This window comes from Actinoplanes ianthinogenes, assembly GCF_018324205.1.
Lineage (GTDB): Bacteria > Actinomycetota > Actinomycetes > Mycobacteriales > Micromonosporaceae > Actinoplanes > Actinoplanes ianthinogenes.
This window is the reverse complement of sequence record NZ_AP023356.1, coordinates 7227525-7284632: the sequence shown is the minus strand read 5'-3', so window position 1 is coordinate 7284632 and position 57108 is coordinate 7227525. Positions and strand designations below refer to the sequence as shown.

The window sequence follows — 57108 nt, the reverse complement described above, 5'->3', positions numbered from 1 at the left end:
CGGTCATCGCGATGATGTGCGGCTGCCGGTCGGCCGGGAACTCCGAGCGGATCAGGCGGGTGGCCTCGAGGCCGTCCAGGATCGGCATCTGCACGTCCATCAGCACCACGTCGTAGTCGGCGGCCCGCAACGCCTGGACGGCCTCCAGGCCGTTGGCGACGGTGTCCACGCGGTGGCCGAGTTTGCCGAGCATGAACTGGGCGACCTTCTGGTTGACCGGGTCGTCCTCGGCCAGCAGCACCCGCAGCGCGGTGTGCCAGGTCTCCTCGGCCGGAGCGGAAGCCTCGGGCGAAGCCGAAGCCGAAGCCTCGGGCGAAGCCGAAGCCGAAGCCTCGGGCGAAGCCGAAGCCGAAGCCGAGGCCGAGGCCGAAGCAGGAGCCGAAGCCGAGGCCGAGGCCGAAGCAGGAGCTGAAGCCGAAGCGGGAGCCGAGGCCGAAGCAGCGACGGCCGACGAGGCAGCCGACCGGGTGACCCGCCAGGCGGTCAGCGCGACCGTCGCGGCGGCCGCCAGCGCCCCGGTGGCCAGCCAGAGCGCCAGGGTCTCCTGGCTCTGCGCGTGCTGCTGCCCGACGTGCAGCACCGTCAGCTGCTCGTCGCGCAGATCGTCGAGGAGCTGCTCGGCACGAGCCAGCGTCTCGGTGCTGACCGTGCCCAGCACGTCCGGCCGGGCATTCCGGAAGCCCTCGTTGCGCAGCTGGGTGACCGCCAGGCCGAGATAGTCGACCGTGGCGGTGGCCGAGACGTCCAGATCGTCGAGCATCTGCCGGTGCTCGGCACCGAGCAGCTGACGCAGCCGCGCCAGGCTCTGCGGCACCTGAGCCGCCGCCGACGTGTAGGGCTCCAGGTAGTGCTCGTCGGCGGTCAGCACGAAACCGCGCTCCCCGCGCTGCGCGCCCTGGAGCTGGCCCCGCAGACTCGACAGCGTGTCCAGCACCTGATACGCGCGGTCGTCCTGCGCCCGTTGCGCCTGGGCGGCGCCGATGCCCAGGTGGGCGGCCGCGCCGCCCAGCGCCAGCAGCCCGATGATCGACCCGTATCCGGCGGCCGACACCTGCCCGGCCGTCCAGCGCCTCCCCCGCGCTGTCCCGCCGATCCGATCGCTACCCTGACGCCGTCTACGAATCATGCCCCCTGATTCGGCGGCCACGCCCGGCCCGTGAGAGCCCGCCGGGCGCAGCACAGTTGCGAAATGCTCCGGTCAGGAGACGCTCAGGGCGACGTCGTCGAACCAGACCGAGCCGGTGTTCGCACCCGATTTCAGGTGCACCTGCACACTGGCCGCGCCCGCGGGGGCCGCACCGTCGACCGACAGCCGGGTCCAGTCGCTCGTCCCGGACGGCAGGTCGGCCGAGGCGGCGCCGCCGATCCAGCGGTCGTTCACGTCGAACCAGCTCAACGCGATCTGCGTCGAGCCCGTCTCGCTCTTGCCGCGCGCCCAGACCTCGGCGTGCCACCGCTGCCCGGGCTGCACCGGCGCGATCGGCGCGACCCGGTACGACGGTGACCCCGCCGCCGTCTTCCCGGTGTTCGTGAGCATCACCGACCACTTCCCGGACCGCGCGGCCGTCTGCGTCCGGGTGGGCGTGCCGAGCTCGGACAGGTAGGAGCGCCACGGCGTCTGACCGGAGGCGTTCTCGAATCCGAGGTCCATCAGGCCGGCCGGGGACGGGGCACCGGTCCATTCGGCCTTGACCACCGCGGCGGCCGGCTTGGCCGTGCTGTCGGCCCGGTACAGGCCGTACCAGTACTGCTCGGGGATACGCGCGACACCCGAGTCGGGGATGCTGCCGGCGGTGAAGTCGGTCAGCGTCCACGGCGCGACCGCGTTCACCCCCGCCACCTCGGCGGCCGCGAACACCCGGGCGAGGTACGCGGCCTGTTCGCCCTCGCTCGCCTGCAAGGTGTTCGTGCCGGTCTCGCCGATCACCAGCGGGGCCGGCGCCACGGCGGCCTGGGCCTGCCGGATCGTGGCCAGGGCGCGCTCCGAGTTGCCGTACAGGTGGAAGTCGTAATAGTCCAGCGGGGTCGTCCCCAGCGCCGACTTCAGCGCGGTCAGGCCGGCGATGCCCGCCGAGGAGCTGATCGGGATGGTCACCGGAACCCCCGGTACGGCCTTCCGGATCACCGGTACGAGCTTCTTCACCCAGCCGATCGCGGCCGAGTCGGCCGGGTCCAGTTCGTTCTGCACGTCGATCGCGACGATCCGGGCGTCGTTGGCGTACGGGCTGAGCAGAGCCGTCGCCCACGCGCTGCTGCCGGCGACGTCGGAGTAGCCGTCCCACCAGTCGAACAGCGTGATCTTCACGGTCATCCCGTGGGCCGCGGCCAGCGACACGAACTGGGCCAGCTTGTTCTTGTACTCCGTCTTCGGGGCCGGGTAGCCGAACACCGACGGGAACACGATGGCGCGCACGCTGTCCGCGCCGAGCGCCTGAGCCCGGGCCAGGTCGGCGTCGATCTTCTTGGCGTCGAACTCGGTCCACATCCGGGTCCAGCTGCCACCCGCCGGGTAGTAGTTGATCTGCTTGGCGGCCTGGACCGCGGCGAGCCGCTGGGCCGGCGTGAGACCGCCCTTCACCGCCGTCACGGTCGCGGCGGACGCCACAGTGGTCGCGGCGGACGCCGGAGTCGCCACTGACGAGACCGTCGCCCCCGCCACCAGCAGCAGCGGCAGGGAACGGGCGACAACTGGGGTGACGGAACGCATGGACGGCCGGGCCCTTCGTGATGGCGGGTGATGTGCCCCCTCCATTCGGCGGCGTCAGGGTCCGGCCAATGAAAGGCTTCAGTGCCGTTCGGGTGCGAGTTGATCGCCCGCACGTCACGAAGGAGACGACCGGGACCGGTCAGCGGAGCGGCCGGCCGTCCGGCGCCATCAGGGCCTCGAGCGCCGCGAGATCGTCGGGCGCCAGCCAGGTCTCCTCCAGCGGGTTCCCGCCCGCCTTCCGGATCGCCGCGGTCAGCGGCCCGGCCCAGAGGTGCTCGATCAGGGCGACCGCCGCCACCGACCCGGGCGGCACGGCGTCGGCCAGCGACCACATCGCATCACCGGCGAGGCCGGCGCCCGTCTCGTTCGCGCCGTCCGGCTGCCCGAGGAGCCCGGCCACCAGTCCGCCGAGTTCCGCGCCGGCATCGGCGGGCAGCGGCAGCGTCTCGACCGCGCCGTCCTCGGCGCGCGAGACGAGGAGCAGGTCGACCAGGCGGACGATCCCCGCCTGCCGGAGCCGGGTGAACTCGGCGAGGATCTCGCCGGAGAACGCCGGGTGCTCGAACCCGACGACGAGCACCTGCACCGGCCCCATCATCGGTTCACCCGCGCCCGCAGGTCCTGATACTCCTCAGTGGTGATCACCCCGGTGTCGAGCAGGTGCCGCAACGCCGGCAGCGGGTCGGCCTCCGGTGTCGCGGGCGGCCGGGGCCGCGGGCGGGGCCGCGGATGGGAGGCCGCGTACGCCTGCGCCGGCGTGAACCGGCCGCCGTAATAAGGCACGTCGCCGGTCATCCCGGAACGCCGCAGCTGCCTCGGCACCAACAACATCGGTCCCCCTCTCGACCCATCGCCAGTCTCGCCCGCCCGCCGGGACGCCACCTCATCCGCAGCGGGGGGTGCGGCACGGACCGGCTGTCTCATCCACCACGGATGAGTCGCGGAGCTCAGCCGACTGTGGAACCTGAGTAGTCGAGCGACGGCTGGAGGACGCAGGACCGTGAACGTGACAGTGATGGGATCGGGCAACGGCGGCCTGGCGGTCGGCTTCGACTGGGGCCGGCACGGCCACCGCGTCGCCCTGTACTCCGGCGCCGCCCACCCGGACAACCTCGCCGCGGTGCGGGCCAACGGCGGCATCGCCAGCGAGGGGCTGCTGGAGGGCTTCGTGCCGGTCGGGTACTGCGGGTCGGACGTCGCGGCCGCCATGGACGGTGCGCAGGTGGTGCTGGCAGTCGCGCCCGCCTTCGCCACCGAGGAGTTCGGGCGTGTCCTGGCGCCGCATCTGCGCGCCGGGATGATCGTCGTGGTCTGCCCCGGTTCGTGCGGTGGCGCGCTCGCCTTCAAGCGCGCCGCCGGGCTGGCGGTGCACGACGACGACGTCGTCGTCGGGGAGACCAGCACCCTTCCGTACGCTGCCCGCTCCGACGGCGCGGGCACCGTGCACGTGTTCCACAAGTTCGACAGTGGCCTGTTCGCCGCGGCCGTCCCCCGGTCCGGCAGTGGCCGGTTGCTGGCGTGTCTCCGGCAGGTGTATCCGTCGATCAGCGAGGCGACGACCGTGTTCCAGACCTCCCTGCAGAACGGGAACCCGGTCATCCATCCCGCGGTGACCCTGATGAACGCCGCGCTGCTCGAGCGAACCGACGGTGACTTCCGCTTCTACGAGGACGGTGTCACGCGCAGCGTGGGTCGCGTGATGCAGGCGGTGGACGCCGAGCGGCTCGCGATCGCCGCGGCGTTCGGCGTGAAGGTCGTCGCCGAGCCGGACCTCGGCGTCATGCAGGGTTACATGACCGAGAGCAACTACTCGACGGGGTACTCGCGGGCTCCCGGCTTCCGCGGGATCAAGGCGCCCGCGACCATCGACTCCCGGTACCTGACCGAGGATGTCGGTTACAGCCTGGTGTTCTTCACCGACCTCGCCCGCCGGTTGGGGGTGCCGACACCCACCATGGACGCGATCATCGACCTCACGTCCGTCGTCCTCGCCCGTGATCTGCGCGCGGACGGCGCCCGGACTATGAGCTCGCTGGGACTCGACCAGCTGAGCACCGATCAACTGCTCGCCCTCTGACGGAGGGAGACCTCGGCGCCGTCGGAGAGCAGGGAGTCGTGCAGCTTCAGGGTGGTCAGCGTGACCGGTTTCGGCACGTCGAAGACGAGCTTGCCGGTCACCTCCGCGCCCGGGGCGACCTTCTGGAGGAACGCCTCGGTGCCGCCGTTGGCATAGATGCCGGCCAGTTCGTCGCTGGTGTACTCGGTACCGGACGCGTCGTAGGCCTTCTGCGCGTGCCCGACGAAGTATGTCGCGCTGTCCCCGATGTTGCGCACCGTCAGGCTGACGACGCAGAACCGGCCCGCGGCGGTGCGCTTGAGGTGCTCGACGCCGAGGGTCCGCTTGGCGCAGTCCACCCGGAACACCACGAACTGCAGCTTCCCGTCACGCACCGCGTCGCCGAGTCCGGGCCCGGGTGGCGGCGCGGCGGCGGCCTGCGCGGCCGCGGGGGCCGCCGATCGCTGCTGGCTGTACTGCTGCGCCGCGATCCCGGCCGCGAAGAGCCCGATGATCGCGATGACCGAGACCAGGACCGCGATCGACACCTTGAGCGGTGAGACGCGCCGGGCGGCCCGGACCGGCCGGCGTTGCTGACGAAGGTCGTGCGACATCGGACCACTCCACGGCGCCGGTCAGGGGTTCCCTCCCCCTCACTGTCAGCTACCGCACCGTCGCGCACCAGTAATTAGGCATGATCGGCGGCATTCTTCCCCTGAAGGGACAAGCCATACCGCATCACCGCGGCAGGCGCACCACGTCGGCGATCACCGCCCCGTCCGCGGTCAGCCGCTCGGCCGCCGGGCTGTCGTAGACCACCAGGATCCGGTCGTCGCCGACCATGCTCAGCCCCTCGGCGTGATCGTCGCCCTCGCCGAAGGTCAGCTCCAGCTCCCGGCTGATCAGCGTGCCGCGCACGATCGACGGCATCTCCACCCGACTCGCCCCGTGCCAGCGGTAGACCCGCACCGGCCCGTCCAGCGCCATCGTCGGCCCGGCCAGCACGAGCAGGTCGTCACCGTGCGGACAGAGGTCCCGGACTCCCAGACCATCAAGATCAAGAACATGCTTACGGTACGGCAACCCGTCCTCGAACCGGCGCAGCCGCAGCCGCGCCGGGTCCTCCGGCGTCACATACGGCCGCAGCTCCAGCACGAACGCCCAGCCGCGCAGCACCGGTCCCCGCAGTCCGAGGTAGACCCGGTCGCCGCGCACCGCGATCCCCTCGATGTCCAGCCCGTTGTCCTTGCCGGGGATCGGCAGGAAGGGCGCCAGGTGCTCGTCGTCGCGGAGCAGCCGGCGCAGGTCGTCCCGCCCGCTCAGGGCCGCGGCGTGGTGCGGGACGCCATCGACCACCATTTCCCGTACGGGGGTGGGCAGTCCCCCGACGTCGGCGACGGGCAGGCGTACCAAAATCTGCCTGTTGTCCTGTCCTTCGATCCGGGCCAGTCGCTTGAGCGCCTTCGGCCCGTCGTGCTTGTCCCGGATCTGCTTGCGCCGCAGGCTGTGCGAGCCGACCGCCCAGAGGAAGTGGCCGGAGCGGGCCAGCCCCTCCACGTCGGCCTCCTCGTCGGCGTCCGCGCCGGGCAGGTCGACCAGGTCGGCGAGGCGGAATCGCGCCTCGTCCCCGAACTCGGCGGGCCGGTCCGGGGAGTCGGCGAGCAGACGCTCGACGGTGGCGGTCTCGTCGCCGGCGATCCACAGGACCGGGCCGTCGAGGCGTACCGCGGAGAGGTTGGTATGGGTGGCCGCGGCCTGCGAGTCGTCGGAGAACCGCAGGCGCACGGTGTAGTCGACCGTCATGGTCGACATCGTCGCACTGTCCGGCGACCGCCCGGACCACGTTGAGACTGCGGATCGGCCTGGGAGTCGCACTCCACGGACTCCCAGGCCGATCGGCTCAAACCAGGATGGCCGTTCCCATCACCGTGGTCAGTGCCCCTTGCGGAGTTCCAGCGGGAAGGTGCCCGCGCCGACGTCGGTCAGCACCCGGGTGTACGCCGCCAGGTAGGTGTCGAGGTACGGCGACCGGTCGCCCTGCGTCGGCACGTCGAACCGCGGGTTCTGCAGTTCGAGCCGCAGCCGGGCCCGGGAGACCCCGATGGTGTTGCCGCTCGGGGTGTCCCGCCAGGCCGGGCTGCTGATCGTGCCGATCTGGACGCCGAGCTGGTGCCCCGCCTCGATGGTCCAGTCGGTCGCCTTCAGGTCGATCGCGACCCGGCCCGCCTTCTTGATCAGCGCCACGTTCTCGTCGAACATCACCGCGGTGCCGTCCGGCGCGGTGTCCCAGAACCGGACCAGGACGTTGCCCGGCGCGCTCGCGCTGAAGCCGATCCGCGGGGTGGCGGTGATCCGCAGGCGCGAGGTCACCGGCGTGGACCAGCTCCAGTAGCTGTGCTCGTCGGCGGCCACCAGCCCCGTCGCCGACAGCGGGACCGGATCCGCGTAGTGCTCCATGTCCCACTGCTGACCGGCGGGCGCGGCCAGCGCCGTGGCGAGGCCGTCGTCCAGGTACCGCCCGTCCGGCAGGCTCGGCGTGGTGACCGACGACGTCACCGGCCAGGTCGGCTGCTCCCGCCACACCCCGGTGCTGTCCTCGATCGCGTAGGCCGGGTCCTTGACCGACGGCTTCACGCCTTTCAGGTAGTGGTCGTAGATCCGCATGACCTCGTCGAAGAAGCCGGCGCGGCCCTGCAACAGCTGCCCGTCACTGTTCGTGTCGTTGCCGCGGACGTGCTCCCACTGCCCCAGCCAGCCCCGCTCGAAGCCCTGGTGGTTGTCCAGGTACTCCTCGATGTCCTCGGGCTTGGTGTTGGGCTCGATGAAGCCCTGGGTGACGAAGAGCGGGGTGTTCGTGCCCTTGGCCTGCGCCGCGAGGTTGCGGGCGCGCCAGTAGGGCGAGTTCAGGTCGGGATTGTTGTTGTTGGTCAGGTTGTCGCTGAGGCACTCGGGGTGAGCGGCCTCGTACGCCGCGTTCGCCTTGTACCGGTCGGTGTCGTCGGGCAGCGGCGCGATCGTGGCGATGCTGTTGTACGCGTTCGGCGTGCCGGTCACGTTCGGCCGGGGCACCTCGTTGCTGAACAGGTAGTTGTACATGTTCCAGACCGGCTCCTGGGCGACCACCGCCTTGAGCGGCCCGACCCGCAGGTTGTTGCCGACCAGGCCGGTCACGGCGTCGTACGACTTGCCGTACATGCCGACCTTGCCGGTCGACCAGGGCTGTCGCGCCGCCCACTGGATCGCGGCCTTCACGTCGGCCTGCTCGCCGGGTCCCACCCAGTCGAGGCAGCCGGTGCTGCCGCCGAAGCCGCGCAGGTCGACCATGACGTAGGTGTAGCCGCGGGCGAAGAGGCCGGTGCCGCTGGTGAAATCGGCGAACCGGCTGGACGGCCCGGTCTGGGTCCACCCCTCCGGCCCGGTCTGCCCGGCGTGGGCGAAGTACGGCCCGACCGCGAGGATCACCGGTGTCCGGGCCTTGTCCGGCAGGTTCGCCGGCCGGAGGACGTCGGCGTGCAACTCGACGCCGCTGTGGTCGGCCGACGGGAAGTACGCCTCCGTCCAGACCGCGCCCTCCGGCACCCGGGGATTCTCCTCGTGGGTGACGCCCGTCGGCGCCGCCGTGGCGGCGGCCGCCGGGCTGCCCACCACGAGCGCGGCGATCGTGATCAGCGCGCCGGCAGCGGCTGTGGTCCGCTTGCGTAGGGTCATCCGACCCGTGGACATAGAGCAGTGTCTCTGCATGCCCTGACGCTATCGGGTCGGTCCTGTTTGGAGTCAAGACTTGGCGGCGGCCGCCACGCTCAGCGCCTGCGCGGCGTGCTGGTTCATGTCCAGCTCGCTGTGGATGACGTCGAGGATCTTCCGGTCCGTCCCGATCACGAAGGTCATCCGCTTGGTGCTCAGCGCGCCCAGGCTCAGCTTGCGCTTCACGCCGTACGCCGCGATGGTCTCCGACCCGGGGTCGGAGAGCAGCGGGTAGTCGAAGGTGTGCGCGTCGGCGAACTGCTTCTGCTTCTCGACCGGATCCTTGCTGATGCCGACCCGCTGCACGCCGGCCGCCCGGAACTCGGCGGCCAGATCCCGGAAGTGGCAGGCCTCCGCGGTGCAGCCCCGGGTCATCGCCGCGGGATAGAAGAAGAGGACGACCGGGCCGTCCGCGAGGAGATCGGTCAGCCGCCGCGGCGTGCCGTCCTGGTCGGGAAGTTCGAAGTCAGGCGCTGTGTCACCCTTGCCGATGCTCATCGGCGCAGCGTACGTGATCACCTCGCCACCGGCCCGGTCCCACGCACGCCCCTGACCGGCGCGGCAGTCCGGAATTGGCACGCCCGGACGGGTGACCGTCTGTTGTGGACGCACCGGAGGGGCGGCGTATGCTCGGCGGCACCACCGCGCAGGCCGCCGACGGGAGCCGCAACCATGACCGAGAGTGATGCTGCCGCCAAGCTCGACACGACCGTGCCGCACTCGGCCCGGGTGTGGAACTACTGGCTGGGTGGCAAGGACAACTTCCCGGTCGACCGGGCGGTCGGCGACGACTTCGCGGATCTCTATCCCGACATCAAGGTGGTCGCCCGGCACTCCCGGGACTTCCTCAAGCGGGCCGTCACCTTCCTGGTGAAAGAGGCCGGGATCCGGCAGTTCCTGGACATCGGCACCGGCATGCCGACCGCGGAGAACACGCACCAGGTCGCCCAGGCCGCGGCCGCCGACACGAAAATCGTGTATGTCGACAACGACCCGCTCGTCCTGGTGCACGCGCGGGCGCTGCTGACCAGCACGCCCGAGGGCAGGACCGACTACATCGACGCCGACCTGCACGAGCCGGCCGCGATCCTGGAGGCCGCCCGCGAGACCCTCGACCTGAGCCGGCCGGTCGGCCTCATCCTGATGAACATTCTCGGCCACGTGCCCGACCTCGATCAGGCGATCGCGATCGTCCGGGAGTTGCTGGCGGGTCTGCCGCCGGGCAGCTACTTCCTCACCGCCGACGGCACCAACGTGCTCGACGGGCCGGCCTTCGAGGAGGCGATCGCGGTGTGGAACGCGAATGCGCCGCTCAGCTACCACCTGCGCCATCCCGACCAGCTCGCCCGTTTCCTGGACGGCCTGGAGGTGCTGGAGCCGGGCCTGGTCCCGTGCTCGCAGTGGCGCCCGTCACCGGACGCCACGGGCGACGACCTGCGCGAGGTCGACGAGTTCGGGGCGGTCGCCCGCAAGCCCTGACCGAGCCTTCCCACCGACGCCCATCCCCATCGCGGCCGACGCCGTCATGATGGGGGTGGGCGCCGTGCTGTACACCGCCCAGACGGCGCCACCGAACGGCATTAATCGACAGATCTCAACTATGTCGGACGAAATTGACGGCGAGTGCTAGCCTCGCGCGCTGGCAAGCTGATCAATTCACCGACGGGCACTGCGGACGTGTCGGCAGGTCGTGTGGTCGAAGCGGAGGTACCTGATGCCCGAAGAGCCCAGGGTGACGAAACCTGGCGGCACCACACCTGACCAGCGAGGCGACGAGGCACCCACGGAGGCCGTCCCCGCTCTCCCGGAGGCGGAAACGGACGACCGGACCGTCGCGCTCACCGCGGTCCCGGACGTGGACGAGGAGACCGTCACACTCCCGGAAACGGACGAAACGATCTCTGTCCATCCGGAAACGGATGAGAAGACGGTCACACTGTCCGAAGTGCCGGACGAGGAGGAGAAGACCGTCACGCTGACGGCCGCGCAAGCGGACGACGAGACCGTCGCACCGGCCTCCACGCCGGAAGAGGACGATGAGACCATCGCACTGACCTCCGCTCCCGAAGCGGACGATGAGACCGTCGCACTGACCTCCGCTCCCGAAGCGGACGAGAAGACCGTCGCACTGACCTCCGCTCCCGAAGCGGACGAAATGACGGTCGCGCTGAGCGCCGTCCCCGAAACGGACGAGAAGACCGTCACGCTGAGCGCCGTCCCCGAAACGGACGAGAAGACCGTCACGCTGAGCGCCGCCGCGAAACCGGCCGACGAGGCGACCGTCATGTTCCGCGCCGAAAGGCCACCGGTTCCGGTCCAGCCCGCCGCCCAAGCCACCACCGTGCTGCCACCCGCGCCGCCCGCCGCCCCCGCGCCGCCCGGCGGAAGCCGCCCCTCCGGCATCCCCCTGACCCGCCGCCGCCTGCTCCTCGGTCTCTCCGGCGTCGCCGGCACCGCCCTGGCCGCCACCGCCGCCGTCGCCCTCACCACGACCGACGACCCGGTGACCAGCCCGAGCAAGCCCGCGGTCCCGGCCCAGCCCACCACCACCAAGCCCCGGGTCCCGGAGAGCACGACCACCACCGCCCCCGTCCTCCCCGTCCAGCGCAAACCGATCTCCACGCTCGCCGAGTACGCCAAGGCCGCCGGCAAGCCGGCCTTCCCCTCCGACGCGGTCGCGCTGACCATCGACGACGGCCCGCACCCGATCTGGACGCCGAAAATCCTCCGCCTGCTGGAGAAATACCAGGTCCCCGCTCTGTTCTGCATGATCGGGAACCAGGTGCTCGGCCACGAGACGGTCGCCCAGCTGGTCACCAAGGACGGGCACCAGCTCGCCAACCACACCTGGAGCCACCCCACCCACCTGGGGAAGAAGGCCAAGACCATCGCCGAGCGGGAGATCCGCAAGGCCCAGTCGAAGATCGTCAAGACCACCGGGTACGAGCCGAAACTGTTCCGGTCGCCCGGCGGCGACTGGTCCCCGCAGCTGCTCCGCGACGTCGCGCAGGCCGGCCTGCTGCCGCTGGACTGGAGCAACGACCCCCGCGACTGGACGATGCCCGGCGCCCCGGCGATCGAGCATCGCATGCTGGCCGCCCGCCCGGGCCAGATCCTGCTCTGCCACGACGGCGGCGGGGACCGGTCGCAGACCTATCAGGCCCTGAGCGTCGTGCTCCCCCAGCTCAAGGCGCGCGGTCTGCAATTCGTGGCGCTGTAGGACGGCGGCTCAGGGGACGGGGGCGAGGGTGGGCACCGCCGCCAGGAACTCGCGGGCGAGCGCCGCGTCGCCGTTGATCTCCACGGTGATCTGCGACGGGTCGCGGCGGGCGCCGGCCAGTCGGCAGAACTCGACGACGTCGGCGGCCAGCTCGGCGGCCGGCCGGACCGGCTCGGGGGCGAACGGAATCGTCCAGGTGCCGCCGCCGGGACCGGTGAGGTGCAGCCGGACAGCGGCCGGGCGCGGCGTCAGCACCCGCGGCAGCATCCGGGCGGCCAGGTCGGCCATCGGGTGCAGGTGCTCGGGCAGCGGCGCGACGACCGCCCGGCCGGTCGCGACCGCGATGTCCTCGCCGTGGATCCACGTCTCGTAGGCCCGCGCCGTCATCGCGTCCACCAGCGAGAACGGCTGGCTCAGCGACACCGTGAGCGGCTCCGGCCCGGTCAGCAGGGCCCGGCACACCGCGTCGGCCTGGGCCCGCCAGGATCGCCGGGTCTCCTCGGCCGGCCGGTCCCGTTCCCGGCGCAGCACGGCGTCGGTGCGCGCCGCCACGTCCTCGCCCGGCCGCACCGGCGGCCGGACCGGCAACCCGAGCGCATCGGCGACCAGCCCGTCGACGGCGGCCAGGTGGGCGAGCAGGTCGTGTACGGTCAGCTCGCCGTATGCCGCCGTCCGCCGCCACTCGTGCGGCGCGAGGTCGTGGACCAGCAGGTCCAGCGCGGCGACCTGGGCCGCGTACGCCCGGGCGTACCCCAGGGTCGCGGTCGCCGGGGGACGCCGCTCCCGTGCGGCGGCCAGCAACCGGTCGGCCGACCCGGCCGGCGCCCGCAGAAAGACGCCGCCGATCGAGGCGGCCGCCTCGCGCAGCTCCCGGGCCTCGGCCGCGCAGGCCGGGCAGCTGTCCAGGTGCGCCTCGACGAGCAGCTCCTCGTCGGGCGGGCAGGCGTCCAGCGCCCACGCGCCGAGCAGCTCGGCGACCGCTTCGTGGCTGTTCATGTCGTCTCCCCGTCGTGCAGCGCCACGGCCAGCCGGCGCAGGGCCTCACGGAGCCGGGATTTCGCGGTGCCCTCGGGCAGGCCCAGCTCGGCGGCGACCTCCCGGTAGGTGTGACCCTCCAGATAGGCCAGCGCGATCGCCCGGTCCAGGTGCTCGGGCAGCTCCCGGCGCGCCGCGGCCAGCCGCTCGGCCGTCTCGGCGGCCGAGACCTGGTCGCCGACCGGGTCGCCGGACATGATCGCACCGGCGGACAGCCGGCCGTCCCGGCAGGTCCGGCGGTGGGCCTCCTCGCGGCGGACCAGGTCGACCGCGCGGCGGTGGGCGAGCATCGTGAGCCACGCGCGCATGCTGCCCTTGGCCGGCTCGAAGGCGTGCGGGCGCTGCCAGACGGCGAGGAACACCTCCTGGGTGACGTCCTCGGCGGCCGGGCCGTCGCGGGTGACGCGGGCGGCGACGGTGTAGACCAGGGAGCTGAACCGCTCGTGCAGGTCGGCGAGGGCGGACTCGTCGCCGACCACGAGGCGGTCACGCAGCCGCGCGTCGTCGGCCGCGTCGGTGGCACGCTGCTGGAACAAGGCGCTCACCTCCACGTCCGCCCACTCTAACCGGACCGGATTGTGACCCAGGTCACTTGATGGCGATGTCAGGATGTCCGCAGTGGCTTCGAGGTATCGGCAACAACCCACCGGGGAGGACCTCATGACCGCCGTTGCCGATCCACTCGTCCGTACTCGTTCCGGCACCCGCGCCCTGCTGCTCGCCGGCGTCTGCGCCGGGCCGTTCTTCGTCGTCTCGTCGCTGGCGCAGGTGCTCACCCGGGACGGCTTCGACCTGCGCCGGCACGCCCTCAGCCAGCTCGAACTGGGCCGCCTCGGCTGGCTGCAGACGGCCACCTTCGTGCTGACCGGGCTCGGTGTCATCGCCCTGGCGGCCGGCTGGCGGCGCACTGTCGCCACGGGCCCGCTGCCCGTCCTCCTCGGCATCTTCGGCGCCGGGCTGGCCGTCGCCGGGCTGGCCCTCCCGGATGCGGAGAACGGTTTCCCGGCCGGGGCGCCGGACGCTCGGGTGCCCGAGATGTCCGGGCACGCTGTCGTACATGCGACCGCGGCCGTGCTCGCCTTCACCGCGCTGGCCGGCGCGTGCGTCACGCACACCGTCCGGTCGATCCGGCGGCGGGCGACGGCCCCGGCCGTGCTCAGCGGCCTCGTGGCGGTGGTGCTGCTGCTGCCGGCCCCGGCCGCGCACGCGAGCGTGCAACTCGCGCTGACCGGCCTGATCTCGTTCGCCTGGACCACCGCGCTGGCCCTGTCCGCTCTCGCCACGAGGACCGACCGATGAAGTTTCTGCTGCTCGCCTACACCCCGGCCGCCGACTGGGACGCCGCGGACGCCGGCGCCGGATCCGAGGACGCCATGGCGGCGTTCGCCGTCTACCAGAAGTTCCAGCAGGAGCTGACCGAGACCGGCGAGTTCGTCGGCAGCGAGGGCCTCGGCCATCCGGTGGTCAGCACGACGGTACGGCGTACCGAAACCGGGGTGATCGCCACGGACGGACCGTTCGCCGAGCTCAAAGAGGTGCTGGCCAGCTACGCGGTGATCGACTGCGTGAGCCGGGAACGCGCCGTCGAGATCGCCGGGCGGATCGTCGCGATCCTCGGCGAGCCGATCGAGATCCGGCCGATCATGTGCGCGGACCTCCCCGGGTGACCAGCGCGGACCGGGCCGTCGAGCACCTGCTGCGCACCGAGGCGCCGCAGGTGCTCGGCGCGCTGGTGCGCCGCTTCGGGCACTTCGACCTGGCCGAGGACGCGGTGCAGGAGGCGCTGCTGGCGGCGAGCCGGCAGTGGCCCGCCGGCGGCGTCCCGGCCGACCCGCGCGGCTGGCTGATCCGGATCGGGTATCGCAAGCTCGTCGACCTGCTGCGCGCCGAGCAGGCCCGCCGGCGGCGGGAGCAGCGGGCCGCGGCCGGCGCGGTGACGCCGGCCGGGCCGGTCGCGGCGATCGACGACAGCCTGACCCTGCTGCTGCTCTGCTGCCACCCGGCGCTCGAGGCGGCCGCCCAGGTGGCGCTCACCCTGCGGGCGGTGGGCGGGTTGAGCACGGCCGAGATCGCGCACGCGTACGGCATCGGCGAGGCCACCATGGGCGCCCGGATCAGCCGGGCCAAGCAGCGGCTGGTCCGGGCCGGGGCCCGGTTCACGCCGCCCGGCGAGGCCGACCGGGAGGCCCGGCTCGCGGCCGTCCGCGAGGTGCTCTACCTGGTGTTCAACGAGGGCTATCTGGTCTCCCGCGGCGACCGGCTGGGCCGGGTCGACCTGGCGCACGAGGCGATCCGGCTGGCCCGGATGCTGCGCGCCGCGGCGCCGGCGGACACCGAGGCCACCGGGCTGCTGGCCTTGATGCTGCTCACCGAGGCGCGCCGGCCGGCCCGGACCGGCACGGACGGGCGGCTCGTGCCGCTGCCCGAGCAGGACCGGTCCCGCTGGGACCGGCGGCTGCTCGACGAGGGTGTCGCGCTGGTCGAGGGCGTGTGGGGTGAGCCGGCGGCCGGGCCGTACCGGATCCAGGCGGCGATCGCGGCCGTGCACGCCGCCGCCGGGACCGGGGCGGACACCGACTGGCCGCAGATCGCCGCGCTCTACCTGGGGCTGGAGCAGGTCAGCCCGACCGCGCCGGTCCGGCTGAGCCGGGTGGTGGCGGTGGCCCAGGCGTACGGGGCGGAGCGGGGACTGGCGCTGCTCGACGAGCTGGACGCGCGGCACGACCTGTCCGGCCAGGAGCTGACCCGGCAGCGCGAGCGGGCGGTACGCGCGCACCTGCTGGAGACGATCGGCGACCACACGGCCGCGGCCGGGCTCTACCGGGAGGCCGCCGCGCTGACGTCGAACACCGTGGAGCAGCGGTATCTGCTCGGCCGGGCGTACCGTCTCGGTCCGTTGTGATCGGCGGCGTCGCGATCACGTAGGCCGCCGCCGCGCGGAGCGGTACTCGGAGACCACCAGCTCGGTCAGTTCGTCCAGCGAGGTGTCCGCGGCGCGCTTGTCGAAGGTGATCCGCCCGTGCTGGAGCAGGTTGACCCGGTCGCAGACGTCCAGCACCTGCGCGTAGTTGTGGGCGATGATGATCACCGAGACGTCGCCGCGGTCCTTGAGGTCGCGGATCAGGTCGAGGATCAGCGTGCCCTCCTTGGCGCCCATCGCCGCGAGCGGCTCGTCGAGCAGCAGGATCCGGGCGTCCGAGTACACCGAGCGGGCCACCGCGATGGCCTGGCGCTGGCCGCCGGAGAGCTTGGCCACCTCGACGGTGACGTCCGGCAGGTCCACGCCCATGTCACGCAGGTGCTGCTCGGCGCGCTTGCGCATGGCCCGGTTGTTCAGCAGCGGCCAGCGCACGAGTTCCCGGTTGAGGAACATGTTGTGGTAGACCGACAGCTCGTTGATCAGGGCGAGGTCCTGGTACACGGTGTCGATTCCGAGCGAGCGGGCGTGGTCGACGCTGCGCAGCGTGACCTCGGCGCCGTCCACCACGATGCGCCCGGCGTCCGGCCGGTGATACCCACAGATGATCTTTATGAGGGTGGACTTGCCGGCGCCGTTGTCGCCGATCAGCCCGAGCACCTCGCCCTTGGCGACCCGCAGGTTCACGTCCCGCAGCGCGGTGAGCGCGCCGAACCGTTTGGCCACGTTGAGCACCTGGAGGGCGTCCACCTTCGTCGTCATGTCCGGCCTGCTCGGCGTAGTCGGGACAGGTACTGGTTGGCGATCATCGAGACGAGGATGGCCAGCCCGAGGATCAGGAAGATGGTGTTGGCGCTGTAGCCGATCAGGTTGAAGCCGTTCTGGAGCTCGGCGAGGACCAGGGCGCCGAAGAACGCGCCGACGATGGTGCCGGAGCCGCCGGCCAGCGCGGTGCCGCCGATCACCGCCGCCGAGATGGCGTAGAAGGTCAGCGTGGTGCCGCCGCCGATGTTCGGGTCGATGGTGTTGATCCGGAACGCTTCCATGATGCCGACCAGGCCGCCGAGCGTACTGGTGATCATGAAGTTTCCGATCTTGATCCGGGAGGCCCGGATGCCGGCCTCGGTCGCGCCCACCGGATTGCCGCCGACCGAGATGGTGTGCAGGCCCCAGCGGGTCCGGGTGAGGATCACGTGGAAGATCGCGACCAGGAGCAGCGCCCAGGTGATGCTGGCCCACGGCCCGGCGCCGAGCCAGGTCTGGAAGGTGCCCTGCGCCGCCTGGGGGATCGCCACCGGATAGGCGTGCGAGGTGATCAGCAGGATGCCCTGGACGGCGAAGAACGTGCCCAGCGTGGTGACGAACGAGGGCACCTTCAGCTGGGTCACGATCAACCCGTTGACCAGGCCGACCGCCGCCGCGATGAGCAGCGCCACGAGCAGCCCGACCAGGACCGGCTGGCCGTAGAAGTCGATCGCGAAGTGGAACAGGAACGGGGCCAGCGCGGCCACGATCCCGACCGACAGGTCGATCTCGCCGCTGACCAGCAGCAGCACGATGCCGGCCGCGACGATCGCGACCGGCGCGGTGGCCTGGGCGATGTTGACCAGGTTGTCGCGGGTGAGGAAGACGTCGCTGGCCGCCCGGAAGTAGATCATCAGGCCCAGCGCGACGAGCAGCACGCTCGCCTCGCGGCGGCGCAGGAAGCCGTCGACGGCACGGCGGCCCCGGCCCGGACGCCGGCGGGGCGGGGCCTCGCCGGCGTCGAGCGGCACGGTGGTCGGCTCAGCCATGCGGGATCGGCCCCGACCGTGGCACCAGCACCGCGTCCGAGCTGGATCCCTCGTACCGGGTCTTGGTGCTCTGATAGGGGGCGACGTTGTCCTTGGTGACGAAGAGCAGCCCGGTGTTGGTCTCGCTGGGCGACAGCAGCCCGCCGGAGACCTTGTAGAGGTACAGGTAGAGGACCGGCAGGAAGCCCTGCATGTACGGCTGCTGGTCGATCGTGTAGTCCAGGCTCCCCTCCTGGATGCCGGTGAGGCTCTCCGGGATCAGGTCGAAGCCGCCGGCCACCTTCAGGCCCTTCGATCTCAGGTTGTACTTCTTGACCGTCTGCCCGACCGACGAGGTGGAGCCGGCGTCCACGGCCAGCATCCCGGCCAGGTTGCTGTGCCCCTGGGCGTACGCGTCGATGATCGACAGCCCCTTGGTCACGTCGGCGTTGGTGGCGACCGCGGTGAACGTGATCGGCTTGCCGGAGTCCTTGAACGCCTGCTGGGCCCCGTCGATACGCGGCTGGATGTTGAGCGCGCCGGGGGTGGCGATGAAGGCCGCCACGTCGCCGGACTGCACCTGGAGCAGAGCGCGCCGGCCCAGCGCGTACCCGGACTCGTACAGGCCCTGCCCGATGTAGGCGAGCCGGTTCGTCCCGGGGTCGCCGCGGGCACCGTCGGCGTTGTAGGACACCACCGGGATGCCGGCGTCGAGCGCCTGGTCGACCGGGGCCCGGAAGGCGTTCTTGTCCACCACCGCGATCGCGATCCCGTCGACCTTGGCGCTGATCGCGGTGTTGGTGGCGTTCACCATCTCGGCGACGATCGAGTTCTGCGACCCGGTCCACTGCGGTTTCTCGATGCCGAGCAGGGCGGCGGCGTCCGCCATCCCGTACTGGGTCGGCGTGAAGAACGGGTTGGTCGTCACGTGGTTGACGAAGGTGAACTTCCACTTCGGGGTGCTCGGGAAGCTGCCGACGGCCCCCGAAGCCGAACTCTTCTTGTCGTCGCTGCTGCACGCGCTCAGCAGGGCGCTCGCCGCCAGCGAGGCGCTGACCAGGCCGGTCCCGGAGAGCAGCCGGCGCCGGGTGACCGGGTTGAGGTCGAGGGTGGACACGGCCTCCTCGACCCTGGGTGGGATCTGGGACATCTAGCCCTCCACGCCGAATCGGTAGATCGTGGTGCTCTGGAATGTCTGGCCCGGCCGCAGCACGGTCGACGGGAAGTTCGCGTGGTTCGGCGAGTCCGGGAAGTGCTGCGTCTCCAGCGCGAAGCCGTCACCCTGGCGGTACGCGTGACCGCTGGTCCCGTACAACGTCCCGTCCAGGAAGTTCCCGGCGTAGAACTGAAGGCCCGGCTCGGTGGTGTAGACGCTGATCCGCCGCCCGCTGCCCGGATCGGTCGCCCGGGCGGCGAACTCCAGCTTGCGGAACGTGCTGTCCCGCCGGTCCAGCACCCAGTTGTGGTCGTAGCCGCGGCCGAAGACCAGCTGCTGGAAGGCGTCCCGGTTGCGCGCCCCGATCGCGGTGGCCCGGGTGAAGTCCATCGGCGTGCCGGCCACCCGGTCGATCGCGCCGGTCGGGATCAGGGTGGCGTCCACCGGCGTGTACCGGCTCGCGTTGATCTGGAGCTTCTGGTCCTCGATGGTGCCGGTGCCCTCGCCGCCGAGGTTCCAGTACGCGTGGTTGGTCAGGTTGAGGATGGTCGGCTTGTCGGTGGTGGCGTGGTAGTCGATCCGGATGCCCTGGTCCCGGGTGACGGTGTAGGTCACCGTGGTGCGCAGCGTGCCCGGGTAGCTCTCCTCGCCGTCCGGGCTGGTGTAGGTGAGCCGCAGGCCGACGCTGTCCGAGCCGAGGACCGGGGTGGCGCCCCAGACCCGCTTGTCGAAGCCGACGGTGCCGCCGTGCAGGCTGTTCGGCGGGTTGTTGACGGCCAGCTGGTAGGTGACCCCGTCCAGGGTGAACCGCCCGTTGGCGATCCGGTTGCCGTACCGGCCGATCAGGGCGCCGAAGTACGGGGCGTTCTTGCTGTCGAGATATCCGGCCAGGTCCTTGAAGCCGAGCGTCACGTTGGTGACGTGCCCGTGCCGGTCCGGCGTCTCGACGCTCTGCAGGATCCCGCCGTAGGTCAGGATCTTGACGCGGAGCCGGCCGTTGGTCAGGGTGTACCGCTCCACGGCCTGGCCGTCGACGCTGCCGAACGCCTCTTTCGTGATGGTGGGCTTCCCGCCCGCGTGGGAGGCCGGTGCGGCCACCAGCCCGACGACGACGAGCATCGACAGCAGGGTGCTCAGTCGTACGAAGAAGGTTTTCGTCATGTTGTGCCTCGTTCCCCTCGGCAAGCCGCCACGCGCCATGGGCATGGCGGACGGGTCCCGGGTTTGCTGGGTCCGGCGGCCGTCAGGAAGCGGGGGCCGGGCCGATCGGTCCGATGCCGGAACCGACCCGTACAACGAGTGCTGGTCGGACCGTAGGCAGGCCGATGATTCGACGTCAATCATCTGATCGACGTCAGTCGATAAGATGATCCGGTCACCGGGCTCGGCCGCTCGGGGGAACGCTCCCACGACGGCGCTGTCGGAGGTCTGACTGTGCCCGGCGGCCGCCCGCCGCGGAGGTAGCGTGGCTGAGATGCGGGTGAGGCTGCTCGGATCCGTCGATGTGATCACGGGAGGCGAACTCCGGCCGGTGGCCGGCCTGCGGCGCCGGGCGCTGCTGGCCGTGCTCGCCCTCGCCGCCGGCGAGGTGGTCAGCACCGACCGGCTGATCGACGCGGTCTGGAACGGGCGGCCACCGGCCACCGCGCTCAACACGCTGCAAAGCCACGTCTCCTACCTGCGCGGACTGCTCGGCGGCCGGGGCACGATCGTCGCCCGCCCACCCGGTTACCTGCTCGACGCCGGTCCCGGTGGCACCGATCTCCAGGTCGCCCTCCACCTGATCGAGGAGAGCCGGCGGGCGACCGACCCGGCCCGCAGGGTGGCGCTGCTGCGCGACGCGATCGGACTGTGGCGCGGGCCGCCGCTGGCCGACCTGCCCGGGCTGAGCCGCCTCGAGGGCGAGGCGGAACGGCTGGCCGCGATCCGGCTCGACGCGGTGGAATCGGTCATGGAGGCGCGGCTTGACCTGGGCGAGCACGCCGGCCTGATCACCGAGCTGACCGAGTCGGCGCGGCAGCACCCGTACCGGGAGCAGCTGCACGGCCAGCTGATGCGGGCGCTGTATCGCACCGGCCGGCAGGCCGACGCCCTCGGCGTCTACCAGCGGCTGCGCCGCAACCTGGCGGAGGATCTGGGCGTCGAGCCCGGGCCGGCGATCCGCGCCGTGCACGCCGCGATCCTGCACCACGACCTGTCGCTGGACCCGCCGGCCGCCGCCCCGCCGCAGCCCCGGCAGCTCCCGGCCGACGTCTTCGGGTTCACCGGCCGGGAGTCCTACCTGGCCGGTCTGGACGCGTTCCTGGACCGGGCCGATCCGGCCGGCGCGCTCCGGATCACCGCGATCGCCGGCACCGCGGGCGTGGGCAAGACCGCGCTCGCCGTGCACTGGGCGCACCGCGTCGCCGGCCGGTTCCCGGACGGGCACCTGTTCGTGAACCTGCGCGGCTTCGACCCGGACAGCCGGGTGATGACCCCGGCCGAGGCGATCCGCCGGTTCCTCGACGCCCTCGGGGTGCGCCCCGACCTGGTCCCGGCCGACCTGGACGCGCAGGCCGCCCTGTACCGGACCCGGCTGGCCGGGCGCCGGGTGCTGATCGTGCTGGACAACGCCCGGGACACCGCCCAGGTGCGCCCGCTGCTGCCCGGCTCGCCGGCCTGCCTGGTCGTGGTGACCAGCCGCAACGACCTGTCCGGGCTGGTCGCCGAGGGCGCGCATCCGACCGCGCTGGAGCTGCCGCCGGCCGCCGAGGCCCGGCAGCTGCTGACCCGGCGGATCGGCGCGGACCGGGCCGCCGTCGAGCCGGACGCGGTGGACGAGATGGTCGCCCGCTGTGCCCGGCTGCCACTGGCGCTGACCGTGGTGGCGGCCCGCGCGGCCACCCGCCCGCGGCTGTCCCTGCAGGCCGTGGCGGCGGAGCTGCGCGACGTCGGCGGGCGGCTCGCGATGCTCAGCGGCGACGACCCGAACAGCGACGTACGGGCGGTGTTCTCCTGGTCGTACCGGGCGCTCGGCACCGACGCCGCCCGGCTGTTCCGGCTGCTCGCCCTGCACCCCGGCCCGGACCTGCCGGTGCCCGCGGCGGCCGCGCTCGCCGGGCTGCCGGTGGACCGGGCCCGGCCGCTGCTGGAGGAGCTGGCCCGGACCAGCCTGGTGGTGCAGCACACCGCCGGCCGGTACACGTTCCACGATCTGCTGCGCGTCTACGCGACCGGTTTGGCCCAGCACACCGACTCCGAGGCGGAGCGGCGGGACGCCACGCGCCGGCTGCTCGATCACTACCTGCGGTACGCGTACGCCGCCGACCGCCTGCTGTACCCGGCGCGGGATCCGCTCACCCGGCCGCCGGACCCACCGGAGACCGCGCCGGAGCGCCCCGACTGCGAGAACGAGGCGCTGACCTGGTTCGCCGCCGAGCACCGGGGGCTGCTGGCCGCGGTGCACCAGGCGGCCGCGGCGGGCTTCGACGAGCAGGCCTGGCGGCTGGCCTGGTCGATGGCGACGTTCCTGAACCGGGAGGGACACTGGCACGAGCTCACCACGGTCGGCCGGACGGCACTGGCCGCGGGGCGCCGCCTGGGCGATCCGTACGCGCAGGCCCAGGCGTCCTGCCTGCTGGCGTACGCGGCGACCCGGCTCGGCCAGTTCGAGGCGGCCGGCGCCGAGCTGCGCCAGGCCCTCGACCTGTTCGGCCGCGGCGACCATCGGGCCGGCCAGGCGCACGCCCACCTGAACCTCGCCTACGTCATGGAGCGGCGCGAGGACCGCCCGGGCGCGCTCGGCCACTCCCGGCGGGCGCTGGAGCTGTACCGCTCGGTCGGGCACGCCCGCGGCGAGGCCATCGCGCTGAACGCGGTCGGCTGGTGTCACGCCCTGCTCGGCGAGTACGAGCAGGCCCGCACCTGCTGCCAGCAGGCCCTGCCGTTACTGCTCGACCTCGGCGACCGCACCGGCCAGGCGGACACCTGGGACAGTCTCGGTTACGCGTACGAGCATCTGGGCCGTTACGACCAGGCGATCAACTGTTACCGCCAGGCGGTCAAGCTGGTCCGCCGCCTGGGCGACCGGTATCGCGAAGCCACCACCTTCGTGAACCTGGGCGAGGCCCAGCGCACCGCCGGCGACCCGGAGGCCGCCCGCGACAGCTGGCGGCAGGCGCTGACCATCCTCGACCAGCTCCGCCACCCGGACGCCACCCAGGTCCGCGCCCGCCTCGCCGCCGCCGTCCCCACAGGCGCCGCTGTGTGAAACCGATTCCGGTACGCGCGGAGCACTGTCCCGCCCGCTTCAGCCGCACATCAGTCCCGTTCCAGTCCCCGGTGCCACGGTCAGGCCACCGACGGAAGGAGCGACATGTTTCGCACACTCGGCGGCGCCGCCGCGGGCCTCACGCTCGTGGCGATCGCCGCCGCACCCGCCCAGGCCGCCACGTCCTGGGCCGTCCTGAGCACGCCCAACCGTGGCACCATCGCCAACGAGCTCTACGGCAGCGCCGCGCTGTCGGCCTCCGCCGGGTGGGCGGTCGGCAGCTGGTACGACACCGGCCTGGCTGCCCCGCGCACCCTGATCGAACGCTGGAACGGCACCTCGTGGTCGACCGTCACCAGCCCGAACGCCACCCAGTACTACAACGAGCTCCGGGATGTCGACGCCACTTCGGCCTCCAGCGCGTGGGCGGTCGGTTACGCCAACGGCTCCTCCGGGGTCAACGGCTCGCCGCGCAACGCCTTGGCCCTGCGGTGGAACGGCACGTCCTGGTCGACGGTCGCGACCCCGCAGCCCGGCGTCAACTTCCGCCAGCTGTACGGGGTGAAGGCGGTCGCCACCAACGACGCGTGGGCGGTCGGCTGGTATTACGACAGCTCGCTGCACGGCGAGGCGCTGATCCTGCACTGGAACGGCACGGCCTGGACGCAGGTCACCGCCCCGGACCCGGGCACCTCCGGCAACACCCTGGAGAGTGTGGCCGGCACCGCCGCGAACGACCTGTGGGCGGTCGGCTATTACTCGAACACCGGGGAGAAGGGCGTGCTGGCCCATCCGCTCGCGGCGCACTGGAACGGGACCGCCTGGACCGAGACCGAGCTGCCCGCCTCGGGCACCGGCACGTTCCTGCACGGGGTCACCGCGCTGTCCGCGAACGACGTGTGGGCGGTCGGCTCGAAGAACGGCTACTCCGCGCCGGTGGCGTACCACTGGAACGGCACGGCCTGGAGCGAGGCGCCGACCGCGCCGACCGGCGGGACCGGCAACAACGTCCTGTACGGCGTCTCCGGCACGGCCGGCAACGTCTGGGCGGTCGGATACACCTCGGCCGGCGGCCGGTCCCAGCCGCTCGTCCAGCGCTGGAACGGCACCGCGTTCACCGACGAAACGGTGCCGCAGCAGGAGATCGGCGGTGTGCTCTACTCGGTGGCCGCCACCTCCGGCCCGACCGTTTTCGCCGCCGGCACCCGCTCGGACCTCAACGAGTCCGGCTCGCTGACCGACCGCACCCTTTCCCTGCGCGGCACCGGCAGCTGACAGCACCACGGCGGCGGTCCCTCGACCCGCCGCCGTGGCCCCCGGCCCGCAGTGGTCTCACATCTGCTCAAGGTCCTCCAGCGAAGCACCGCTGACGACCGACGCCAGGTTCACCTCGTAGTCGTATTCGCTGGCTGCGAGTTTCCCTACCAGGTCATCCAGACCGGAGAAGTCGCCGAATCGCATCCGCAACACGACCTTCATCGCGTGCTTTCGTTCCTCCGCACGGCCCTCCGCCCGCCCCTCGGCCCGGCCCTCCGCCCGGATCTCGCGGCCGGTTTCCGTCTCTGCCAGATAAGACCTCACGACCATTCTCCTCAATGCCTTGTCGACCTGATCTGCGATTTCTTTGCTCGCCAGCATGGCGAGTTCGGACATGACCCGTCGTTCCTCGTCGTCGGCCAGTCCGGCAATGTGGCCGGCGACCCGTTCAGCGGCGTCCGGTGGACATCGATGCGACGAGAGTGCGAGCGGAGCCAGCGGACTTTGCAGCAACTCGCCCGGGTCGAGGTCGTCCGGAATGTTGACCGTGTGATATTCCAGGCGCAGCCGATCACGCTCGTAGCAACCCGGGTAGCCGCCGCCGACCGGCCAAATCGCCGTCTGATGGATCCGATGCGTCACTTCGTCGTATTCGTCGGCCAGTCCGGCCCAGTAGTTCACCATCCGGACCTGGAAGTCGGGGCTGCGCTTCACCTGCACTTCGATGTGATGCACGTCGATGGCAGCATCCGGCGCGGCGACGGTGATCACCATGTCCCGCCGGAGGCCGTGCCGCCGGACCTGCTCGGTCGGCGCGACGGCGACCACGGCATCGTCGGGGATCTGGACTTTGCAGAGCAGGCGCAGGGCTTCTCTCGGATACCTGGCCAGGAGTGCTTTGTACAGGCCGTCGAAGTTTCGGGCCTCTTCCCGCGGCCGTGGGATCCCGGACCGCTTCTCCGCTCTTGACCTGTTCCCGTAGGCGATGGGTGGCATGCGTCAACTGTACGCGGAGCAAGTGACTAGCGACAAGGCATCCCGAGAGGGGCGGATCGCAGCAGGGGCGCGAAGCACGTGACGCCCGCCGTCGTGGTTCCGGAACCAGGAAGCCTTGTTGCCGACCGGCCACCGGCGTACCGTGACGATGCGCGTCGATCCATGGTGGACCCGCCACACTTTCCGAGCGATTCTTTTCGGCTCGGCATCACGTCTTTGCCCATTGATTTCCGTCAATACCAATGACTCTTGACAGAAATCTGGCGGAAATGAAAAGGTTCCGCTCGACGGGTGATGGAGAGCGCTCTCCAGGTCGTGCTCGCACGGCTGACGACCCGTGCCTTCACGGGGAGAACAAGGTGGAACGGCTCCAACATCACGCCGACTGGCCCGCGCTGCGGTCGGCGATCACCCCCGACCCGGTCGTCGAGGAGACGGTCACCGGAATCCTCGCGCAGATGACCGTCGAGGAGAAGCTGGGTCAGATGATCCAGCCCGACCTCGTCGAGCTGACCGTCGAGGACGTCGAGGCCTACAAGATCGGCTCGGCGTTGAACGGCGCCGGCCGCTGGCCCGGCAACGACCGGCGGGCCGGCGCGCGGGAGTGGACCGACGCCCTGGACGGCTTCTGGGCCGCGGCCGAGCGGGCCTACCGCGACCGCCCGTTCCGGATCCCGTTCATGTGGGCCACCGACGCGGTGCACGGGCACAACAACGTGTACGGCGCCACCGTCTTCCCGCACAACATCGGCCTGGGCGCGGCCCGCGATCCCGACCTGCTGCACCGGATCGGCGTCGCCACCGCCCGGGAGATCGTCGCGACCGGGATGGACTGGACGTTCGCCCCGACCGTCACCACGCCGCGCGACCGCCGCTGGGGCCGCACCTACGAGGGTTACTCCGAGGATCCGGAGATCGTCGACCCGTACGCCCGGGCCATGGTCCGCGGCCTGCAGGGCGACGCCGGCGAGCTGCGCACGGACACCCGGGTGATCGCCTGCGCCAAGCACTGGGTGGCCGACGGCGGCACCTTCGAGGGCGAGGACCGCGGCATCGCCCGCTGCGACGAGGACATCCTGCGCAACGTGCACGCGGCCGGCTTCCTCGCGGCGATCGAGGCCGGCGCCCAGTCGGTGATGGCGTCCTACAGCGGCTGGATCGGCTCGGGACGGGTCGAGGAGCGGGTGCACGGCAGCGAGTACCTGCTCAACGTGCTCAAGGACAAGCTCGGCTTCGACGGGATCGTGGTCGGTGACTGGGACGCGCACCCGTACGTCGCGGGCTGCACCCAGGGCGACGCGAACAACGTGATCAAAGCCGGCGTGGACATCCTGATGATCTCCACCCGGGAGAAGTGGCAGTCGGTGCACCGCACCGCGCTCGCCGCGATCCGCTCCGGCGACATCCCGATGGCCCGGGTCGACGACGCGGTGCGCCGGATCCTGCGGGTCAAGATGCGCGCCGGGCTGTGGGACAAGGCCCGGCCGCGGGACCGGACGCTGGCCGGTGACCAGAGCGTGCTGGGTTCGCCCGAGCACCGGGAACTGGCCCGCGAGGCGGTGCGCAAGTCGCTGGTGCTGCTCAAGAACGACGTCGGCGCGCTGCCGATCGCGCGGACCGCCCGGGTGCTGGTCACCGGCAGCGCCGCGGACGCGGTGGCGAAGCAGACCGGCGGCTACACGGTGACCTGGCAGGGCGACGACATCGGGACCGAGGACTTCCCGGGCAGCTCGACGGTGGCGTCCGCGGTGCGCGCGGTGGCCGGCGACTGCACGGTCGACCCGTACCTGGAGCACACCGACCCGGCCGGCTTCGACGTCGCGATCGTCGCCATCGGCGAGGACGCCTACGCCGAGATGATGGGCACCATCAAGCCGTGGCGGACCATCGAGTACGGCCGCCTCAAGCCGGCGTATGCCCGGGACCGGGAGACCCTGCGCCGGCTGCGCGCGGCCGACGTCACGACCGTCACGGTGATGTTCAGCGGCCGCCCGCTCTACGTCACCCCGGAGCTCAACCTGTCGGACGCCTTCGTCGCGGCCTGGCTGCCCGGCCCGGACGTCACCGGCCTCACCGACGTGCTGTTCACCGCGCCGGACGGCACCGTCGCGCACGACTTCCAGGGCCGGCTCAGCGTCAGCTGGCCGCGCGGCCGGCGCAGCTTCGCGGCCAACCGGGTGCCGCGCCACATCCCGGACTACCAGCCGCCCGCCGGCGAGATCATTCAAAAACCCCTCTTCGCGTACGACCACGGCCTGACGTTGCGTGACCCCGCCCCGGACCTGGGCGACCTACCCCTCGACGACGAGCCGGACGCGCCCGTCGCCGAGCCGGCCGGCGACGCCTGGTTCGCCATCGGTCCCCGGCCGGACGGCGCGTACACCTTCAAGGTCAGCGCCACCGACTACGGCCCCCGGCCGCTCCCGCTCGACCAGGTGATGAAGACGTCGTACATCCTCAGCGAGCCGATCGACGAGGGCCTGGCGCTCACCTTCACCGGCGCCCGCACCTTCGTCTACGCCCAGTCACCCGACGGCGAGCACCGGGACCTGCGCGCCCAGCTGCGCGACGGCGGCGTGCTCAGCTTCGCGGTCCGGGTGCACCAGGCGCCCGACGGCCCGTTCTGGCTCACCTGCCACGACGACTTCCCGCAGCAGCCCACGGTGGACATCACCGGCCGGCTGGCCGCGCTGCCGCCCGGCGTCTGGTCCCGCCTCGAGATCCCGCTGACCGAGCTGGCCGCGGCCGGCATCGAGCTCGACCACGTGGACGTGCCGTTCATGCTGCACACCGAGGCCCGCGCCCGGCTCGACGTGAGCGACGTCCGGATCACCGCGAAGCGGGAGGGCTGACCGATGTCGGATCGCGTGATGTGGTTCAACGGCTCCTGCGTGCCGTGGGAGGACGCCCGGGTGCACGTCTGGGACGAGCTGGCGCTGCGCGGCGCCAACGTGTTCGAGGGGATCACCGCGTTCTGGGACGCGGCCGAGGGGCGGCACCGGATCCTGGCCGGGGACGAGCACCTCGACCGGCTGTTCCAGTCCGCTCACCTGGCCGACATCCCGGCGCCGACGACCCGGGCCGAGGTGTTCGCCGCGCTCGCCGAGGTGGCCGGGCAGCTGGGCGGCTCGGACGTCTACCTGCGGCCGACGTTCTATGCCAAGCGGGGCCGGTCGACGCTGTCGCTGGACAGCGAGGGCGCCATGTACATCGGCGGCTTCCCGTACGCGCCGTCCGCTCCCCCGGCCGTCCGGGCGATCGTGAGCAGCCACCGCCGGCACGGCGGGCCGATCGGGGCACAGGCCAAGTCGGGCGGCTCCTACCTGGACTTCCGGATCTTCGAGCGGGAGCGGGTGGCGGCCGGCGTCGAGCACGTGTTCATCCTCAACGACCGGGACCAGGTCGCCGAGGCCGACGGCGCGGCGATCCTGCTGGTCGAGGAGGATCGGGTGACCACGCCGTCGGTGGACAGCGGGGTGCTCGACTCGATCACCAAGCGGATCGTCCTGGACCTCGCCCGCGACCTCGGCCACCGGGTCGAGGAGCGGCCGGTGCTGCGCGGCGAGCTGCACCGGGCGCAGGTGGTGCTGGCCGGCACGCTGCTCGGGCTGCGCCCGGTGCAGAGCGTGGACGGCCGGCCGGTGGACGACCCGGGCGGCGCGGCCACCGCGGCCGCGCTCGTCGACGGGTACGCGCGGCTGTGCCGGGGCGACCACCCCCTCGCCGCCCGCTATCTGGTCCCGCTGCGGTGAGCCTCGCCGGGACGCGCGTCGACCTGGCGACCGGTGACGTGTTCCGGGCCGGCGGGCGGGTGTTGCTCGCCGGGCTCGGCCCGCTGCTCGCCGCCGACCCGGCCGGGGAGGACGCGCTGCTGCTGCACACCCGCGACGGCGAGCGCTGGCTGCTGCGCGTCTCCGCGAGCTCCGGCCTGGTCGCCTCGCTGGAACCGATCGCCTCCCGGGCGACGGACGAGCCGCTTGCGCCCGTCGCCGGGGACCGGGTCCAGGTCGATGCGCCGGTCTGACGTCGTGGTGGCCGGCGCCGGGATCGCCGGTCTGCTGACCGCCCTGGCGCTGGCCCGGCGCGGCGCCGAGGTGCTGGTGGTCGAGCGGTCCCGGGTCGGCGCCGGCCAGTCCGGGCAGTCGCACGGCTACCTGCACCAGGGCTATGCGTACGGCCCGGAGGAGCCCCGGCTGCCGCCGCTGTTCCGCCGGGCCGGCGACCACTGGCGGGGACTGCTCGCCGCGGTCACCCCGGTGACGGCCGGGTCGACGGCGGCGTTCGCGAACCCGGTCGCGGTGGGCCGGGCCGAGCGCTTCTGGCGGGAGTCGGGACTGGACGTCACCCCGCAGCCACGGCCGGGATGGCTGTCCCCCGCGTCGGCCGCCTGCTTCGCCACCACCGAGCGGACCTTCCACATCGGGGCGGTGCTGCACGGCCTGGCGACGCAGGCGCGAGCGGCCGGCGTGACGTTCGTGCCCGGGGTCGCCGATCGGGTGCGCGACACGGCGTACGGAACGCGTCTGCAGGTCATCGAGCCGGACGGAGTCGTCACCGCGCTGCCCGCCCGGACCACCGTGATCGCCGCGGGCAGTGGCGCGCAGCGCCTGCTGACCCGCTCCCGGCTGCCCGCCGTGGTCCAGCTGCGCCGGGCCTTCATGCTGGTCCTGCGCGGGCGGCTGCCCGCGGTCAGCGCGGTCTTCCCGGAGCCGGCCCGGCACGGGCTGTTCCTGGCCAGCCGCGGCGGCGGCGAGGCGGACGACACCACCTGGCTGGTGTCCGACTTCCACTCCTTCGACAGCGCCGAGGCGGAGTCCGGGCAGCTCGCCGGGTGGTGGGCGCGGCGGCTGCTGCTGACCCTGCGCCAGGTCGTCGACGCCGGGGTGCTGAGCCGGGTCGCGACGATCTCCGGGTACGCGGCGACCAAGTCCGGCCTGACGCCGATCAGCGGCACGGTCGCGCACGAGTTCGGCGTGGACCTGTTCGACGGGCGTGCCGTGGTGACCAGCCCGGCCAAGCTGACCCTCGCGCCGCTCGCCGCCCAGCACGCGGTCCGGACGATCGGATCCGGACTCGGGATGTCTCCCGGCGAGATCGGCTGGGATCCGCTCCCGCCGGCCGCCGACGTGCCCGCCGTGGAGAACTGGGAGCTGCCCCTGACCACCCTGGACCGCCCTGACCTGCTGGGAGAGCTTCCCGACATCGGTGCGCTCAGCAACCTCTACCACCCGTACGGAAAGGAGTCGTCATGTCGGAGGAGCGCTCCGCTGCCATCGTCACTCGCGGACTGACCAAGGCCTACAGGGTCAAGCGCACGCACACCGGCCGGTTCGCGGACCTGCGCGCGCTGCTCGACCCGGCGCGCGACGAGAAGGTGGTGGTCACCGACCTCACCATGTCGGTCGCCCGCGGTGAGCTGGTCGGGCTGCTCGGGCCGAACGGCGCCGGCAAGTCCACCACGATCAAGATGCTGACCGGCATCCTCACCCCCACTTCCGGGCAGGTCTGGGTGGACGGCCGGGTGCCGCACGCGGACCGGGCCGCGAACGCCCGCTCGGTCGGCGCGGTCTTCGGGCAGAAGACGCAGCTGTGGTGGGACCTGCCGGCCAAGCACTCGTTCGGGCTGATCCGGGACATCTTCGGGCTGTCCGCCGCCGACTACGAGCGGCAGCTGCGCGACGTCGACCAGATCCTCGGCATCTCCGAGTTCTGGGACACCCCGGTCCGGCTGATGTCGCTGGGCCAGCGGGTGCGCTGCGACATGGCCGCGGCCGTGCTGCACGACCCGGCGATCCTGTTCCTGGACGAGCCGACCATCGGGATGGACGTGGTGGCCAAGGAGAAGACCCGGGAGTTCCTGCTCCAGCAGGTGCACGAGCGGGGCCGGGCGGTGGTGCTGACCACGCACGACATGACCGACGTGGCGCGGCTCTGCGAACGGGTGGTCCTGATCAACCACGGGCGGCTGATGTTCGACGGGACCCTGGAGGAGATGAAGCGCAAGCACGGGTCGCGGCCGGTGGTGAACGTGACGTTCGGCGAGCCGGTGGCCGAGGTGGTCGTGCCCGGTGCGCGGCTGGTGTCCGGCGAGGGGGTGCGGGCCACGCTGATGCCGGAGGGCGACAGCACCCCGGAGGACGTGGTGCGCGCGGTGATCTCGCTGTTCCCGGTGGTCGGGCTGACCGTCGAGGAGTCCGACCTGGAGGAGCTGATGCGCGACGCGTACCAGGTGGCGGCATGAGCACCGCTACGCTGACGCCCGGCCGGGCCTGGCGGATCTGGCGGATCATCCCGCTGTACCAGGTCGTCGCGTACCGGGGCCGGTTCTTCCTTGCCCCGTTCATGCTGGTCGTCCAGGTGTACGTCTACTACCTGCTGTGGACCGCGGTCTACGCCGGCAAGGATTCGGTGGCCGGGCTCGACGTCCGCCAGGCGGTCAGTTACGCCACCCTGGCCATCCTGCTCAGCCGGATCCGGTGGACCAACCGGATGGTCTCCAAGGACTCGCTGCCGCAGCGCACCCGCGAGGGGACCATCGTCTACTGGTTCCTGCGGCCCATCTCCCCCGGGCGCTACTACCTGTTCCGCGCGCTCGGCGACATGGGTTACGGCGCCGCCTGGGCCTTCGTGGTCTACCTGTTCGCGCTGGCCACCGGCATGATCGACCTGCCGTCCTCGGCCGCGGTCGGCGGGGTGTTCCTGGTCAGCCTGGTGCTCGGCCAGGCGATCCTGTACTACCTCGGGCAGCTCGTCGACCTGGCCACCTTCTGGCTGGTCTCGAACACCGGCCTGACCCGGATGTACTCGTTCGTCCAGGACCTGCTCTCCGGCGTCTTCGTGCCGCTCTGGTTCCTGCCCGGCTGGCTGCTGACCGTGGCGACCGCGCTGCCGTTCGCCGCCACCATCCACCTGCCCGTCTCGATCTACATCGGCAGCATCCCGCTCGACCGGGCGGCGGTCCCGCTGGCGTACGCGTGCGGCTGGCTGCTGGCACTCGCCGCGCTGACCCGGTTCCTCTGGTCGCGGGCGGCCCGGCGCGTCACCTCGCAAGGAGGCTGAACCCTTGAACACACTCGCGGTTTCACTGAAGGCGACCGCCGTCAACATCCGGGGGCGCCTCGAATATCCCGGCGATTTCGCCTTCGAAATCATCTTCGGCATTCTGTGGCAGTCGTCGACGCTGGCCTTCGCGGCGGTGCTGATCACGCGATTCAACGGCATCGGGGATTTCCCGGCCAGCGGGGTGCTGCTGATCGTCGGCATGCGATTGATGGCGCACGGCCTTTTCACCATGGTGTACGGAAATCTGAGTGACGCGCTCGCCGAACTCGTCGAGGAGGGCCGGGTCGAGGGATTCTTCCTGCGCCCGTTGCCGGTGCTGACCCAGATCCTGATCAGCCGGTTCAACGTGAACGCGTTCGGCGACTTCACCGTCGGCGTGGTGGTGTGCGCGTTCGGCGTGGCCCGGGTGCCGATCGACTGGACGCCCGCCAAGCTGCTCTATCTGGCCGCCGCCATCCTCGGCGGGATGTACCTGGAGGCCGCCGTGCAGCTGCCGATCGCGGCGCTGATGCTGCGGTCGCCGCTCGCGCACGGCGTGGGCAAGTGGCTGGACGACATCATGGCGACGGTCGGGAACTATCCGCTGTCGATCCTGCCGATGGTGCTGCGGGTGACGTTCACCTTCGTGCTGCCGGTGGCGTTCGTCGCGTACTTCCCGGTGCTGGTGCTGCTCGGGCAGCAGCCGGTCACCTCGATCGTGGCCTGGTCGCCGCTGATCTGCTACGCGCTGTACCGGCTGGCCCGGCTGTTCTGGAACTGGAACCTCACCCGGTACACCAGCATCGGCGGCTGAGCGTGTACGCGCTGATCGCCACCGACCTGGACGGCACGCTGCTGCGCTCCGACCACACGATCGGGGCGCGGACCCGGGCCGCGCTGGCCGGTGCGGCCGCCCGCGGTGCCCGGCACATCATCGTCACCGGCCGGTCGGTGACCTGGACCCGGACGGTTCTCGACGACCTCGGCTACACCGGGCTGGCGGTCTGCGGGCAGGGTGGGCAGGTGTACGACGCCGGGGCGCATCGGCAGCTGACGTCGTACCCTCTCGATCGTGATCTGGCCCGGAGGGCGATCGCGATGATCGAGACGGTGACCGGGCCGCTCCGTCTGGCCGCCGACCGGGACGGCCTGGACGGGGCGGTGCTCACCGGGCCCGGCTATCGGCACGACCCGGTCGGCAACCTGCCGGTGGTCGTCACCGACACGGCCGGGCTGTGGGCGGCACCGGTGCGCAAGTTCTACGTCCAGCACCCGGAGCTGTCCGAGGACGCGTTGCGCGAGGTGGCGGCACGGCTGGTGGGACATCTGGTGACGGTGACCACCGCCGGGCCCGGCGAGATCGAGATCCTGCCCCTCGGGCTCTCCAAGGCCACCGGGCTGGCCTACGCGGCCGGGCTGCTCGGCGTCACCGGGCCCGAGACGATCGCGTTCGGCGACATGCCGAACGACGCGCCGATGCTGGCCTGGGCCGGGCACGGGGTGGCGATGGGCGGCGCTCACCCGGGACTCAAGGCGATCGCCGACGAGGTGGCGCCCGGCAACGACGACGAGGGTGTGGCGCTCGTCCTGGAGCGGATCCTCGCCGCCGAGATCCTCAACTGAGAGGCAGCGGAGCCGATCTCTCGGAGTGCGGTGGCACGCGCTCGGACGAGGGAGGCTCAGGTGACGACGGCCCGCTGGCGAGCCTGGCACACCCCGGTCGCGGTCCTGATGGCGGTCACCGAGGTGCTGCTGATCCTGCTCGGCACCCGGGCCGGCTTCCCGGTCGCGCTGGTCTGGGCGCCGGCCCTGATCGGGCTGGCGATGGCGGTCGCCGCGTTCCGCGCCGCGGCGGCCGGCACCGACGGCCCGCTGCGCACGTTCTGGCGGCGGGTCGCCGTCGCGATGGGCGCGATCCTGGTCGCCGGGGTCAGCCAGACCGTCGACGTGCTCACCGTGCCGAACACCGGCATGCCCCCACTGGGTGCCCGCACCCTGGTGCTCTACCTGATCGGCACCACGCTGGCCATCACCGCGCTGCTCCGGCTCCCCGGCGGGGGCCGCAGCTGGCGTCAGCTGACCACCGCGATCCTCGACGTGGCCGTGGTCGCGGTGACCGGCGCCATCGCCGGCTCCCAGTACGTCGACTGGTTCGTCGAGCGGTTCGGTGTCACCGCCGAGGCCTGGTGGCTGAACATCGCCATGATGGCGATCGCGGTCGCCGGCGTGGTGGTCGTCCTCAAGATCATGTCAGCCCGGCAGAGCCCGGTCCCCCGGGCCGCCCTGTGGTGCCTGGCGCCGATCGGCATCGCCGGCCCCCTCTCCACCGTGCTGATGACGCTGCTCAAGCCGTGGCCGCACCTCAACGGCAGTGCCGCGGTGCTGCCGTTCGTCGGGCTCTGCGGGGCGCTCGCGGCGCACGCCCAGCGCCGGCACGTGGCGCACGCCCGGCCGCGTCAGGCGGTGGACCTGTCCGGGTATCGCCGGGGCACCGCCGTCCCGCTGGTCGCCACCGTGCTGACCAGCGTGCTGCTCACCGTCGTGCGATTGCGTACCGGGCACCTCAGCACGGTTCAGGTGGCCGGCACCGCGGTCCTGCTCCTGCTGGTGGTGGCGCGGCAGGCGGTCGCGCTCGCGGAGAACGGCACGCTGCTGCGCACGGTCGCGCGTCAGGCCATGCACGACGAGCTGACCGGGCTGTTCAACCGGCGGTCCTTCGCGGCGGCGGTTGCCGCGGCCGACGGGCCGCACACCGTGGTGCTGCTGGATCTCAAGGAGTTCCGGGAGATCAACGACAGCCTCGGGCCGGTGGCGGGTGACGCGCTGCTGATCGCGTTCGCCGGGCGGCTGACCGCGCTGGCCGGGGAGCACGCGGTGGTGGCGCGGCTCGGCGGCGACGAGTTCGGTGTCCTGCTGCCCGGTGCCGGCTCAGCCGGCGCGGACCCGGCCGGGCCGCTGCTGACCGCCAACGCCGAGCCGCTGCACGCGGCCGGTCACGACGTCCTCGTCGACCTCTCCATCGGCATCGCCTCCACCGGCAGCGCCTCCACCAGCAGCGCCTCCACCAGCAGCGCCTCCACTGGCAGCGCTTCCACCAGCAGCGCCTCCACCAGCAACGCCTCCACCAGCAGCGCCTCCACCGCCAACGCTTCCACCGCCAACGCTTCCACCGGCAGCGCCTCCACTGGCAGCGCTTCCACCGGCGGTGCCCCCCTCGCCGATGCCTCCACCGGTGGCGCCGATCTTTATCGCCAGGCCGAGATCGCCCTGCGCGAGGCCGCCACCACCGGCACCCGCGTGGTCCGCTACGACGCCTCGCTGGAACGCCGCCTCACCCAGCGCGCCACCGTCGCCGCCGACCTGCGCCGCGCCCTGGCCGCCGGCGAGTTCCACCTGCTCTACCAGCCGATCGTGGAGCTGCCGCACGGCCGGATGACCGGCGTCGAGTCGCTGATCCGCTGGACCCGGCCGGACGGGCAGACCGTCTCGCCCGCCGACTTCATCCCGGTCGCCGAGGACACCGGCCTGATCGTCGAACTGGGCGCCTGGATCATCGACACCGTCTGCGCCCAGGCCGCCGCCTGGCGCCGGGACCACGGCCCGGACGCGCTCAGCTCGATCGCGGTCAACGTCTCCGCCCGGCAGCTCCTCGACCCGGCGCTGCCGGAGATCGTCGCGGCCGCGCTGGCCCGGCACCGGGTTCCCGCCCGTCAGCTGACCATCGAGATCACCGAGACCGCGGTCTTCGGCGGCGGCCGGGCGCTCGCCACCGTGACCGCTCTGGCCCAGCTCGGCGTGAGCATCGCGCTGGACGACTTCGGCACCGGGCACTCCTCGCTCGGTCTGCTGCGCACCTGCCCGGTACACGCCATCAAGGTCGACAAGTCGTTCGTGGACGGGCTCGGCGGCACGCCCCAGCAGGAGGCGATCGTCACCGCCCTGACCGGCATCGCCGAGACCATGGGCCTGCGCACGGTCGCCGAGGGCGTGGAGACCGCCGAGCAGGCCCGCCGCCTCTTCGAACTCGGCTACCGCCAGGCCCAGGGTTTCCTCTTCGCCCGCCCGGTCACCGCCACCGCGATCGACGTCCTGCTAACCCACCCGGTCGCCGCCTAAAAACCCTTCTTTCGGTACGCCCAGAGCCCGGTCCCCCGTCCACCCCTCCGCACGACCGCCGTGGCACCGGCCCGCCACGCGCCACAAGCGATTCGAGCTGGCACTCACGGCCCCATAGCGGGCCGCGACAGGGCCACCAACGCCAGCCAAACCCGTCGAGCTGGCACCCACAGCCCTGCCACAGGCACGGACAGGGCCACCAACGCCAGCCGAACCCGTCGAGCTGGCACCCACAGCCCTGCCGCGGGCCGGGATAGGGCCACCAACGCCAGCCGAACCCCTCCGGCTGGAGCCCACAGCCCTATCGCGGGCCGGGATAGGGCCACCAACGCCAGCCGAACCCCTCCGGCTGGCGCCCACAGCCCTGCCGCAGGCACGGATAGGGCCATCACCGCCAGCCGAGCCCCTCGGGCTGGCGCCCACGGCCCTATCGCGGGCCGGGGTAGGGCCATCAACGCCAGCTGAACCCCTCGGGCTGGTGCTCATGGCCCTGTCGCAGGCGCGGATAGGGCCATGAGGGCCAGCCGGATGTTTTGGGCCGCGGCATCACTTGGCATTGGGAGGGTCGGGCGACGCCCGGTACGGCGTGCCAGTTCGCCGGGCGCGGGGCGATCAGGCAAGATCGGCGGGTGCTTGCGGATGACGACTTCGACGACTCGATCCTGACCGACCGGCAGCGCCGGATCCTCACGGTCATCCGCGACCATGCGCAACGGCACGGCTACTCGCCCTCGACCCGGGAGATCGCCGACGCGGTCGGGCTCGCCTCCACTTCGGCGGTGGCACGCCACCTTCGCGTCCTGGAGGACTACGGGCTGCTGCGGCGGGGCCGTTCGACCCGGCCGGTGGACATCCGGATGTTCCTGCCGCGGGCCGAGCGCGCCGCCGACCGGCCGTCCACGATCGGCGTCCCGGTGCTCGGCGAGATCGCGGCCGGCGTCCCGATCCCGGCCCAGGAGACCGCCGACGAGGTGCTGTCGCTGCCCCGCGACCTGGTCGGCCGGGGCACCCTGTTCGCGCTCCGGGTCCGCGGCGACTCGATGATCGACGCGGCGATCTGCGACGGCGACCTGGTCGTGGTGAAGCAGCAGCCGGAGGCGTACAACGGCGACATCGTGGCCGCGATGATCGACGACGAGGCGACCGTGAAGGTGTTCCGCCGCCGCGGCGGGCACGTGATCCTGGAGCCACGGAACCCGGCCTACGCCGACATCGACGGCGACCACGCGGTGATCCTCGGCAAGGTGGTCTCGGTCCTGCGCAGCGTGTAATCGCAAAAATGCGGAAACAATACTCGCCGTCTCGGTAGCCGAATGCGCACTCACCGCGCATTTTGCGGAATGCGAACGAGCCGATATCATGATCATCACACGGCCGTTTCGGGAGGTCATGGTGACCTGGTTCGTCGGCCAGTCGATCCTCGTCATCGCGCTCGCATTCCTTCTCGGGCTGCTGACCGGAAGGCTCGGCGCGCGGCGCTCCGGTAAAGTCGTGCGTCACATTTTCGCCACTTCGGTGGAATGGCCTGATCCGGCCGGGAATGCGGCTCCGCAAAATGCCGCACCGGCCCCCGCCGGCCGCCCGGAATCCGGACTGGCTACTGCCGGCCGTCCGGAATCCGGGCCGACTACCGCCGGCCGCCCGGAATCCGGACCGATCCCCGCCAGCCGCCCAGAAACAGGACCGACGCCCGTCGGCCGCCCCGAATCCGGACCGACACCCGTCGGCCGACCCGAATCCGGACCGACCGCCGGTGGTCGCCTGGGATCCGGACCGACCGCCACCGGTCGCCTGGAATCCGGACCGCGGCGCCGGCCTTCGCCGCGTCCGGTCCCCACCGGTGACGACAGCGGAGCCGGGACGGACACCGTCCCATGATCGCCGTGACCCGCCCTGGATCCGGTCGCCCGGTCTCCGCCGGATCGCGACGCCGGCTCGCCGTCCTGGTCGCGGTGACCGGCCTGGCCGCGCTGCTCGCCGCCCAGCTCGGCCCGAACCGGCACCGCATCGAGGACGACCTCACCCGCCGCTCGGCACAGGCCCTGGTCGCCGCCGGCGAACCCGCCGCCCGGGTCTCCTTCACCGGCCGCGACGCCCTGGTGGTCGCCGATTCCCCGGCCGACGCCGCCCGCGCCCGGGAGATCGTCGCGGCGGTGACCGGCGTCCGCTCGGTCCGCACCGAGGTCGACCCCACCGAGCCGGCAAGTGCCCCGCCCATCGATCCCGCAAGCACCCCGCCCACCGAGCCGGCAAGCGGCCCGCCCGCCGGTCCCGCGGGCGGCCCGTCCACCGGTCCCGCGAGCGGCCCGCCCACCAACCCTGCCGACACTCCACCCACCGATCCCCCAAGCAGCCCGCTCACCGGTCCCCCAAGCGGCCCGCTCACCGGTCCCGCAAGCGGCCCGCCCACCAACCCGGCCGACACTCCACCCACCAGTCCCGCAAGCGGCCCGCCCGCCGGTCCCGCGAGCGGCCCGTCCACCGACCCGGCCGGGACGCCGCCCACCGAATCGGCCGGCAGCGCGCCGGCCGGCCCGGTGCCCACCCCGCCCACCGGGCCGGTGAGGACCCCACCGACCGCCGGCCTCCAGGCCCAGCTCTCCGCCCTTCCCCCGCTGACCTTCCGCACCGGCAGCGCCGCGCTGAGCCCCGCCTCCCGCACGACGCTGCTCCGGATCGCCGCGCTGCTCAAGGCGAACCCGACCGCCACCGTCCGGATCGACGGGCACACCGACTCTCGCGGCTCCCGGGTGACGAACCTGCGGCTCAGTCGCGAGCGGGCCGGCGCCGTCCGCGCCGGGCTGCGCGCCGCCGGCGTGCCCGCGGACCGGCTGACCGTCGCGGGTCACGGCGAGACGCGTCCCCGGGTCGCCAACGACACGGCCGCCCATCGGGCCGAGAACCGGCGCGTGGAGTTGACCGTGACCAGGTGAAAGGTCGGCCGTTCGGCAGAGGCGGCAGGGGCCCGGCTCCGCCTGCGGTGCGATGCGGCGGCGCACCCCGCGTCCGTACGCTCGACGCATGACGATCGACCAGAGCACGGTTCCCCAGCGCGACACCTCCGGGATCCGCGCGGCCTCGGCCACGCTGGCGGCGCTGGCGGCCGGGGTGCTGCTGGGCGCGCTGGACTTCGTGTGGATCAAGTTCGTGCCGGCGCCGCTCGGCGGGCTGGGCAACTCGATGGCGGTCTGGGCGACGGCCGCGTTCCTGTTCACCTTCCGGGCCCGCTGGACCCTGCCGGTCAGTGCGCTCGCCGCGACCGTCCTGCTGGTGGTCGCCGTCCCGAGCTACTACCTGGCCGCCGCGCTGATCCAGCACGACGCCTGGTCGAACCTGTGGAACGCCACCGCCATGGTGTGGATGGGGTTCGGGGTGATCGCCGGGCTGGTCTTCGGGGCGGGCGGTGCCCTGGCGCGCGGCCGGGCGCGGATCCCGGAGTCGTTCCGGGACGTGGCGCTGGCGCTGCCCGGTTCGGTGCTGTTCGCCGAGGCCGGGTTGCAGGTCACCCGGATCGGCGACCCGAGCTACGCGGCCGGTGACCTGATGGCCGCGTTCGGCGTACTGATAATTCTCGGTCTTGGGATCACCGCGTGGGTGGCGCCCACCTGGCGCCGCCGCGGTCTGGTCCTGGTGTACGCGCTGCCGCTGACCGCCGCCGGGTTCGCCCTGCTCAGCGTCGTCGGCTTCCGGTGAGAGTGGGCCGCCTCCCCGCCGGCCCACCGCGTGCCGTCAGCCGGCTTCCGGGTGCTCCGTGACGTTCTGGAGGTACAGCGGCTCGCCCAGCTTCGCGATCAGGCCGAGCTGGGTCTCCAGGTAGTCGACGTGGTGCTCCTCGTCGGCCAGGATGTCCTCGAAGATCCGGGCGGACGTGATGTCACCGATGGAGCGCATGTATTCCAGGCCGCGGCGCAGCCGGTCGACCGCCTCCACCTCGATCTTCATGTCGCACTCGAACTGTTCCTTGACCGACTCGCCGATCCGCAGCGCGAACAGCTTCTGGTAGTTCGGCAGGCCTTCGAGGAAGAGGATCCGGTCGGTGAGCACCTCGGCGTGCCGCATCTCGTCGATCGACTCGGCCCTGGTGTGCTTCGCCAGCACGGTGTAACCCCAGTTGTCCTGCATCTTGGCGTGCAGGAAGTACTGGTTGATCGCGGTCAGTTCCGCGGTCAGCTGTTCGTTGAGGAACTCGATGACACGGGCATCACCTTGCATGCCAAATACCCCCATAGTATGGCTTTTCGGGGGTAAGCGTACTGGCCGTAACGGCTAGGCAGCGGAGGGTAGCAGCGTGTCGGAGCTCGCCTCCTCCTTGATCAGATCGCAAATCCGGTCCAGGCAGCTGCCGCACCCGGTGCCGGCCCCACAGGCGTCGCCGACCGACTCCTCCGTCCGGGCGCCGCAACGGATCGCGGAACGGACTTCACGCTCACGGACGTGGTAACAGATGCAGACGTACATGGGGCGACCTCTGATGGTTAGGCTTACCTAGCTTAGGGTGCCCTAAAGGTGCTGGTCACGCAATTGCCGATCTAGTTGCGACCACCACACGGCCGGTCACGTCACGCCGCCGGCCGGCTGCGAATCCGGAACATCGAGTCGTACAGATTGCTAACCGATGTCGATGCCGTTACGTTGGGAGCGCTCCCAGTAGGCCTTCTCCCCTTCGGAAGGAAGCCATGTCCCCCGTTTCCCCGCATCGTAGATGGCTGGCGGCCGCGGCCGCCGGCGCCACCGTCGCCACCGGCGCCCTGATCCTCTCGGCCGGCGCCGCCGAGGCCGGCACGATCAGCGGCACCCTGTACCGGGAGGCGGACAGCACCGCCGTCGCCCGGTGGGTGGCCGCCAACCCCAACGACTACCGGACCGCGACGATCCGCGACAAGATCGCCAGCCAGCCCGCGTCGCGCTGGTTCGCCAACTTCAACCTCTCCACCATCGGCTCCGAGGTCGCAGGCTACGTCGGCGCGGCCAACGCGGCCGGCCAGATCCCGGTGCTGACCGCGTACGGCATCCCCAACCGGGACTGCGGCGGCGCCAGCGCGGGCGGCGCCCCCGACCTGAACCAGTACCAGAACTGGATCTCCGCGATCGCCGGCTCCCTGGGCAACCGGACCGCGATCGTGATCCTGGAGCCGGACTCGATCGCGCTCCAGACCTGCCTGAGCTCCAGTGAGATCACCGCCCGGGACAACGCGCTGGCCACCGCCACCCGCACGCTGAAGGCGGCCAACCCGAACGCCAAGGTCTACCTGGACGCCGGGCACTCGGCCTGGAACAGCGCCACCGAGCAGGCGAACCGGCTGGCCGCGGCGGGTGTGGCCAACGCCGACGGCTTCTACACCAACGTCTCGAACTTCAACGGGACGTCGGCCGAGACCGCGTACGGGCGGGCGATCATCAACGCGCTGAACGGACGGGGCATCACCGGCAAGCACCAGGTGGTGGACACCAGCCGCAACGGCGGGGCGTCCGGCGACTGGTGCGGGGACGACAACACCGACCGGCGGATCGGGACCTACCCGACCACCGCCACGAACGACGGCAACGTGGACGCGTTCCTCTGGGTGAAGCCGCCGGGTGAGGCGGACGGCTGCAAGTACGCCGCCGGATCGTTCCAGCCGGACCTGGCGTACAGCCTGGCCACCGGGGCACCGAACCCGCCGGTCACCAGCTCGCCGACCGCTTCGCCGTCGTCGTCGTCCCCGTCCCCCTCGGTGCCGTCCGACCCGCCGCCGTCGAACCCGTCCGGGGCCGGCTGCACCGCGGCGTTCAAGGTGACCAGCTCCTGGAACGGGGGGTTCCAGGCCAACGTCACGGTGACCGCCGGAAAGGCGATCTCCGGCTGGACGACGGGCTGGACGCTCGGCAGCGGGCAGACCGTCAGCCAGGTGTGGAACGGGACGCTGACCACGAGCGGGTCCGCGGTCACCGTGAAGAACGTGTCCTGGAACGGCGCCCTGGGCGCCGGCGCCACCGCGGAGTTCGGCGTGATCGTGAACGGCACGCCGACCACACCCGCGGTGACCTGCACCGCCTCCTGAGAATCACGACGTGAGGGCCCGTCCCGCCGCGAGGTGCGGGACGGGCCTTTCGCCATGGATCACGATGATGTTCGATGACATCCATGACGAGGGTGGCGGTTGTCGGGTCCGGGATCGGTGGGCTCACCGCCGCGATCGCGTTGCGGGCGCGCGGGCACGAGGTCGACGTGTACGACCAGGCCGGTGAGCTGAGCGAGATCGGCGCCGGGGTGTCCCTGGGCGGCAACGGGATGCGGGTGCTGGACGCGCTCGGCCTGGGCAAGGCGGTCCGGGAGGCCTCGTCGAACCTGCACCGGATCCAGTTCCACCACTGGCGCACCGGCGAGATCTTCCACGAGCACCCGATGGGCGACTGGTACGAGCAACGTTTCGGCGGCCCGTTCCTCGGCATCCACCGCGCCGACTTCCACCAGGTGCTGCTCACCGCGTTCGACGGTGAGCCGCACCTGGGACGCCGGTGCGTGGCCGTGCACGAGTCGGCGACCGGGGCCGGCCTGGAGTTCGCCGACGGCTCCGGCGCCGAGGCGGACGTGGTGGTCGGCGCGGACGGGCTGCGCTCGACGGTGCGGCACCACGTGAACGACACCGACGAGGCGGTGTTCGCCGCGATGAGCTGCTTCCGCGGCCTGGTCCCGGTGGACCGGGTGCCGGGCGGCGACACGTTCGGGCTTACCTTCTTCCTCGGCCCGGGCCGCCACCTGGTCGCCTATCCGGTACGCGGTGGCGAGCTGATCAACTTCGTGGCGTACGTGCCGGATCCGGAGTGGACCTTGGAGTCCTGGTCGGCGCGGTGCGAGCCGGCCGAGGCGGTCGCCGCCTTCGCGGGCTGGAGCCCGACGGTGACCGCGCTGCTGGCCGGCGCCGAGGAGACCGGCCGCTGGGCGCTGTACGACCGCGAGCCGCTCCGCCGCTGGAGCACCGAGCGGGTCACCCTGCTCGGCGACGCGGCCCACCCGATGCTGCCGCACGCCGGCCAGGGCACCAACCAGGCGATCGAGGACGCCGCGGCCCTCGCCCACTTCCTCGGCCAGCCGGACGGCCTGCACCGTTACGAGCAGGCCCGCAAGGCACGCACCCGGCAGATCCAGCTGGGCTCGCGCACCAACGCGACCTGCTTCCAGGTCCCCGACGGCCCGCCCGCCGAGGAACGCAACGCCCGCCTCGCCGGCCTGCCCCAGATGGTCGGCTGGATCCACGAGTACGACGTCTACGCCAACCTGACCGGCAACGACTCGTAGGACGGGATCAGCACGTTGCGGCGGTAGCGCCGGCCGGTGATCGTCCACGGGCGGCCGGTGCCGAGCAACGTCCGCAGCAGACCGGAGATCTCGGCACGGGCGACCGGGGCGCCGAGGCACAGGTGGCGCCCCGCGCCGAACCACAGCTGCCGCTGCTCGGGCAGGTAACCGCGGTCCAGGTCGAAGCCACCGGCGGCGTTGTTGGCCGTCCAGGTCAGCATCAGCACGCGCTCGCCCGCGCGCAGCAGCCGCCCGTCGACGGTCACGTCGGCCGCGACCGCGCGGCCGATCAGCGGGGCCGGCGTGGTCACCCGCAGGCCCTCCCGGACCGCCTCGGGCAGCAGGTCCGGCTCGGCGCGCAGGCGGTGCTGGGCGCCGGTGTCGTGCAGGATCGCGACGGTCCGGGCCATCGCGCTGGCCGCCGTCTCGGTGCCGGCCACCATCAGCAGGGTGGCCAGCCCCTCCGCCTGCCGCTGCTCCAGACCCAGGTCGCGGCAGCGGCCGAGGACCGTCTCCGGTGGCGCGGTGCGCCACGAGCCGGCCACGTTGGCGGTCAGCCGGCCGACGATCTCCTTGGCCCGCGCGATCGTCTCCGCCGGGAGGTGCGTGGACGCGGTGGTCCCCAGGGCCAGGGCGGCGAGTTCCTCACCGGTCGCAAAGATTTTTCGGTACGACTCGTCACGATCCGCCACGGGCAACAGCAGCAGATCCGCCACGATCCGGCCCACGACGATCCGGGCCAGGTCGGCGACGTCGACGGTCTTCCCGGCCCGCAGTTCCGCGCCGGCCCGGTCCAGGCGCGGACCGACCACCCGGTCGGTGAGCCGGCGCGCGCTCTCGTCGGTGAACAGATCCCGGGTCCGCGCCCGCAACTGGTGGTGCCCCGGTCCGTCGAAGATCTCGTAGACCCAGTCGCCGAGCACCTGCGCCCACAGGTGCCCGACGCCGCCCTCACCGAGCAGCGTGAAGTGCTCCGGATCGTTGAGGATCCGCCGCGCGGTCAGCGGATCCGAGGTGACCCAGCCGATCCGCGGCACCCTCCGCAGCCGCCGGGCCAGCCGCCCGGCGGTGAGCAGCATCGGCAACTTCGGATGCGCGGCGGCGAGAACGCGGAACTCGTGGCGCGCGGCGGTGTCCATCACCCCGCCATCATGGCGTCATGCACCCCGCCGGTCCTACGCCGGCCACGCTCGCCGATCAGGGCAATTGCTCACGAATCGGGTGTTACGGTTCGCCGGTGGGGGCGGGCGTCAACCTGCCGTCGCTGACCGGGCTGCGGTGGGTGGCGGCCTTCCTGGTGTTCGGGTTCCATCTGCAACTGGCCGGGATCTTCCGGCCGGGGCTGCTCGACAACGCGGTGACCTGGCTGTTCGCGCCGGGGTTCGTCGGGGTCTCGTTCTTCTTCGTGCTGTCCGGGTTCGTGCTGATGTGGTCGTCGTCGCGGGAGCGGACCGGTGAGTTCTGGTGGCGCCGGTTCGCCCGGGTCTATCCGCTGCACCTGGCCACGCTGGTGCTCTGCTACCCGCTGATGAGCCGGATGGGCACGTTCGACTCGGCGCCCGGGGTGCTCACCAACCTGGTCCTGATGCAGAGCTGGTCGCCGGACACCGCCTACTACCAGAGCGCGAACCCGGTCAGCTGGACGCTCTCCTGCGAGGCGTTCTTCTACCTGGTGTTCCCGCTGCTGGTCCCGGCGGTCGCCCGGCTGCGGGCCCGCGGGCTGACGATCGTGGCGGCCGGGGCCTGGCTCGTCACCGTGCTCGGCCCGTTCGCCGGGCGGCTGGTGGCCGGCGACGCGGCGATCCGCTGGTTCTTCCACTGGACGCCGCCGGGCCGGCTGCCCGAGTTCGTCTGCGGGGTCGCGCTGGCCGGGCTGGTCCGGCTCGGCCTCCCGCCGCCGGGCCGGTGGCTCTGGCCGGTGGCGGTCGTGGTGGTGCTGGACAGCTACCTCGCCGTCACCGTGGTGGACGAGCCGTGGAACCAGGCCGCGTGCACGATGCCCGGCTTCGCGCTGCTGCTCGTCGCCGCGGCCGGCACCGACGTGCGGGGCGGCTGGACGCCATGGCGCAACCGCGTGCTGCGCCGGCTCGGCGAGCTGTCCTTCGCGTTCTACCTCGTGCATCTCGCGGCGATCGAGGCGATGCACGAGGCGGTCCCGACCGGGGCCGGTGGGCTGGCGCCCGGCCCGGCGACGGCGTTCACCGCGGGCGCGCTGGCGCTGGCGCTCGCCGCCGCCTGGCTGCTCAACGTGCTGGTGGAACGGCCCGCCCGGCGATGGCTGCTCCGGCTTCGCCCACCTTGGTAGCGTCGGCGGGGTGCGGGAGGGGAGGCACGGGTGAGCGCTCGGCGGCAGGTGCTCGGCGGGGTGACCGGGCTGGGCTGCGGGGTCGTCATCCTGGTGCTGACCGCGGCGCCGCTGGCCCTGGTGTGGCTGGTGCTGCGCTGGGCCGGTGCGGACGTGCCGAGCCTGAGCGGCGTGCTGGACGGGCCACCGGCGGGGGCCGGGTGGCTGGTGCTGAGCACCCTCGCCGCGATCGCCGTGCTGGTCGTCGGCGCCGGCCTGGTGGCCTGGATGTTCCTGAGCGACCAGGTGCCCTCGCCGGCGCCGTGGCGGCTCTACCTGGCCTGGCTGGTGCCGCTGCTGCCGATCGTGAGCACGGTGTCGCTGGTCGCGGCCTGGATCTGCTACGCCGCCGGGCAGACCGAGACGGCCCGGCTGCTGGCGACCGGGCCGTGGATCGCCGGGCTCGGGCTGGCGGCCGTGTCGGCGCTGCTCTACAGCGCCCTGGTGGCGTACGACCGCTGACGCAACCCATCGTGCGGGTGATTGACCGTTTCTGGTCACAGACGGTGAAATCAGCGGGTGGTGATCGAAGCGTCCGTCGTGGCTGGATACGTGATCGCCTGGGCGGTGCGTAAGGCGCGCCGGGCCGCCGGCCGGCTGGATGCGGAGGTCGACACCGCGATGGACGCCGGACTCGACCGGTTGCACGAGGTGGTGGCGGCCAAGCTCGGCCCACACCCGGCCCTGGACGACCTGGCCGAGGAGGCCACGGCGGACCGGGTCAGCGACCTGACCCGGCAGCAGGTGGAGCTGGCGGTCACGGCCGCGGCACGCCGGGACGGCGATTTCGGGGCGCGGGTCAACGACCTGCTGGCCGCGCTCCGGGCAGCGGAGTCGCCGACCGGCGCGCCGGTGGTGGCCGGGGCCGGGTCCCGGGTCTTCACCGGGGCCGCCTACGCCACCACCGGCAGCGGCGGGGTGGCGATCGGGCAGCTCGGCGGCGACGCGAACCTGACCGCGGACACCGGGCGGAGCGAGCAGCCGGACCCTTCCGCGCCGGGCCGGTCCCGCCACTGACCGAACCCGGCGGCGTCACGGCGGTGTCCGGACGCAGCGAGCGTGGCGGGACCGCGATCGGCCAGGTCAACGGGCCGGTCACGATCCACCAGCACGCCGGGCGCCGGGCCCGGGCCCGGTCGGCGTATACCCGCCGGATCGAGCAGAGCGTCCTGCCGCCCGAGCTGCGCGACCGGGACGCCGAACTGGCCGAGCTGGCGGCGTTCTGCCTCGCCGAGCGAGACCCGCGGTACGCCTGGTGGCAGGCCGGACCGTGGGCCGGCAAGTCGGCGCTGCTGTCGACGTTCGTGCTCCGTCCACCGGCGGAGCTGGCCGGCCGGGTCCGGCTGGTGTCGTTCTTCGTCACCGCCCGGCTGGCCGCGCAGGACACCCGGGACGCGTTCACCACCGAACTGGTCGAGCAGCTGTGCGCTCTGCTCGACGAGGACCTGCCGGTCGTGGTCGACGAGGCGGGACGGGAGTCCGCCCTGCTGGATCTGCTCGCCCGCGCGGCGTCGGAGTGCGCCCGCGACGGCGGCCGGCTGGTACTGGTGGTGGACGGACTCGACGAGGACCGCGGCGTGACGACCGGGCCGCACGCGCACAGCATCGCGGCCCTGCTGCCGTCCCGGCCACCGGCCGGAATGCGGGTGATCGTGGCGGGCCGGCCGCATCCGCCGATCCCGGACGACGTGCCGCAGTGGCATCCGTTGCGGGACCCGGGCATCGTGCGGCCGCTCGGGGACTCGCCGCACGCGTCGAGCATCCAACGGGAGAGCGAGTCCGAACTGGTCCGGCTGCTCGCCGGGAACCGTCTCGAACGCGACCTGCTCGGGCTGGTCACGGCGGCCCGCGGTGGCCTCTCGGCGGCCGACCTGCGGGAGCTGACCGAGGCCGAGCTGGTGGAGATCAAGGCGGTGCTGCACACGGTCACCGGGCGGACGTTCCGCGGGCAGGTGGCGCCGGGCTCGGCCGTGAGCGTGTACCTGCTCGGGCACGAGGAGCTGTACCAGGCGGCGGTGGATCAGCTGGGGCCGCGCCAGCTCGCCGGGTTCCGCGGACGGCTGCACGACTGGGCCGAGTCCTACCGCTCGGCGGGCTGGCCCGCGCAGACCCCGGAGTATCTGCTCGCCGGATACTCCCGGATGCTGGCCGCCGCGGGCGCCGCGGACCGGCTGACCCGGCTGGTCGTGGACACCGCGCGCCACGACCGGATGCTGGAGCTGACCGGCGGGGACACCGCGGCGCTCGCCGAGCTCGTCGGTTGCCAGGATCTGCGATCGACCCAGGACACGATTGATCTGTACGCGATGGTCCTGCTCGCCTACCGCCGGCGGCGTCTGGAGACCCGCAACGCCTGGATCCCGGTACGGCTGCCCGCGGTGTGGGAGCGGATCGGCAATCCGGCGCGGGCCGAGGCGCTCGCCCGGTCCATCACGCAGCCGGACCGGCGGGCGATGGCGCTGGCCCAGATCGCGCGGGCGGCCACCGCGAGTGGTGACCACCGGCGGGCCACCGCGATGTTCGCTGACGCCGTGGCGGTGGCGTGGCAGATCGCCGACGACTCCCGGCAGGGCCGGACCGTGCGTGACCTGGCCCGGCACGCGGTCGAGGACGGCGACGGCGACACGGCGCTGCGCCTGGGGCGGCAGCTCGGCAACCGGCACTGGCGCAGCGAGGCGCTCAAGGCGGTGGCCGAGGCGCTCCTCGAGGCCGGCGCCCTGGAACAGGCCCACGAGGTCGCCGCCGGGATCAGCGCGGTGGACCGGATCGTCGTGCTGACCGCGCTGGCCCGCGCGGCCGTCGCGGCCGGCGAGCCGCATCGGGCCCGGGCGGCGGTACGCCAGGTGGACGACCTGTTACGCGACACTCCCCTCGGCTGCGAGCTCCGCGCGGCGCTGGTCGCCCGGTTCTGCGAGGTGGTCGCCGCGGTCGGCGAGCACCAGCGAGCACACCGGATGGCCCTCGGGGTCACCGAGCCGCACTGGCGGGACCGGGCGCTGGTCGACCTGGCCGGGGCGCTGGCCGGCGCCGGCGAGCACGGGCGGGCCGACGAGATCAGCGACGCCGTCGAGAATCCGGTCCGGCGGGTCGAGGCGCTGACGGCCATGGTCCTGGCGACCGACGCCGGAGCGCACCAGCAGCGCACCCGGTCCCTGATCGAGCGCGCCGAGCGGGTGGCCCGGAGCACCACCGACCCGGCGCAGCGGCCCGAGGCGCAGGCCCGGCTCTGCCGGCTGATGGTCGCGACCGGGCAGCTCGGGCCGGCCGAGCGGCTCGCGCGGAGCATCGCCGGCCGCGGCTACCAGATCGCCATGCTGGGCGATCTCGCCGTGGCGGCGGCCCGCGCCGGCGATCACGTGACGGCCGAACGGATCGCCCGGGAACTCACCGACCCGCTTGTGGAGGGCCGGGTGACCGCCGACGTGGCCGTGGTGCTCGCCGGCAACGGCGACCACGAGCGCGCCTACCGGCTGGCCCGCGGCATCGGCGACCCCGAACGTCGGGCCGAGACCTTGACGGAGCTGGCACACACCCTGGTGAGCGGCGGGACCGCGCCGCGGGTCCACACCCCGATCGCCGGCTCCGAACGGAACACGCCGGTCGGCGGGGACGTCCCGCAGGTCCGCACCCTGCCTGCCGGCGCGCAACGGAAAACGCCCGCCGACGGAGACCTCACGCACGTCCGCACGCTGCCTGCCGGCGCGCAACGGAAAACGCCCGCCGACGGAGACCTCACGCACGTCCGCACGCTGCCTGTCGGCGCGCAGCGGGAAGCGCCGGTCGGCGGGGACCTCACGCGGGTGCGCACATTGATCGCGGGCGCCGGGCGAAGCGCCCGGACGGTCACCGACGGCGAGGCACAGCCCGCGGCGCTGATCGACCTCGCGCGGGCAGTCGACGCGGCCGGCGATCATCGGCGCGGGCGCCGGATCGCCCGGCTCATCACCGAGCCGAAGCACCGGGTCCGCGCGCTGACCGAGTTGGCCCGCGCGGCGACCGGAGCCGGTCGCCGCTGGCGTGTCCGGCTCCTGATCAGGGAGGCCCGCGGGCTCGTCCGGCACGCCACCCAGTCGGTGGAGCGGACCATCGCGCTGGCCCACGTCGCCGCGGCGATGGCCCGCACCGGGAACCACCGCCGGGCCTATCGCCTCGTCGCCGAGCCGATGGCCGGATGGCCGTGGCGTGACCTCGTGCTGGTCGAGGTCGCGCTGGCCAGGGCGCGGACCGGTGACCGCTGGGGAGCGGCGTCGGTCGTCCGGGAGATGGACGACCTCGCCGGACAACCCGGCGCCATGGCACGGGCGGCCGCCGCGCTCGCGGCCGCCGGGCGGCCGCGCGATGCCCGGGCGTTGCTCGGAGAGGCCGAGACCGCGGCCGAATACCTCAATTTCGACGGCAGCCGGGCCGAGGCGCTGGCCGCCGTGGCGCGGGCCGCCGTGGCGCTCGGCGACCGGCCGCGGGCCCGGGCCCTGAGCAGCGAGGCCGAGGCGGCGGCCCACCTCGTCGGTGATCCGGACCTGAAGGCCCGGGCGCTGGTGGAGGTCGCGGGCGCGGCCGCCGCGGTCGACGACCGGGACCGGGCTCGCCGGCTCGCACAGGGCATCGTGGTGGCGGACCGCCGGGCCGAGGCGCTGTGCGAGCTGGCCGCGACCGCCGAGCCGGCCGAGGCACGCCGGTTGCTGGCCGAGGCGCTGGTGTCGGGCCGGTGGTCGGCGCCGCTGCCGGTGCTGGGCCGGGTGGCGCCGGAGGTGGTGCTGCGTTTCGCCGAGGTGGTGCTTCACGAGGTGACGCTTCAGGAGGACGAGCCGCGGTAGACGAGCACGAGCTAGTGCCACAGGACCACGAGCCACGGCAGGCGAGCACGAGCTAGTGCCACAGGACCACGAGCCACGGCAGGCGAGCACGAGCTAGTGCCTCAGGACCACCAGCACGGCAGGCGAGCACAAGGTAGTGCCTCAGGACCACGAGCCACGGCAGGCGAGCACGAGCTAGTGCCTCAGGACCACGAGCCACGGCAGGCGAGCACGAGCTAGTGCCTCAGGACCACGAGCCACGGCAGGCGAGCACGAGCTAGTGCCTCAGGACGACGAGCCGCGGTGGGCGAGCACGAGGTGCAGCTCGAAGCGGGCCGCCGGGTCGTCGAGGGCCGGGCCGAGCAGGTCGCGCAGCCGGTTGAGGCGGTAACTGACCGTCTGCGGATGCACGTAGAGCTCGGCGGCGACGGCCGCGCGGGAACCCCAGTGCCGCAGCCAGGACTCCAGGGTGACCAGCAGCTGGTCGCGCTGGGCCGGGCGCAGGCCGGCGAGTGGCGCGAGCCGCCGGGTGGCGAGGGCGGCCAGCGCGCCGGGCTCGCCGCGCAGCGCCAGGGCGGCGAAGTGGTCCTCGACGAAGACCGGGGCCGGACCGGTTCCGATCAGTTCGGCGGCGCGTTCGGCGAGGCGGACCGCCTCCGGGACCTCGGTCCACGACAGCGCCGGGCCGACCACCGCTTCCCGGCCGTCCAGGGCCTCGGCCAGCGCCGGCCGCTCGGCGCGCGGGCCGGACCGCAGCAGCAGCACGGCGTCGCGGGCGCGCTCGGCGACCACACCGTCGGCGGCGAACCGGAACCGGGCGTCGCGGGCCTGGTCCGGCGGCAGCAGCACCGGCACGACCCGGTCCAGGGCCGGCCAGCCGATCGCGGTCACCGCCTCGCGGGCCACGTCGGCCGGCGCTCCGCCACGCAGCAGCAGGTCGGCGACCCGGCGGCGGCGCCGGTCGCCCTCGCCGGCCTGCTCGCGCAGTTGCCGGGCCAGGCCGTCGGTGCAGGCCGAGGCGAGCTCGTCGACGAACGCGCTGGTGGCGTCGGACAGGTCGATGACCTCCTCGACGGTGACCGGGCGGGACTCGGCGAGCGCCTGGGAGGCGGTGCGCAGCAGCAGCCGGGCGGCCGTGCGCAGGCCGCCGAGCAGCAGCTCCGGCCCCCGGTTCTCGCGGGCCTCGGCGGCGCCCAGGGCGACGAACACCTCCCGGATCCGCGGGGGCAGGGCCGGCTCGTCGGTGCCGGCGAGGTCGAGGAAGCGTTCGATGGCGACCTGCACGGCCGTACGCAAATCGCGGTCGAATTTTGCTCGTGAGGTCTCCGCGAGCGCGGGGTTCGCCGCGGTGACCGCGTCGGCGATGGCCGGGACCGCATCCGGCAGCCGGGGACGCATGGCGGTCGCCAGGTCGGCCGGCAGGCGCTGCCACGGGGTCGTCATCGCCGAATTTTGTCACTCGGTGATAACAACCGGGGCGCAGATTGCTGCTCGGGTCACGGTGCTTCATCACCGGAGCGGCGCGACGATGGTCCCGGCCAACGACGCACCAGGATCGGACCCGCCGTGAAACATCGACTGTCCCGTCAGCACGTGGTCGACATGTGCCGCACGATGCTCGACCGTGGATATCTGAAAGCGACCGAGGGCAACGTCTCGGTCCGGATCCCGGGCCACGAGCTGTACGCCGTCACGCCCAGCAACTACGACTACGACAAGATGCGCGTCGAGGACGTCTGCATCGTCGACTTCCAGGGCAAACACGTCCCTGACGAGGGTGGCGCGGGCGGCCTCGTGCCGTCGATCGAGTGCGGGATGCACGCGAACATCTATCGCGAGCGGCCGGACGTGAACGCGATCGTGCACACCCACCAGCCGTACGCGTCGGCGCTCGCCTTCCTGCGCAAGCCGATCCCGGCGCTCACCGACGAGCAGGTGCGGTTCCTCGGCAAGGAGGTCGCGATCATCGACTACGCGCCGTCCGGCACCGGGTTCCTCGCCAAGAACGTGCAGAAGAAGGTGGCGAGCGGGGACAACGCGTTCATCATCGCCAACCACGGCGTGGTGGCGGTGGGCACCGACCCGTCGCGCGCGGTGTTCAACATGGCGCTGCTGGAGAAGGTGTCGATCGCCTATCTGATGGCGCTGACCACCGAGGCCGGCAAGGTCTACACGATTCCGGCGGCGATCCGGGAGATCGCGTTCGGCAAGCTCAAGAAGGACGAGAAGCGGATCGCCTCGCAGATCGTCGACGCGGTCGAGCCGGTGCGGGTCCCTGACGACGAAGAGCTCCCTAGCGTTTCGGACATTCCCGAAACTTCGCCCGAAGAAGATCATGGCTACATGATCAGCGAGTACCTCGACGTCCCGGACACCATGCGGCGGCTCAAGGCCCTGGTCGCGCAGCCGGTGCGGGGACTGCGGCACGACGCGCTGCTGGACACGCTGAACTACTTCGAGACCAAGTGCCGGGCCAGCAAGGAGATCACCGAGCGGGCCAAGAAGCGCATCCCCGGCGGCGTCCAGCACAACCTGGCCTTCAACTACCCGTTCCCGCTCGCCATCGACAAGGCCGAGGGCGCGCACCTGACCGACCGGGACGGCAACGTTTACATCGACTTCCTCCAGGCCGGCGGCCCGACCATCCTGGGCAGCAACTACGGCCCGGTGAACGAGCAGGTGGCCGCGGTGATCAAGGAGAGCGGGCCGGTCACCGGCCTGTTCCACGAGTACGAGCTGAAGCTCGCCGAGATCATCAACAGGTACATGCCGCACATCGAGATGTACCGGTCGCTGGGCTCCGGCACCGAGGCCGTGATGGCGGCGGTGCGGGCGGCCCGGGCCAAGACCGGCAAGAAGATGGTGATCAAGGTCGGCGGGGCGTACCACGGCTGGTCCGACACCGTGGTCTACGGCCTGCGGGTGCCGGGCAGCTTCCGGATGAACGCCAAGGGCATCCCGTGGGGCGCCACCGGCCGCACCCGGGAGGCGTTCCCGCACGATCTGGGCACGCTCAAGCGCAAGCTGATCGAGAACCGGCTGCGCGGCGGCACCGCGGCGGTCATCGTCGAGCCGTTCGGGCCGGAGTCCGGCACCCGGCCGGTCCCGCACGACTACAACGCGGCCGTGCGCAAACTGTGCACCGAGTTCGGCGCGCTGCTGATCTTCGACGAGGTGGTCACCGGGTTCCGGACCGGGATGGGCGGCGCGGCCGGCTACTTCGGGGTCACCCCGGACCTGACCGTTTTCGGCAAGGCCGTCTCGGGCGGATACCCGATGGCCGGCGGGGTCGGCGGGCGAGCCGACATCATGAGCGTGTTCGGCTCCGGCCTGGACGGCAAGAGCGGCGCGCACATCCAGGTCGGCGGCACCCTGTCGGCGAACCCGCTGTCCTGCGCGGCCGGGTACTTCGCGATCCAGGAGATGGCCCGGACCAACGCGCCGGTGCTGGCCGGGCGGGCCGGGGACCGGCTGACCCGGGGACTCCAGCGGCTGATCGACAAGTACGGGCTGCCGTACGTGGCGTACAACCAGGGGTCGATCGTGCACCTGGAGTGCAGCGGCGTGATGCTGCTGGACATGCGCAGCCCGATCAAGCTGCTCAAGGAGAACAAGGCGCGCAAGACGCTGATGGAGCAGATGGGTGCGGCGTACGCGGCGCACGGCATCATCACCCTGGCCGGCTCCCGGATGTACACCTCGCTGGCCGACACCGACGAGGTCATCGACGACGCGCTCGCCCGGTTCGATCAGGTCTTCGCGCAGGTCGAGGGGGTCTAGATGGCGATCGCGCCGCAGGTGCTGGCGATCGACCTGGGCACCTCCGGGATGAAGGCGGCCCTGGTCGCCGCGGACGGCACGGTGACCGGCTGGGCGGAGCGCCCGGTGCCGCTGCGGGTGCTGCCCGGCGGCGGCGCCGAGCAGGACCCGGTCGCCTGGTGGGACGCCCTGGCCGAGGTGGTCGCCGAACTCGGCCGGGAACACCCGGAGCACCTGCGCGCGGTCACCACGATCTGCTCGTCGACCCAGGGTGAGGGCACGATCGCGGTGGACGCCGCCGGGGAGCCACTCACCCCGTGCATCAGCTGGCTGGACATGCGCGGGGCGCCGCACCTGCGTCGCCAGTTCGGCGGCTTCCCGGCGTACGCCGGCATCTCGATCTTCAAAATCGCTCGGTGGCTGCGTCTGACCGGCGGGATGCCGTCGGTCACCGGCAAGGATCCGGCGGCGCACATGCTGCTGGTGCGCGACGAGATGCCCGACGTGTACGCGCGAACCAAGACGTTCCTCAACGTCCTGGACTGGATCAACCTGAAGCTCACCGGCCGCACCGTGGCCACCGTCGACTCGATCCTCACCTCGTGGGTCACCGACAACCGCAGAGCCGGGAACATCCGGTACGCGCCGTCGCTGGTCGCCGCCAGCGGGATCGACCGGGACAAGTTCCCGCCGATCGTCACGTGCACCGAGGTGATCGGCACGCTAGCCCCCAGCGCCGCCGATCACCTCGGCCTCCCCGCCTCGATCCGGGTGGTGGCGGGTGCGATCGACAACACCGCGGCCGCGATCGGGGCGGGCACGGTCCGGGACAACGAGCCGCACCTGTACCTCGGCACGTCGTCCTGGATCGCGGCGCACGTGCCGGCCAAGAAGACCGACGTGGGCAGCGGGATCGCGTCGATCCCGTGCGCGCTGCCGGACCGCTACCTGATGACCGCGCTGCAGGCCACCGCCGGCGCGAACCTGACCTGGCTGCGCGACAAGATCGTCGAGTACGACGACCCGCTGCTCGCGGCCGGGCACATCAGCCGGGACGAGGGCACCATCTTCGACGCCTTCGACAAGATCATTCCGAGCGTGCCGGCCGGGGCGGACGGGGTGCTCTACATGCCCTGGCTGTACGGCGAGCGGGCGCCGGTCGACGACCCGAACCTGCGCGCCGGGTTCCTCAACATCTCATTGGAGACCACCCGGTCGGACCTGCTGCGGGCGGTGTTCGAGGGTGTCGCGCTGAACACGCGGTGGATGGCGAAGGCGGTGGACCGGTTCCTCGGGGCGCCGGTGTCGTCGATGGTGATCACGGGCGGGGCGGCACGGTCGAGTTCGTGGTGCCAGATCTTCGCGGACGTGCTGGGCATCGAGATCCGGCGGGACGCGAACCCGGTCCAGGTCAACGCGCGGGGCGCCGGGTGGATCGGCGCGGTCGGCGCCGGGATGATCAGCTTCTCGGACATCTCGGATCTGGCGCGCAACAACTCGATCTTCGAGCCCGGCCCGGATCAGGCGTTGTACAGCGACATCTACGACATCTACACGCGCTTGCACAAGCAACTGGCGCCGGTCTACAAGCAACTGCATCGCACCGCACCCTCAGGTGGGCCGGCCTGACAGCACCTCCGGCACCCTGCATCGCTGTTCGATCCAGTCACGGGTGACCGGGCAGATCCAGCCCACTAGGTGAAGCGCGGTCTGCCGTAGATCCGCGATCGGACGGTTGAACATCGGCTCATGGTGGGCAATGCGGTTGCGCGCCTCGTGCAACTGCTGCACGGCGGTGAAGACCGTCGCGCGGCGCTGGCGGCGAAAGGCCTGGTGAAGGCAGTCAGCGCATCGTGCACGGCATTCCGCAGCCGGACCTCGACATGGCCGATCGTCGCTCCCAGCGCCGCGGAGACCTCCGCGTTCCAGCGATAGAGCTGGAGGGCGGCCCCCAAGTCGCCGCCGCATGCCGCCCGGTAGGGAGCGAGGCGCTCAACGGACAGACCCCGCTCCACCACTTCAGGATGACCCGGCTGCACCGCCGTTCACCTGTCAACGCCGTGAGACCGCCGGACCATGCTAGGGTCGCCGTGAAGACCCCGGTCCGCCTCTACCCTTCGGGGATATGCCGCCGGGGTTTTGTCTTGTCCACAACTCGCCGCCCCATAGCCGTACAGCGGTCAGACCGTCGGGCGGTGAGCGCGGGTCTCCTGCCAGTACTCGCAGAGCCAGGCGCCGGAGCGGTTGACGTACACCCGGACCAGCTGCACCTCGTCGTCGCCGAGGTCCTTCCACGCGCAGGTGGTGGTGACCACGCCGAGGGAGTTGCGCAGCCAGCCGTGCGCGGCGGTGATCTCGACCGGGTGACCGGGCGCCGCCGTCAGCTCGTCGACCAGTTCGTCGGCGCTCTGCGGGGCGGTACCGGCGTCCCACGAGCGGCGGAGGAAGCCGAGGCTCACCGCCGCCCGCAGGCCGTCCGCCCAGCCGTCCGGCTTGGCCAGCAGGCCGGTCAGGCGGCGGTCGAGGTCGATGAGGTCGTCGACGTCGTACACGTGCGCCCCCTCACGGGATGATCAGGCGCTGCCCGACCTTGATCTTGTTGGCGTCGGCGATGTGATTGGCGTCGGCGATCTTCTTCCACTTCTTGCCGTCGCCGTACATCATCCG

Annotated in this window: 51 protein-coding genes (2 of these 51 running past the window's edge); 30 read left to right on the top strand and 21 right to left on the bottom strand. The window is 72.3% G+C overall.

All coding sequences use genetic code 11. The features are described 5' to 3' along the window. The 4 genes from Aiant_RS33035 to Aiant_RS33020 form a co-directional block, all read right to left on the bottom strand. A protein-coding gene (locus Aiant_RS33035; RefSeq protein WP_189332865.1) for a response regulator crosses the window boundary here: on the bottom strand, positions 1-1126 show its 5' portion. Its footprint begins 560 nt before the window's first position; only the first 1126 of its 1686 coding nucleotides appear in the window; the start codon lies at positions 1124-1126; the stop codon falls past the left edge of the window. Between the two features lie 72 nt (positions 1127-1198). Further along, on the bottom strand, positions 1199-2707 hold the full coding sequence (locus Aiant_RS33030; RefSeq protein ID WP_189332864.1) for a cellulase family glycosylhydrolase: 1509 nt from the start codon (positions 2705-2707) through the stop codon (positions 1199-1201). A gap of 139 nt (positions 2708-2846) precedes the next feature. Continuing rightward, positions 2847-3305 (bottom strand): DUF6325 family protein, encoded by a 459-nt coding sequence (locus Aiant_RS33025; RefSeq protein WP_189332863.1) that lies wholly within the window; start codon positions 3303-3305, stop codon positions 2847-2849. Beyond that, a complete protein-coding gene (locus tag Aiant_RS33020; protein ID WP_189332862.1) occupies positions 3302-3538 on the bottom strand; it encodes an SHOCT domain-containing protein in 237 nt (78 codons plus the stop codon). Before Aiant_RS33020 ends, Aiant_RS33025 begins: the two co-directional genes overlap by 4 nt. A 169-nt stretch (positions 3539-3707) precedes the next feature. On the opposite strand from Aiant_RS33020, the gene Aiant_RS33015 reads away from it, so the two are divergent. Beyond that, positions 3708-4784: an NAD/NADP-dependent octopine/nopaline dehydrogenase family protein gene (locus tag Aiant_RS33015; RefSeq protein ID WP_212846579.1), complete on the top strand. Its 1077-nt coding sequence runs from the start codon at positions 3708-3710 to the stop codon at positions 4782-4784. Here the strand turns inward: Aiant_RS33015 and Aiant_RS33010 are convergent. The 4 genes from Aiant_RS33010 to Aiant_RS32995 form a co-directional block, all read right to left on the bottom strand. After that, a complete protein-coding gene (locus tag Aiant_RS33010) occupies positions 4766-5377 on the bottom strand; it encodes a DUF4352 domain-containing protein (protein ID WP_229830569.1) in 612 nt (203 codons plus the stop codon). The genes Aiant_RS33015 and Aiant_RS33010 overlap by 19 nt on opposite strands. Positions 5378-5501: 124 nt before the next feature. Next, a complete protein-coding gene (locus Aiant_RS33005; RefSeq protein WP_229830567.1) occupies positions 5502-6575 on the bottom strand; it encodes a DUF3616 domain-containing protein in 1074 nt (357 codons plus the stop codon). A gap of 120 nt (positions 6576-6695) precedes the next feature. Then, the gene (locus tag Aiant_RS33000) at positions 6696-8471 is read right to left on the bottom strand and encodes a CocE/NonD family hydrolase (protein WP_189332861.1); all 1776 of its coding nucleotides are present in this window, start codon (positions 8469-8471) and stop codon (positions 6696-6698) included. 66 nt (positions 8472-8537) lie between these two features. Beyond that, positions 8538-9005: a peroxiredoxin gene (locus tag Aiant_RS32995; protein ID WP_280528218.1), complete on the bottom strand. Its 468-nt coding sequence runs from the start codon at positions 9003-9005 to the stop codon at positions 8538-8540. 174 nt (positions 9006-9179) lie between these two features. On the opposite strand from Aiant_RS32995, the gene Aiant_RS32990 reads away from it, so the two are divergent. Both Aiant_RS32990 and Aiant_RS32985 read left to right on the top strand, forming a co-directional pair. Next, entirely contained in the window at positions 9180-9986 is an 807-nt protein-coding gene (locus tag Aiant_RS32990; RefSeq protein ID WP_189332860.1) for an SAM-dependent methyltransferase, read from the top strand. A 253-nt stretch (positions 9987-10239) separates the two neighbouring features. After that, the gene (locus tag Aiant_RS32985; RefSeq protein ID WP_189332859.1) at positions 10240-11727 is read left to right on the top strand and encodes a polysaccharide deacetylase family protein; all 1488 of its coding nucleotides are present in this window, start codon (positions 10240-10242) and stop codon (positions 11725-11727) included. Positions 11728-11736: 9 nt separating this feature from the next. Here the strand turns inward: Aiant_RS32985 and Aiant_RS32980 are convergent, their stop codons facing one another. Further along, positions 11737-12723: a maleylpyruvate isomerase family mycothiol-dependent enzyme gene (locus Aiant_RS32980; RefSeq protein WP_189332858.1), complete on the bottom strand. Its 987-nt coding sequence runs from the start codon at positions 12721-12723 to the stop codon at positions 11737-11739. Beyond that, a complete protein-coding gene (locus Aiant_RS32975) occupies positions 12720-13313 on the bottom strand; it encodes a sigma-70 family RNA polymerase sigma factor (RefSeq protein ID WP_212846577.1) in 594 nt (197 codons plus the stop codon). Before Aiant_RS32975 ends, Aiant_RS32980 begins: the two co-directional genes overlap by 4 nt. Positions 13314-13422: 109 nt before the next feature. On the opposite strand from Aiant_RS32975, the gene Aiant_RS32970 reads away from it, so the two are divergent. The 3 genes from Aiant_RS32970 to Aiant_RS32960 are packed head-to-tail and all read left to right on the top strand — an operon-like array spanning position 13423 to position 15664. Further along, entirely contained in the window at positions 13423-14061 is a 639-nt protein-coding gene (locus tag Aiant_RS32970; protein WP_189332856.1) for a DUF998 domain-containing protein, read from the top strand. Further along, positions 14058-14429, top strand: coding sequence for a YciI family protein (locus Aiant_RS32965; protein ID WP_189332855.1), 372 nt, complete (start codon positions 14058-14060; stop codon positions 14427-14429). The genes Aiant_RS32970 and Aiant_RS32965 overlap by 4 nt, the downstream gene beginning before the upstream one ends. Beyond that, positions 14426-15664 carry an RNA polymerase sigma factor gene (locus Aiant_RS32960; protein ID WP_189332854.1) on the top strand — a complete coding sequence of 413 codons (1239 nt, stop codon included), beginning with the start codon at positions 14426-14428 and terminating at the stop codon, positions 15662-15664. The genes Aiant_RS32965 and Aiant_RS32960 overlap by 4 nt, the downstream gene beginning before the upstream one ends. Before the next feature lie 15 nt (positions 15665-15679). Here Aiant_RS32960 and Aiant_RS32955 read toward each other — a convergent pair whose 3' ends face one another. The 4 genes from Aiant_RS32955 to Aiant_RS32940 are packed head-to-tail and all read right to left on the bottom strand — an operon-like array spanning position 15680 to position 19768. Beyond that, complete coding sequence (locus tag Aiant_RS32955) at positions 15680-16441, bottom strand: ATP-binding cassette domain-containing protein (protein ID WP_189332853.1); 762 nt, start codon at positions 16439-16441, stop codon at positions 15680-15682. Beyond that, positions 16438-17472 (bottom strand): ABC transporter permease, encoded by a 1035-nt coding sequence (locus tag Aiant_RS32950; RefSeq protein ID WP_189332852.1) that lies wholly within the window; start codon positions 17470-17472, stop codon positions 16438-16440. Before Aiant_RS32950 ends, Aiant_RS32955 begins: the two co-directional genes overlap by 4 nt. Further along, the gene (locus Aiant_RS32945; protein ID WP_189332851.1) at positions 17465-18601 is read right to left on the bottom strand and encodes a sugar ABC transporter substrate-binding protein; all 1137 of its coding nucleotides are present in this window, start codon (positions 18599-18601) and stop codon (positions 17465-17467) included. Before Aiant_RS32945 ends, Aiant_RS32950 begins: the two co-directional genes overlap by 8 nt. Beyond that, positions 18602-19768, bottom strand: a complete 1167-nt coding sequence (locus Aiant_RS32940) for an aldose epimerase family protein (RefSeq protein WP_189332850.1) — start codon at positions 19766-19768, stop codon at positions 18602-18604. It lies immediately after the preceding gene. Between the two features lie 313 nt (positions 19769-20081). Between Aiant_RS32940 and Aiant_RS32935 the strand changes: the two genes are divergently transcribed. Further along, the gene (locus tag Aiant_RS32935) at positions 20082-22856 is read left to right on the top strand and encodes an AfsR/SARP family transcriptional regulator (protein ID WP_189332849.1); all 2775 of its coding nucleotides are present in this window, start codon (positions 20082-20084) and stop codon (positions 22854-22856) included. Between the two features lie 105 nt (positions 22857-22961). After that, positions 22962-24131, top strand: a complete 1170-nt coding sequence (locus Aiant_RS32930) for a hypothetical protein (RefSeq protein ID WP_189332848.1) — start codon at positions 22962-22964, stop codon at positions 24129-24131. A gap of 57 nt (positions 24132-24188) precedes the next feature. On the opposite strand, the gene Aiant_RS32925 is transcribed toward Aiant_RS32930, so the two are convergent. Further along, positions 24189-25109 (bottom strand): RpnC/YadD family protein, encoded by a 921-nt coding sequence (locus Aiant_RS32925; protein WP_189332847.1) that lies wholly within the window; start codon positions 25107-25109, stop codon positions 24189-24191. 359 nt (positions 25110-25468) lie between these two features. Between Aiant_RS32925 and Aiant_RS32920 the strand changes: the two genes are divergently transcribed. From Aiant_RS32920 to Aiant_RS32860, 13 genes are all read left to right on the top strand, one after another. Next, positions 25469-27961, top strand: a complete 2493-nt coding sequence (locus Aiant_RS32920) for a glycoside hydrolase family 3 protein (protein ID WP_189332846.1) — start codon at positions 25469-25471, stop codon at positions 27959-27961. 3 nt (positions 27962-27964) lie between these two features. After that, positions 27965-28861 carry an aminotransferase class IV gene (locus Aiant_RS32915; protein ID WP_189332845.1) on the top strand — a complete coding sequence of 299 codons (897 nt, stop codon included), beginning with the start codon at positions 27965-27967 and terminating at the stop codon, positions 28859-28861. Further along, a complete protein-coding gene (locus tag Aiant_RS32910) occupies positions 28858-29133 on the top strand; it encodes a hypothetical protein (protein ID WP_189332844.1) in 276 nt (91 codons plus the stop codon). Before Aiant_RS32915 ends, Aiant_RS32910 begins: the two co-directional genes overlap by 4 nt. Continuing rightward, positions 29120-30400, top strand: coding sequence for an FAD-dependent oxidoreductase (locus tag Aiant_RS32905; RefSeq protein WP_189332843.1), 1281 nt, complete (start codon positions 29120-29122; stop codon positions 30398-30400). Before Aiant_RS32910 ends, Aiant_RS32905 begins: the two co-directional genes overlap by 14 nt. Next, entirely contained in the window at positions 30358-31350 is a 993-nt protein-coding gene (locus tag Aiant_RS32900) for an ABC transporter ATP-binding protein (protein ID WP_189332842.1), read from the top strand. The genes Aiant_RS32905 and Aiant_RS32900 overlap by 43 nt, the downstream gene beginning before the upstream one ends. Beyond that, on the top strand, positions 31347-32168 hold the full coding sequence (locus Aiant_RS32895; protein WP_189332841.1) for an ABC transporter permease: 822 nt from the start codon (positions 31347-31349) through the stop codon (positions 32166-32168). Before Aiant_RS32900 ends, Aiant_RS32895 begins: the two co-directional genes overlap by 4 nt. A 4-nt stretch (positions 32169-32172) precedes the next feature. Beyond that, a complete protein-coding gene (locus Aiant_RS32890; RefSeq protein ID WP_189332840.1) occupies positions 32173-32964 on the top strand; it encodes an ABC transporter permease in 792 nt (263 codons plus the stop codon). A 2-nt stretch (positions 32965-32966) separates the two neighbouring features. Continuing rightward, the gene (locus Aiant_RS32885) at positions 32967-33773 is read left to right on the top strand and encodes an HAD family hydrolase (protein ID WP_229830564.1); all 807 of its coding nucleotides are present in this window, start codon (positions 32967-32969) and stop codon (positions 33771-33773) included. Positions 33774-33881: 108 nt separating this feature from the next. After that, positions 33882-36266, top strand: coding sequence for a putative bifunctional diguanylate cyclase/phosphodiesterase (locus Aiant_RS32880; protein WP_189333124.1), 2385 nt, complete (start codon positions 33882-33884; stop codon positions 36264-36266). A 629-nt stretch (positions 36267-36895) separates the two neighbouring features. After that, positions 36896-37537 carry a transcriptional repressor LexA gene (lexA, locus tag Aiant_RS32875; protein ID WP_189332839.1) on the top strand — a complete coding sequence of 214 codons (642 nt, stop codon included), beginning with the start codon at positions 36896-36898 and terminating at the stop codon, positions 37535-37537. Between the two features lie 88 nt (positions 37538-37625). Next, entirely contained in the window at positions 37626-38144 is a 519-nt protein-coding gene (locus Aiant_RS32870; RefSeq protein ID WP_189332838.1) for a hypothetical protein, read from the top strand. 5 nt (positions 38145-38149) lie between these two features. After that, positions 38150-39199: an OmpA family protein gene (locus tag Aiant_RS32865; protein WP_189332837.1), complete on the top strand. Its 1050-nt coding sequence runs from the start codon at positions 38150-38152 to the stop codon at positions 39197-39199. Positions 39200-39287: 88 nt separating this feature from the next. Beyond that, positions 39288-39959, top strand: coding sequence for a DUF6518 family protein (locus Aiant_RS32860; RefSeq protein WP_189332836.1), 672 nt, complete (start codon positions 39288-39290; stop codon positions 39957-39959). Positions 39960-39995: 36 nt separating this feature from the next. Here the strand turns inward: Aiant_RS32860 and bfr are convergent, their stop codons facing one another. Together bfr and Aiant_RS32850 are read right to left on the bottom strand one after the other, a co-directional pair. Continuing rightward, positions 39996-40478 carry a bacterioferritin gene (bfr, locus tag Aiant_RS32855; protein WP_189332835.1) on the bottom strand — a complete coding sequence of 161 codons (483 nt, stop codon included), beginning with the start codon at positions 40476-40478 and terminating at the stop codon, positions 39996-39998. Between the two features lie 54 nt (positions 40479-40532). Next, complete coding sequence (locus tag Aiant_RS32850) at positions 40533-40724, bottom strand: (2Fe-2S)-binding protein (protein ID WP_189332834.1); 192 nt, start codon at positions 40722-40724, stop codon at positions 40533-40535. Positions 40725-40942: 218 nt separating this feature from the next. Between Aiant_RS32850 and Aiant_RS32845 the strand changes: the two genes are divergently transcribed. Further along, positions 40943-42307, top strand: a complete 1365-nt coding sequence (locus Aiant_RS32845) for a glycoside hydrolase family 6 protein (protein ID WP_189332833.1) — start codon at positions 40943-40945, stop codon at positions 42305-42307. A gap of 83 nt (positions 42308-42390) precedes the next feature. Then, complete coding sequence (locus Aiant_RS32840) at positions 42391-43545, top strand: FAD-dependent monooxygenase (protein WP_189332832.1); 1155 nt, start codon at positions 42391-42393, stop codon at positions 43543-43545. Here Aiant_RS32840 and Aiant_RS32835 read toward each other — a convergent pair. Beyond that, positions 43515-44684 carry a cytochrome P450 gene (locus tag Aiant_RS32835; RefSeq protein WP_189333123.1) on the bottom strand — a complete coding sequence of 390 codons (1170 nt, stop codon included), beginning with the start codon at positions 44682-44684 and terminating at the stop codon, positions 43515-43517. The two genes, Aiant_RS32840 and Aiant_RS32835, sit on opposite strands and share 31 nt — an antisense overlap. A 98-nt stretch (positions 44685-44782) precedes the next feature. Here Aiant_RS32835 and Aiant_RS32830 point away from each other — a divergent pair, with 98 nt between their 5' ends. The 4 genes from Aiant_RS32830 to Aiant_RS32815 are packed head-to-tail and all read left to right on the top strand — an operon-like array spanning position 44783 to position 50703. Continuing rightward, positions 44783-45850, top strand: coding sequence for an acyltransferase family protein (locus Aiant_RS32830; RefSeq protein ID WP_189332831.1), 1068 nt, complete (start codon positions 44783-44785; stop codon positions 45848-45850). 30 nt (positions 45851-45880) lie between these two features. Continuing rightward, a complete protein-coding gene (locus Aiant_RS32825; RefSeq protein ID WP_189332830.1) occupies positions 45881-46351 on the top strand; it encodes a hypothetical protein in 471 nt (156 codons plus the stop codon). Between the two features lie 60 nt (positions 46352-46411). After that, positions 46412-46906: a chromosome partitioning protein gene (locus Aiant_RS32820; RefSeq protein ID WP_245006630.1), complete on the top strand. Its 495-nt coding sequence runs from the start codon at positions 46412-46414 to the stop codon at positions 46904-46906. A 23-nt stretch (positions 46907-46929) separates the two neighbouring features. Then, complete coding sequence (locus Aiant_RS32815) at positions 46930-50703, top strand: P-loop domain-containing protein (protein WP_189332828.1); 3774 nt, start codon at positions 46930-46932, stop codon at positions 50701-50703. Between the two features lie 264 nt (positions 50704-50967). On the opposite strand, the gene Aiant_RS32810 is transcribed toward Aiant_RS32815, so the two are convergent. Continuing rightward, entirely contained in the window at positions 50968-52125 is a 1158-nt protein-coding gene (locus Aiant_RS32810) for a PucR family transcriptional regulator (protein ID WP_189332827.1), read from the bottom strand. 123 nt (positions 52126-52248) lie between these two features. On the opposite strand from Aiant_RS32810, the gene Aiant_RS32805 reads away from it, so the two are divergent. The 3 genes from Aiant_RS32805 to Aiant_RS32795 all read left to right on the top strand — a co-directional run bounded on the left by Aiant_RS32805 (position 52249) and on the right by Aiant_RS32795 (position 56376). Continuing rightward, positions 52249-54462 carry an aminotransferase class III-fold pyridoxal phosphate-dependent enzyme gene (locus Aiant_RS32805; protein WP_189332826.1) on the top strand — a complete coding sequence of 738 codons (2214 nt, stop codon included), beginning with the start codon at positions 52249-52251 and terminating at the stop codon, positions 54460-54462. Further along, positions 54463-56070 (top strand): xylulokinase, encoded by a 1608-nt coding sequence (locus Aiant_RS32800; RefSeq protein WP_189332825.1) that lies wholly within the window; start codon positions 54463-54465, stop codon positions 56068-56070. A 120-nt stretch (positions 56071-56190) separates the two neighbouring features. Continuing rightward, a complete protein-coding gene (locus tag Aiant_RS32795) occupies positions 56191-56376 on the top strand; it encodes a hypothetical protein (RefSeq protein ID WP_189332824.1) in 186 nt (61 codons plus the stop codon). A 245-nt stretch (positions 56377-56621) separates the two neighbouring features. On the opposite strand, the gene Aiant_RS32790 is transcribed toward Aiant_RS32795, so the two are convergent. Both Aiant_RS32790 and Aiant_RS32785 read right to left on the bottom strand, forming a co-directional pair. Next, positions 56622-56993 carry a hypothetical protein gene (locus Aiant_RS32790; protein WP_189332823.1) on the bottom strand — a complete coding sequence of 124 codons (372 nt, stop codon included), beginning with the start codon at positions 56991-56993 and terminating at the stop codon, positions 56622-56624. A gap of 10 nt (positions 56994-57003) precedes the next feature. Continuing rightward, positions 57004-57108, bottom strand: the 3' end of a protein-coding gene (locus tag Aiant_RS32785; RefSeq protein ID WP_212846569.1) for a LysM peptidoglycan-binding domain-containing protein. Its footprint extends 1263 nt past the window's final position; only the last 105 of its 1368 coding nucleotides appear in the window; its start codon lies beyond the right edge, outside the window; the stop codon is at positions 57004-57006.

What these genes read in the sequence shown, in the direction of transcription:
- bfr (WP_189332835.1), bottom strand. Translation starts at nt 40,478, where the DNA reads ATGCAAGGTGATGCCCGTGTCATCGAGTTCCTCAACGAACAGCTGACC.
- Aiant_RS32955 (WP_189332853.1), bottom strand. Translation starts at nt 16,441, where the DNA reads ATGACGACGAAGGTGGACGCCCTCCAGGTGCTCAACGTGGCCAAACGG.
- Aiant_RS32930 (WP_189332848.1), top strand. Translation starts at nt 22,962, where the DNA reads ATGTTTCGCACACTCGGCGGCGCCGCCGCGGGCCTCACGCTCGTGGCG.
- Aiant_RS32970 (WP_189332856.1), top strand. Translation starts at nt 13,423, where the DNA reads ATGACCGCCGTTGCCGATCCACTCGTCCGTACTCGTTCCGGCACCCGC.
- Aiant_RS32940 (WP_189332850.1), bottom strand. Translation starts at nt 19,768, where the DNA reads ATGACGAAAACCTTCTTCGTACGACTGAGCACCCTGCTGTCGATGCTC.
- Aiant_RS32990 (WP_189332860.1), top strand. Translation starts at nt 9,180, where the DNA reads ATGACCGAGAGTGATGCTGCCGCCAAGCTCGACACGACCGTGCCGCAC.
- Aiant_RS32835 (WP_189333123.1), bottom strand. Translation starts at nt 44,684, where the DNA reads ATGGACACCGCCGCGCGCCACGAGTTCCGCGTTCTCGCCGCCGCGCAT.
- Aiant_RS33025 (WP_189332863.1), bottom strand. Translation starts at nt 3,305, where the DNA reads ATGATGGGGCCGGTGCAGGTGCTCGTCGTCGGGTTCGAGCACCCGGCG.
- Aiant_RS32995 (WP_280528218.1), bottom strand. Translation starts at nt 9,005, where the DNA reads ATGAGCATCGGCAAGGGTGACACAGCGCCTGACTTCGAACTTCCCGAC.
- Aiant_RS32810 (WP_189332827.1), bottom strand. Translation starts at nt 52,125, where the DNA reads ATGACGACCCCGTGGCAGCGCCTGCCGGCCGACCTGGCGACCGCCATG.
- Aiant_RS33005 (WP_229830567.1), bottom strand. Translation starts at nt 6,575, where the DNA reads ATGTCGACCATGACGGTCGACTACACCGTGCGCCTGCGGTTCTCCGAC.
- Aiant_RS33020 (WP_189332862.1), bottom strand. Translation starts at nt 3,538, where the DNA reads ATGTTGTTGGTGCCGAGGCAGCTGCGGCGTTCCGGGATGACCGGCGAC.
- Aiant_RS32905 (WP_189332843.1), top strand. Translation starts at nt 29,120, where the DNA reads ATGCGCCGGTCTGACGTCGTGGTGGCCGGCGCCGGGATCGCCGGTCTG.
- Aiant_RS32900 (WP_189332842.1), top strand. Translation starts at nt 30,358, where the DNA reads ATGTCGGAGGAGCGCTCCGCTGCCATCGTCACTCGCGGACTGACCAAG.
- Aiant_RS32850 (WP_189332834.1), bottom strand. Translation starts at nt 40,724, where the DNA reads ATGTACGTCTGCATCTGTTACCACGTCCGTGAGCGTGAAGTCCGTTCC.
- Aiant_RS33010 (WP_229830569.1), bottom strand. Translation starts at nt 5,377, where the DNA reads ATGTCGCACGACCTTCGTCAGCAACGCCGGCCGGTCCGGGCCGCCCGG.
- Aiant_RS32845 (WP_189332833.1), top strand. Translation starts at nt 40,943, where the DNA reads ATGTCCCCCGTTTCCCCGCATCGTAGATGGCTGGCGGCCGCGGCCGCC.
- Aiant_RS32860 (WP_189332836.1), top strand. Translation starts at nt 39,288, where the DNA reads ATGACGATCGACCAGAGCACGGTTCCCCAGCGCGACACCTCCGGGATC.
- Aiant_RS32870 (WP_189332838.1), top strand. Translation starts at nt 37,626, where the DNA reads ATGATCATCACACGGCCGTTTCGGGAGGTCATGGTGACCTGGTTCGTC.
- Aiant_RS32925 (WP_189332847.1), bottom strand. Translation starts at nt 25,109, where the DNA reads ATGCCACCCATCGCCTACGGGAACAGGTCAAGAGCGGAGAAGCGGTCC.
- Aiant_RS32895 (WP_189332841.1), top strand. Translation starts at nt 31,347, where the DNA reads ATGAGCACCGCTACGCTGACGCCCGGCCGGGCCTGGCGGATCTGGCGG.
- Aiant_RS32795 (WP_189332824.1), top strand. Translation starts at nt 56,191, where the DNA reads ATGGTGGGCAATGCGGTTGCGCGCCTCGTGCAACTGCTGCACGGCGGT.
- Aiant_RS32980 (WP_189332858.1), bottom strand. Translation starts at nt 12,723, where the DNA reads ATGAACAGCCACGAAGCGGTCGCCGAGCTGCTCGGCGCGTGGGCGCTG.
- Aiant_RS33000 (WP_189332861.1), bottom strand. Translation starts at nt 8,471, where the DNA reads ATGACCCTACGCAAGCGGACCACAGCCGCTGCCGGCGCGCTGATCACG.
- Aiant_RS32935 (WP_189332849.1), top strand. Translation starts at nt 20,082, where the DNA reads ATGCGGGTGAGGCTGCTCGGATCCGTCGATGTGATCACGGGAGGCGAA.
- Aiant_RS33030 (WP_189332864.1), bottom strand. Translation starts at nt 2,707, where the DNA reads ATGCGTTCCGTCACCCCAGTTGTCGCCCGTTCCCTGCCGCTGCTGCTG.
- Aiant_RS32950 (WP_189332852.1), bottom strand. Translation starts at nt 17,472, where the DNA reads ATGGCTGAGCCGACCACCGTGCCGCTCGACGCCGGCGAGGCCCCGCCC.
- Aiant_RS32880 (WP_189333124.1), top strand. Translation starts at nt 33,882, where the DNA reads ATGGCGGTCACCGAGGTGCTGCTGATCCTGCTCGGCACCCGGGCCGGC.
- Aiant_RS32945 (WP_189332851.1), bottom strand. Translation starts at nt 18,601, where the DNA reads ATGTCCCAGATCCCACCCAGGGTCGAGGAGGCCGTGTCCACCCTCGAC.
- Aiant_RS32965 (WP_189332855.1), top strand. Translation starts at nt 14,058, where the DNA reads ATGAAGTTTCTGCTGCTCGCCTACACCCCGGCCGCCGACTGGGACGCC.
- Aiant_RS32915 (WP_189332845.1), top strand. Translation starts at nt 27,965, where the DNA reads ATGTCGGATCGCGTGATGTGGTTCAACGGCTCCTGCGTGCCGTGGGAG.
- Aiant_RS32840 (WP_189332832.1), top strand. Translation starts at nt 42,391, where the DNA reads ATGACGAGGGTGGCGGTTGTCGGGTCCGGGATCGGTGGGCTCACCGCC.
- Aiant_RS32800 (WP_189332825.1), top strand. Translation starts at nt 54,463, where the DNA reads ATGGCGATCGCGCCGCAGGTGCTGGCGATCGACCTGGGCACCTCCGGG.